The organism is Pelistega sp. MC2 (assembly GCF_900099475.1).
GTDB lineage: Bacteria > Pseudomonadota > Gammaproteobacteria > Burkholderiales > Burkholderiaceae_B > Taylorella > Taylorella indica.
On the sequence record NZ_LT628276.1, the window covers coordinates 142,181 to 199,851 of the forward strand.

Sequence of the window (57,671 nt, forward strand, 5' to 3'; positions counted from 1 at the left end):
GCACAGCACAGCACAGCACAGCACAGCACAGCACAGCACAATTATACCACTAATCCTGCATTAGACATCGGTTTTAGAGTCCTCAAAATCGACTCCTCCAATATGAAGGATATCTACTACCGTCCTGACCAAACCGAGCAACTCAACCTCCTAGATAAAGCTAACCACATCAAAGAAGATCGTACTCCCGAAGACTTGCTCTTCCAAGTCATGCTCTCGTGGGGACTACCGCTCTCTCTTCCGATTGAACAGCAAACTATCGACAATCAAACTGTCTTCTTTGTCGCCGGTAATAGTTTAGCTGCCTGCTTTGATACTCTCACCCCCACACTGATTGATGCGATTGCTCAACGCAGACCCTTACGCTTTGTTTCTAGTGAACAAGCCATTCACAAGGATGAGGATAAAACTAACTTCAAAGAACGTTTCAAACAACTCTCTCCGGAAACCGATGTTAAGTTTATTTAAGCAAATAAGACCGCCTCCTATATGCGGTTTCTACGTAGAGATAGGATAAAATAGTCCTACTTCAATGAACTTATCCACATATAGGGTGGCGTATATGAAAGATTTAGAGATGCAAAGCGTAAATCAAACCAAACTCAATATAGAAGCGATTGCCGAGCTTTTTCCAAACTGCATAACAGAGAGCCATGATAGCCATGGTAATCTTAAGCGCTCTATCGACTTTGATCTCCTACGCCAAGAACTCTCTGAGGACATCGTAGAAGGCACTCAAGAACGCTATACACTCAACTGGCCTGGCAAGAAAGAAGCCATTCTTGCGGCAAATGCCCCTATTGCCAAAACTCTGCGCCCTTGTCGTGAAGACAGCATCAATTTTGATACCACAGAGAATTTGTTTATTGAAGGTGACAATCTAGAAGCTCTCAAACTTCTGCAAGAAAACTACCTCGGCAAGGTCAAGATGATTTACATCGACCCACCCTACAATACGGGGAATGACTTTGTCTATAACGATGATTTTGCAGAAAGCACTGAAGAGTTTTTCGAAAAATCACAACAGACTGATGACGTAGGTAATCGTATGATGGCCAATACAGACAGTAATGGTCGGTTCCACTCAGATTGGCTAAGCATGATGTACAGCCGCCTTAAATTGGCGCGTAATTTACTCAGCGATGATGGCAGCATTTGTATTTCTATTGATGAAAATGAAATTCATAACTTAAGAAGAATTTGTGACGAAATATTTGGTGAAAATAATTTTATTTCTCAAGCTGGATGGCAAAAAGTCTACAGTCCTAAAAATCAGGCTAAATTACTTTCAAATGATTATGAATTTGTATTAATGTATGCAAAATCAATAAATCATTTCCAGATTGGCTTGCTTCCTCGAACTGAAGAGATGAACAAACGTTATAAAAATCCTGATAATGATTCAAGAGGTGTTTGGAAAGCAGGTGATTTAGTTGCCTCAGGAGAAAGAACTGGAGGACGATATATTATAAAAAACCCAAAAACAAACGAAGAGTATACAGTCCCACCAGGAAAGCATTGGGCATTTTCAGAACAAAAAATGAATGAAATGCTAAACGACAATCGTATTTTCTTTGGATTAAAAAATGATAGTTTCCCTAGCTTTAAACAGTTCTTAAGTGAAGTGAAACAAGGGCGGGTTGCTTCTTCTTTTTTTTCCTATCAAGATTATGGTCATACAGATGGTGCTAAAAAAGAGTTTATTAGTTTATTTGGCGATAATGGAAGAACAATCTTTGAAACACTCAAACCGACTAAGCTAATTCAAAACTTGTTTAGAATTACCTCAACAAATAATAACGACATCATCCTCGACTTCTTCGCAGGCAGTGGTACGACAGCCCATGCCGTCATGCAGCTTAATGCCGAAGATGGTGGGAATCGTAAGTTTATTATGGTGCAGTTGCCAGAATTAACAGATGAAAAATCAGAAGCCTATAAAGCAGGCTATAAGACGATTGCGGAAATCTCTAAGGAGCGTATTCGCCGCGCCGGGGCGCAAATAGTCGCACAGCACAGCACAGCACAGCACAGCACAGCACAGCACAGCACAGTTATACCCATACTACGGATACAGAACCCTACAATAACCCTACACTAGACCTTGGTTTTAGAGTGCTAAAGATTGATACGTCCAATATGAAAGACATTTACTATCGCCCAGAAAGTTTGCAACAAGAAACCTTAGCTACAATGGCAAACCATATCAAAGAAGACCGCACGGCAGAGGACTTACTCTTCCAGGTCATGCTCTCTTGGGGACTACCATTATCTCTGCCTATAGAAAGCAAAGAAATCGACGCCAAAACAGTCTTTTATGTGGCCAGCAATAGTCTCATCGCTTGTTTTGATGACCTCACACCGGCATTAGTTAATACTATTGCTAAGGACAAGCCAATCCGCTTTGTATCGAGTGAGAATGCCATCACTCATGATGCCGATAAAACCAATTTTAAAGAACGCTTTAAACAACTATCTCCAGAAACTGAAGTGAAGTTTATTTAATAAGGTAATAACACAACCATGAAAATCCACTTTAAAACCTTAGCCTATCAACAAGCAGCCGTCGACGCCGTGGTCAATTGCTTTAAAGGACAGCTTCTCTCAGCAGGTCATCGCTATATGATTGACCTAGGAGAACAATTACCTAACTCACAAACAGAGATTAAAGAGGATATCGGCTTTAGAAATGCCCCTATCGGTGATTTAAATACTGTCCTCTCTAATATTCAACTTGTTCAAAGTAGTTCAGGTCTTGAGCAATCAACATCACTTATCACTGATGATACAGGCAAGAAGAAAAACCTTACAACGAGCTCTCTCAACCTCGATATCGAGATGGAGACAGGGACAGGTAAGACGTATTGCTATATCCGCACGATGTTCGAGCTCAATAAGCAATATGGTTGGTCAAAATTTATTGTTGTCGTACCTAGCATCGCTATCCGTGAAGGTGTCCATAAGAGCTTCCGTATGATGGAAGACCACTTTATGCAGGAATATGGCAAGAAGGCACGTTTCTTTATCTATGATTCTAAATCACTCCATCAGCTAGAGAGTTTTAGCTCGACAAGCGATATCAGTGTGATGATTATTAATGTCCAAGCCTTCAACGCAACAGGCAAGGACAATCGTCGTATTGATATGGAATTGGATGAGTTCCAATCTCGCCGCCCTATTGATGTAATTAGTAGCAATCGCCCTATTCTCATCCTCGATGAACCACAAAAAATGCAGGCAGAGAAAACTTTAGAATCATTAAGTAAATTTAAACCTCTGTTTATCTTACGTTATTCTGCGACTCACAAAAGACAATATAACCTTATCCATCGACTAGACGCACTAGACGCCTATAATCAGCGTCTAGTTAAGAAAATTGTTGTCAAAGGTATTGAAGTCAATAATCTTCCTGGCAACCACGGCTATCTCTACTTGCAAGATATTATTATCTCTAAATCAGCACCTGTAGCTCGATTAGAACTAGAGATAAAAACGAGTTCAGGACAATATCGCCGCGAAATCCGTAAAGTCAAATTCAAGGACAATCTCTTTGATATATCCAACGGTGCAGACCAATACGGTGATCGCTATGTTATCAGCGATATTAATGCTCATACCAATAGTATTGGCTTCACCAATGGAGTTACCTTAAGTGTTGGTCAATCACTAGGACATCTTGATGAGCGCATTACTCGCACTATCCAGATTCGTGAGACTATCCGTGCTCATATTGAAAAAGAGAAAGTACTCTTTAACCAAGGTATTAAAGTACTTAGCCTTTTCTTCATCGATGAAGTAGCAAAATACCGTAACTATGACGCTGATGGAAACGCTATTCCGGGGGAATATGCAGAAATCTTTAAACAAGAGTACGAGCGTATTGTCAATGAAACCTTAGACTTAAATGTCGAAAATGCCCCTTATCAAGACTATCTCCGTGGTATTGAAGTCGATAAAACACATAATGCTTATTTCTCTGTTGATAAGAAAACTCGTCGTCTAGTTGACCCGAGTACACCCGCACGTGTACGCTCTGAAGAAGACACAATTTCCACCGATGTAGATGCATATGACTTAATCCTAAAAGATAAAGAGCGTCTACTCTCATTTGAAGAGCCAACGCGTTTTATCTTCTCTCACTCAGCACTACGCGAAGGTTGGGACAATCCAAACGTCTTTGTGATTTGCACCTTAAAACACTCAGACAACATTATTTCTCGCCGCCAAGAAGTCGGCCGTGGTCTACGTCTTGCCGTTAACAAGACCGGTGAGCGTATGGACGCTAATTATTTCCGTGGTGCTGTAGAAGAAGTACACAATATCAACAAACTCACTGTTGTTACCAACGAAAGCTATCGTGATTTTGTGAGTCACCTTCAAAAAGAAATTGGTGACACCATTCAGTCTCGTGTAGAACAAGCCTCAGTAGACTACTTCAAAGACCGTGTATTGTTATTACAAAATGGTCAAAATTTTGCGATTAATGAGCCTTCTGCTAAGCAAATTCATAAGTACCTCACACGCAATGACTACATTGATGATAATGATTATATTGTCGCAAGCTATACTGAAGCTCGTCTGAACAATACACTAGCGCCCTTACCAGAAGATTTACAACCTTATGCAGAAGAAATCTTTACGCTCATTGACGCGATTAAAGACCCTAAAGCATTAGCAAACTTAATCGATAATGCCAACGATAAGCTTATCAACAGAGTTAATCCTGCTAATCTAGCACGTAAAGAATTCCAAAAGCTATGGAATCGTATCAATAAAAAAGCGATTTACCAAATTCGCCTAGATAGTGAACAACTCATCAAAGATACCTTACATGCGGTGATAGCAGTCGTCCGTAATAGCAAGAACAATATTTTTGTCCCAGAGCTTACCTATACCATTCGTGAGGGAGAACAGCTTGCTCAAGTCAGCGCCTCTGAACTACGCAGTGGTCAATCATTTGAAAATATCACTAATGAAACCGTCCGAGCGAAACTACAAAGCTATTCAACAATTTCCTATGATTTAATTGGCGAAATTGCAGAAGGCACAAATCTAACACGTCGTACTGTAGCACAGATTCTGACGCAGCTAGAACCGGTTATTTTTAATCAGTACAAACTCAATCCAGAAGCTTTTATTCGCGAAATGATTAGTATCATCAATCAACAGCAAGTGAAGCAACTTCTGCAAGACTTAGAGTATTGCTTTACAGAGCAAGAATACTCAAGCAATGAGATTTTCTTAGACAACGAAGTTGCTAGCAATACCCCTCAGGGTGATAAGCATGTTTGGGATTTTGTACCGACAGACTCAAAAATCGAATCGGACTTTGCAAAAGCACTAGACGCCGCCAAAGAAGTCATCGTCTATGCCAAATTACCATCACGCTTTGTCATTCCAACACCATTTGGCAATTACAATCCTGACTGGGCGATTGCATGCGATGAAAATAAGGTTAAGCACATCTATTTTATTGCCGAAACAAAAGGATCTAGTGATAAAAACCAACTCCGAACGTCAGAAGACAACAAGATTAGTAGTGCGAAGAAGTTCTTTGAAACACTCAATACTACTAATAAAGACCAAAACATTCTCTATGATGTAGTTGAAAGTTTTGAAGAGCTGATAACACTCTTGGAGATAAAAACAACAATAGTTCAATAATTCAACGTTTCAGAGGAATTAGGTGATATGTATACCACCTACTACTCCACCACCACTTTTGTCTCAAACTTACTGCGATGGGTAGAGAAAAATGTCCGCACATTTCTGACTTGATTCGTTGCTGTGAATAATTTACGCACCAAATCATGATAAGCATTCATATCTGGCACTTGTAGAATCACAATAAAGTCTGGTCCACTAGAGACGCGGTAGCATTGTTTAACGGCTTTCTCGGGCACAATCAAGGACTCAAACGCATCAAACACCTCTGCCGATTGTTGTAGTAGGTTTATCTCAACAATCGCCGTTAATGAGCTACCTAATTTCTGCTCATCTAGCAAGGCAACTCGCTGCTGAATAATTCCCTCTTTCTCCAATTGTTTAACACGACGTAAACACGTAGGTGGGGAGGAAAAGACTTTTTCCGCTAGCTCTTGGTTGCTGATAGAGGCATCTTCTTGCAATATGTTTAAAATTCGTTTATCTAAATCATCTAAAAGCATAATATTCATTCCGTTGTTTTTCAGTAAACCTAAGCAGCCGATCTATCTACGCCTCAAAAACTTAACTAAAGTTAAACATTCAATATGAAATTTTATTTCACAAATAAACAATAAATTTATTATATATTAAAAAATAATATTGAATGAAATAATTTAAAATATATTTATAGTATTTTGATGTTTAATTTCAATCATTTTATAGCAAAATAGCAAAAAACAATTTTTGGAGATAATTCTATGTGTGGAATTGTAGGTGCTGTAGCACAACGCGATATTACCCCTATTTTGCTTGAAGGTCTTAAACGTCTTGAATACCGTGGTTATGACTCTTGTGGTGTTGCTGTTTATATGGATGGCAAATTAACACGTGCACGTAGCACTCAACGTGTTGCAGAGCTTGATGCGCAAATTAAAGCCGATGGAATCAATGGTTTTACAGGTATTGCTCATACTCGCTGGGCGACACATGGCGCACCTGCAACCAATAATGCTCACCCTCATTTCTCTGGTCAAGACAAAGGCTCACCTCGTATTGCCTTAGTACATAACGGTATTATTGAAAACTACGAAGAATTACGTGAGGAGCTTATCGCTCAAGGGTACGTCTTTGAAAGCCAAACAGATACTGAGGTTATTGCACACTTAGTAAATCATCTCTATAACGGTGATTTATTTGAAACTGTTCAACAAACTGTCGCTCGTTTAACCGGTGCTTATGCGATTGCTGTTTTCTGCCGTGATGAGCCTCACCGTGTTGTTGCCGCTCGCCAAGGCTCTCCTCTTGTGATTGGTCTAGGTAAAAATGAGAACTTCCTTGCCTCTGATGCGTTAGCACTAGCCGGCACAACAGACCAAATTATCTATTTAGAAGACGGTGATATTGCTGATCTTCAAATTTCTAATGTATGGATTGTAGATGCCAACTTACAGCCTGTTGAGCGCAAAGTACACACCGTTTCTGCTTATACAGCTGCGGCTGAATTAGGCCCATACCGTCATTACATGCAAAAAGAGATTTTTGAACAACCTCGTGCCGTTGGCGATACCTTACAAGATATTGAAGCCATTACCCCTAACTTGTTTGGTGATGAGGCGGAATCTATTTTCAAGAATATCGACAATATTCTCATTCTTGCCTGCGGTACGTCTTACTATGCCGGCATGACAGCTCGTTATTGGATTGAGTCTATTGCCAAAGTCCCTGTCAATGTAGAAATTGCGAGTGAATATCGCTATCGTGATAGCGTTCCTAATCCTAAAACACTGGTCGTGACTATTTCTCAGTCAGGCGAAACAGCGGATACACTAGCGGCGTTAAAACACGCTCGCTCTTTAGGCATGGAAAATACATTAACTATTTGTAATGTCTCTAGTAGTGCGATGGTTCGTGAATGTAAACTTAATTACATTACTCGCGCTGGTGTCGAAGTAGGTGTGGCATCAACAAAAGCATTTACGACTCAATTAGTTGCTCTTTTCCTATTAACTGTTTCGTTAGCCAAAGTAAAAGGGACTATCACACCAGAGCTTGAAGATACGTATTTAAAACAATTACGCCATCTACCTGCTGCAATTACATCTACTCTTGCTCTAGAGCCACAAATTATGGCATGGGCGGATCGTTTTGTTAGCAAAGAAAATGCTTTATTCCTAGGTCGTGGATTACATTATCCTATCGCCCTAGAAGGTGCTTTAAAATTAAAAGAAATCAGTTATATCCATGCAGAAGCCTACCCTGCTGGTGAGCTAAAACATGGTCCTCTTGCCTTAGTGACTGAGGCGATGCCTGTTGTGGTGATTGCACCTAATGATGAACTATTAGAAAAACTGAAATCTAATATGCAAGAAGTTCGTGCTCGTGGTGGTGAGCTTTATGTTTTCGCTGATGCGGATACACATATTACCAATACTCCGGGTATGCACGTCATTCGTATGCCTGAACACTATGGTAAATTATCACCTATCCTTCATACAGTGACCTTGCAGTTATTGTCTTATCACACTGCCGTATCTCGTGGCACAGACGTGGATAAACCACGTAATCTGGCTAAGAGTGTGACTGTGGAATAAGACACTAGCGATTCATTAGTCTACATCAATAATAAAGGGCTTAATAGCAGTGTGAGACTGTGCATTGAGCCCTTTTTGTTATTAGAAGGCTTATGATGGCGATTGTACAAACCTTTACAGAAAGGCTGCGTTCTTGGTGGTTAGTATGAAATTTGCTAATGGGAGAAATGATAAAAACCGCATTTTTATCAAGTAATTGATTTAATCAACGCACCAAGAGGTGATCTATTATGTACTCTAAGCAACGAATCAAAAAACCAGAAGAAGTTATTGCAACATTAGATTTTGATGGACAATACACCAACCTAATACAGGCATTTAAAGATAATAGTACTGTTTTAAATCTCTCTCAGCAACATGGTGATTATCTTTACAGCCTGCTCGCTATTGTATCTGGCAAAAATCTACGTAAGGATCCTATTATCTGTGACGGAGAGATTTTGAATGACCGTAGTTATTTAGTTGCAGCTATTATCCCGCTTAAAGAAGATTCGATACTTAAATCTCACATGGCTATTCCTCGACCATATATCTCGCCTCTGATTAATGGCTACTCTGGTCAGCAACTTAATCTAACAAATTTTGCTTCTGGGACTCATGGTCTGACATGTGAAGAAGGCTATTACATACTGCTAGAGACAGCTAATTTAACCATGTATGCCAATCGTGGGGTTCAGATTGCAATATATGATAAGACACCATATCCAAGCGCTGATGCTTATGATTTTGATCAAATAACAGGCAGAACAAGCCCTAGATCTGACTCTACTGGTCTCAATATAATCTTCGATCTACCTCTAAATCCTCCTTTGAACAATCCATAAACTACCGAAACCTAATTATCTTCTAAGTAGATGATAGTAACTGGCTAGCTAAATCACTTTTTCGTCAATTCATAGCTATGATTCACTAGCTCCCATATCAGCTCATCACTTGCCTTATCTAACAGTACGCTCACCCAATGTTTTTTATTCATATGATAGGCAGGGAGAATACCGTCTGTGGCGAGTAATTGTGTCATCTCATCTGGTCTGACTTTCACATTAATGAGAGGAATCTTTTTTTCTTCCTCTGAAAAAAGCGCTTGTGTTTTAATTTCTGCATATAAACACAACCATTTCTTATTCTTGGTATGTCTAAACACAAAAATATCAGGGTGCTTTTCAAAGGGGTAATCTGGTGCAAGCTGATAGTGTGCTTGAACTTTTTCAATTAAATGAGCAATCTTCATTAATTTTTAATCCTCTGGTGGGGCTTATGGCATCACCTGTTATCAATGCCATCAATACTTTCTACTATTTCACATGCAGATTAGTGGATGAACCACGTTATTCCTAATATTACCTATCTATCTTGTTTACACTGAATTTCGCTCTATTATATTGCTATTCAGTTGCGTGAATGACTGTCTTTTTATATCATCAACCTAGTTTGTCTCTCAGATTTAGTGGTTTTGGGGATGCAAATTAGCTTGTCTCTCTTTTTGCATCATCAAACCAGTTTGTCTCTCAAATTTAATCATTTTTGGTATACAAATTCGAAATAATATATTATTCTCTAACTTCAATCTTAATTAACCCAGAGCTAACCTATGTCGCTAAATTTAGAAAATGCAGTGAACTATCATTACGGAAAATTTCCTCCACTTGATTTGGTTTACGATAATAATTTAGTTAAAAAGATTACTGATGCAACGAGTGCTCTTGCTCGTTACGATCAAATGCTAAAAACCTTGCATAATAATGAAATATTCCTAGCTCCCTTGAGAAACCAAGAGGCAGTTATTTCATCACGTATGGAAGGTACAGTTAGTACAATGGATGAAATTTTGAAATATGAAGCCGATGAAGAATCTAATAATGAGAATACTGTTAGGACAGATGTTATTGAGACGTTGCTTTATCAACGAACCTTAAAAACAATTCAACATCAAATGCAATCTGGCTATCCTTTTTCTGCCTCATTAATCAAACAAGCTCACCAAGGATTACTAGCGAGAGGGAGAGGTTCCATAAAATCTCCTGGAGAGTATAAAACTGAGCAGAACTATCTTGCAGATAAAACCAAAAAAAATATTTTATTTGTCCCTATAAGCCCAGAACAATTAGCATCAGGAATGGACGCTCTGTTTGATTATATAAATAACTCAGAACAAGTTCCATTGCTAAAAACATCTATTGCCCACGCTGAATTTGAATCACTACATCCTTTTAAAGATGGGAATGGTCGTATTGGTCGCATGCTCATTACGTTAATGTTATGGAATTATGGTTTAATATCTTCACCCCATTTCTATATAAGTGAATATATGGAAGAGCATAAAGATACTTACATTAACTATCTAAGGAATGTCTCTCTAAAGAATGATTGGATGACATGGTGTATCTTCTTTTTAGAAGCTGTGACTATTCAAGCAGATAGAAACTTAGCCATTTCTGAGAAAATAAAAAATCTTTATGAAGAAATGAAGGAAATATTGACAGAAAGCCTAAATTCAAAATGGTCAATACAGACCTTAGACTTTATTTTTACTAATCCTATTTTTAGGAATAATAAATTTGCTAAAGCGACTGGAATCCCCAATCAAACAGCGAATAAATTAACAACCATTCTACGGGAAAAAGGTATTATTGTTGAGATAGAGCCTGCCTCTGGAAGAAGACCTGCACTATATTCTTTTGAGCAACTAATGGAGCTAGTAAGAGTTTAAAAGCAATAACGCTGAGTATGGATTACGCTATCATTATTGATATAGAGTACTATCAGTCTAAAAGAGCTTACCCATTGACTGATAGTTAGCACACTGTAAATTAGCCTGATAATTAACATATGCTTTATGCTTATCATGACATCATAAATACTGTCTAAGGATATTCACGATCAGTTGTAGTGCTAATAAGGTTAATAGCCAAGGTAAGACAGCTTTAAGCCAAGACATTTTAATTTTATAACGAAGTTTTGTACCCAACCAAGAGCCTAGTGTCGCCATCACAATCATCATTAGCATCAATTGCCAATACTCAAAAAAGGCAAACCCCATACTAATATAGACTAACAATTTGGCAAAATGCACCACTGACATCATGAGTGCACCAGTACTTACAACCACATTATTATCGGTGTAATACTTATTTAATACAGCAATATTTAAAGGGCCCGGTGTGCCGACAAATACACCTAAACCTGTTTGTAAAAAGCCCACCAGAAAAAAGCTCTCATAGCGGCGAATCACCCGATTAAGCCAAGATGACCACTGTAATAACAAAATATAGATACCAATAAATAAAGGGATTAAATCTAGTTTTACAAAACGAATGAGCACACCAAAAACAGCCATGCCAATGATAGAGCCAAACAAAAATGACCAAAATCGTTCATAAACAATATGCTCTCGCCCAAACCATGCTCGTGTGGCATTACTAGCTAACTGTGTCACCCCATGTACTGGGATAATGGCAATACTAGGCACAAAAAAAGGCATGATACCAATTAATATCATGCCTCCGCCTAGTCCTGTAATGCCGGTTAATGCTGATGTTAGCAGATTTGCCAACGCAAGTAATATATCGTTCCACATAGTGATTATCAAAGAAAGTATTTAAATTTTTAAAAAAAATTATTATGACATATTTATAGGACTACAATAGTCTTATTACCTGTGCTTGTGATTGAGAATAACTGTTTTTCTACACAATCAACAATGCATCTGGGATTAACTCTATTTGTAACCCATTCATAATAAGTAGGCTATTATGGCAAAATTCCGTTTTTTACAAACTCCTTTACAGTTAAAAAGTTTATCTTTAAAAAATCGTCTTGTGATGCCTCCTATGTGCCAATATAGTGCCAAAGACGGTGTACCAAATGATTGGCACTTTGTACATTACACTAGTCGTGCGGTTGGTGGTGTCGGTCTAATTATTATCGAAATGACAAACGTCGCCCCTAATGGACGTATTTCTCCTCGCTGTTTAGGACTCTGGAACGATGAGCAACGTGATGCATTTAAACGTATTGTTGATGCTGTTCACGCACAAGGCGGCAAAATTGGTATTCAGATTGCTCATGCTGGACGCAAAGCACAAGACTGTGATGATGTGGTAGCACCCTCTGCTATTCATTATGGTCAAGAAGATTTTCCAGGACAACACTTAAAAACGCCAAGAGCGCTCACTGAAGATGAGATTGAACAGATTATTCAAGCCTTTCAACATTCTGTTAAACGTGCGGTTGAAGCAGGCTTTGATATGATTGAGCTACATGGCGCTCACGGTTATTTGATCCATCAATTTTCTTCACCAAAATCAAACCACCGCGACGATAGTTATGGACAAGACCGTTTCTTATTTGGTGAAAAAGTGATTAAAGCAGCTAAATCTGTCATGCCTGCTGATATGCCTCTAGCCATACGTATTTCTGCTCAAGAATATTCTGAGAATGGTTATGATAGCGACTATGGTGTGCAAATGGCGATGCGTTTTAAAGCAGCAGGTGTGGATATATTTGATGTGAGTGGCGGAGGTAATGGTGTCTTACATCCTAATCATCACCCCCAATTTAATGCTGGTTATCAGGTCTATTTAGCACGCAAAATTAAGCAAGCCACTCAATTGCCTGTTATTGCGGTTGGCTTATTAGACGATCCTTCATTAGCTGATCATGTCCTAGGTATTGGTGATGCGGACCTCATCGCTGTAGGACGTGGTTTACTGCGAGATCCTTATTGGTATCTCAATGCACAATATAAGCAAAATGCGAGCGATAGCACAGGTGTTGAATCTGTTCCACCACAATATCAACGTGGCTATATGTAATCTATTAATTTATTTCACTTTTATCACTGGGCAAAATAATGTCTAACACTGCTGTTTCTATGTTAAATCTTGTTCCTCTCAGAGAGGGACAGACTCATCGTCAAGCCTTTGATTCAATGATTAGGTTAGCTCAACACGCCGAGTCCTTGAACTATGCGCGTTACTGGATTGCCGAGCATCACAATATGCCCAATATTTTGAGCTCTGCCACACAGTTATTAATCGGTCATACACTAGCACAGACAAAGAGTATCCGTGTCGGTAGTGGTGGGGTTATGCTACCAAACCATAGCCCCTTACAAGTTGCTGAACAATATGGAACATTGGCAACCTTGTACCCTAACCGCGTAGACTTAGGTCTAGGGCGTGCACCCGGTACAGACCCTAGAACAGCGATGGCTCTACGTCGTGGCAACCAAGATGTATCACTCAATTTCCCTGATGACGTGGAAGAGCTTCAACGTTATTTTGGTGATGCCGATAAACAAGGTTATGTTAAAGCTTATTTAGCTATGGGCAAACATTTGCCTTTATATATTCTCGGCTCAAGTACAGAAAGTGCTTTTCTGGCGGCAGCAAAAGGCTTACCTTATGTCTTTGCCGCACATTTCGCCCCACGATTATTAGAAACGGCGGTACAAATTTATCGCCAACAATTCCAACCCTCTGATGTACTAGATAAACCAAAAGTCATTGTTGGTATTAATGCTGTCGTTGCAGAGACGGATGAAGAAGCAAAATTTTTATCTACCTCTCAAGAACAACAATTTTTAGGAGTTGTAAGTGGTCGTATGCGTCCCCTACAACCTCCTGTTCAGGATATGTCTGCTTTATGGACAGCCTCTGAGGAGTTTGCTGTACGTCAAATGTTAGCGGCTTCTATTGTGGGAGGAAAAGAAACTGTTGCCCAGCATCTAGAAAGTTTCCAACGTGTTATTCGTGCCGATGAACTAATGGTGACAAATTATGTTTATGATGAGGGTAAGCAGGCTCAATCTTTTGCATGGTTTAAAGAGATTGTCGATAACTTATCCTAAGTATTCATCGCGTTTATATAAATAAATTATTGATTATTTTCTCTACTATTTTTATATATTAAGGAAATTTTTATGAGCATTTTGTCTGTACCTTTGGAGAAGTGTTTACGCCTTATCAATCATGGACCCACTGTGATGGTATCATCAAAACATGACGGTATTGAAAATGTTATGTCTGTGGCATGGGCTTGTGCTCTGGATTTCCTTCCCCCAAAAGTCACCATCGTCATTGATAAAAGCACCTTCACTCGTCCACTTATTGAAAAAAGTGGTTATTTTGCGATTCAAGTACCTATGGCATACCAAGCTGAAACCGTTATTGCCATGGGAGACAGTCGTTATCAACACCCTGACAAACTCACGCAACATAATATTGAGTTTTTCTATCCAGAAGGATTCGATATTCCTCTTGTGAAAGGCTGTGCGGCTTACCTCGTGTGTAAATTAATCCCTGAACCACATAATCAGCAATGTTATGACTTATTTATTGGTGAGATCATCGCTGCCTTTGCTGACGATAGAGTCTTTAAAGACGGGCATTGGCTTTTTGATCAAGTAGATAACAATCTAAAAACCTTGCATTATATTGCGGGAGGGAAATTTTATATCACAGGGCAAGGATTAGATATTGGGAGAGGTCCATAACACCATTATTGTACACACTTAATAAATTAGTCCCTGCCTTATTATCACACTTAAGAAATGACTGTTTCATAGAAGAAGTCTTTGGCACGCCCATAAGATTCTCGATATTCTAAAATCTCCCCTTTGATGCCATAGGCAAAATCATTTAAGGAGTGTTAAACTTTTCTAACACTCCTTTTTTATTCTCTTTTTCTCATGTAAGTTATGTCTTCCTGTTCGAGTACTTCTGGCAGTTCTCACCAGCCACGTTTTGAGTCGATTTTCCCAGAAAAATTTCCTACTATGCCTTTGCCATGGACGGGGGATGATGATGGGGAATTATGGGTATGGCATGATTACTTTATGACGTTGCAATACTCACCGAAAACGATTCTGGATTTAGCCTCTTCTGAAGAGTTTGGAGATGAGATAGACAAACCAAACTATCTGTATGCGCTCACTGTATTTTATAGAGACGCGGCTACTCAGCAAGCGTATACTGATCCCATTTTGATTTTCTGTCTTGAACAAGACTCTCTTGCATTGAGTGTATTTACTAGTCGCTTAAAAGCCAACCATGGTACTCTCACTCATGAGCTTACTCTTGATAATGTGCGTAGCACACTTCTTAGCTTAATGGCACAATATATTAATCGAGAAGACCAACCAACGCGTATCGGCATAATCGCTGATGCCTTTACATCCCCAGAGATAGGTATAAAAATGGAGCGTCTCAACACAGAAAAGCCAACAACCCAAAGGCGTATTTCATTCAAATCCCTCAAAAAATGGCTTCATATGGGGTGAACTTAGCATGAAACCACAGCATACACTACGTCTTTTACATACCTCTGATTGGCATCTTGGTGCTACCTTATACGGTCGAAAACGTGATGAGGAGTTTAGTCAATTTCTTGATTGGTTATTGAATACGATTCATCAACAGCAAGCGGATGTTTTAATCATTGCTGGGGATATTTTTGATACGGTTGCCCCTAGTAATACAGCACAAGCTATTTATTATCGTTTCTTAACGCAATTACAGCATAGTCCCTGTAGGCATATTATTATCGTGGGTGGAAACCATGATTCAGCAAGTTTTTTAAATGCACCTAAAACCTTATTGGCAACCTTAAATATTCATGTTGTTGGCGCCATCACTCATGATTTAAACGATGAACTTATTGTATTGAGGAATGGTCACACAGTAGAAGCCATTATTTGTGCTGTGCCTTACTTACGCGATAAAGATATACGTACAGCGACATTAGGTGAATCTAGCGAAGACAAAATCAATCTACTTACCCGCAATATTAAACAGCATTATCACGATTTAGCCAATTTAGCGCTACAAAAACGTGAACAATTTTTATTAGAACAAAAAGAGTCTATTATTCCCATAATTGGCACAGGACATTTATTTGCTGCAGGTGGGCAAACAATTGAAGGTGACGGTGTACGGGACATTTATATTGGTAACTTGGGTGGAGTAAGTAGCGAGACGTTTCCTTCTTCTCTTGACTATGTTGCCTTAGGACATCTGCATATTCCGCAAATCGTCAATAAAAATCCGATTATCCGTTATAGTGGTTCGCCTATTCCAATGGGATTTGGGGAAACGACTCAGCAAAAAATAATTATACAAATTGATTTTCATACTAAAGCAAGCAAACCCGACACTCCTCTTGCTCACCCAATGTCATTGCATCATTCAGTACATGAACATCAACCATCGCTAACATTAGATGATGTTACAACACCGGAACTAACATCACCTATCCAATCTATCTCTACTCTCCCTATTCCTTGCTTTCAAGCACTCAGGCGTTTAAAGGGTAATTTAGCTGAAATTACCCAGCAGATTAAGGACTTAAAAACCGAAAAAGTTTGGCTAGAAATTGACTATAACGGCGAAGAAATAATTTCTGATTTACGTGAGCAATTAAATCGTTTGGTAGAAGGGTCTACGCTAGAAATTTTACGCATCAAAAATAATCGTTTAATTGAACAGACGCTATCACCCTCGCATCACCAAGAAACATTGGATGATTTAACACCGCTACAAGTGTTCGAGCGTTGTTTAGATGGACATCAAGTCATCAATGAACAGCGGGAGGAGCTCATCCATGCTTACCAAGAAATTATGCAAGCATTAGTGAACGAGCAACACCAATCTTCTGATCAATAATCAATTCTTGTTATGAAAATTTTATCGCTACAGTTTAAAAATTTGAATTCTCTTTATGGTGAATGGCACATTGATTTTACTGATGACGCTTATCAACAGCAGGGAATTTTTGCCCTAACAGGTCCTACTGGTGCAGGAAAAACAACCATTCTTGATGCGATTTGTCTTGCTCTATATGGTAGAACGCCACGTCTTAAAGATATTGGCCAGCAAAATAATGAGATTATGTCTCGTCACACGGCAGAAAGTATGGCTGAAGTTTGCTTTGAAACACAGTCTGGAATTTACACCTGTCATTGGTCGCACAAACGGTCTCGTAATAAAGCTGAAGGAAATTTACAGGCAACAAAACAAGAAATTTTTGATGCTAATGGCAACATTCTCGCTAATAAAAAGCGAGATTTTCAATTACTTGTGGAACAGCTAACTGGCATGGATTTTGACCGTTTTACCCGTTCTATGCTACTGGCACAAGGTGGATTTGATAGCTTTTTGAAAGCAGATATAGATGAAAAATCCTCTATTCTGGAGAAAATCACAGGCACACAAATTTACTCCGATATTTCTATCAAGGTCTACGAACGAAAAGTAGACGAAGAAAAACAACTTGATCATTTAAGTGCACAAATAGAAGGCATTGAATTACTTAGTGCAGAGGAATTAGCATCCTTAAAAGAGACTAAAGCACGACAAGAAGAACACTCTCAACAACTGGACAAAGAAATTAAACAATTGCGTGAACAGCGGCAATGGCTAGATACGATTGCCACGCTTACGCAACAAGCTGAAGAAAATAACAAAGCAGAACTATTATTAAGCAATGAAATAGAAGCCTTTGCTAACACAAAAATAAAATTGATATCTGCCGAAAAAGCACAGAATATAGACCAATATTTTTCTGTTCTTCAGACGCTGTTAAAAGAGCAAGAAAATGATCAGCATGAGCTAGATCAAAAAACGGCTATGCTCCCTACATTAACTGCTTCTCAGCATCAACACCAGAACACTGTTAGTCAGCATCAACAGGCAGTCAATGATTTCACCGCACTAATCAATGATGAGCAAAAAACATTTAAAGCGGTGCGTGCATTGGATATTCAGCTAAAAGAAAAGCTAACTCAACTTGAACATAGCCAAGAAGAGTTAGACAGTATCATTAATAAGATTGCACAAGAAGAGCACAAGCTTACCCAAGCCATAGAAAAAGCACAGCAACAGCAAATTTCTTTTGACAACCTCAGTAGCTACTTGCAAGAAAATATTCATTTATCACTCCTAAATGAACAGATACCAGTGATTGAACTTCGATCTGATCAGCTTAAAAAACATCAACAGCAACAACAAAAAGCACTAACAGAATTAGAGATAGCGAAGAAGGAGTTATCTGTTCTTGAAAACGACTTTCACCAAGCTCAACAAAACAATTCAACTCAAGAAAAGTTAGTCAATCAACTCACTGAGCAAGTAAACCACCTACAAGATGCCTTAGCAGCTTTACTTAATGGACAATCGCTAGACTATTACCAACGAGAGCTTAATCACGCAAAAGACAAACAGCGTCTTATTAAAAATATTTATGATGTTGCTGACTTGCGCCAACAGCTAATACCCAACGAGCCCTGTCTTGTCTGTGGCTCTATACATCACCCTTTTGTTCAAGAGCTACCCGATAGCCATCAATACGATACAGAAATTGCAACACTTGAAGCAACAATTAATACTATTACTGAACAACAAGAAAAAATTCGTCAGACTCAAGCGGATAGACAGCAAGCTATCACTGAACAAAACAATACCCATAATCAAGTGGAACTAAAAAAAACAGCTGTCGAAAATAAAAAAGCCTCTATAGCGACTTTAGAGGAGAAAATCGATAGCATTAATGCAGAAATAAATACCGATGAAGACTATTTCAAGCATATTTGGCATACCTATCAAGTCACTACTGATACATCCTCTAATCCATTAGACCTATTGAAACAGCAACTTGCTACATGGACTAAAGCCCAACAAGAGCATTTTAATTTAAAGCAAATTTTAGATAATTATGATAAAGAGAATGCCGCTTTTTCAGCACGAATTAGTTCATTAAAAGAAACGCAAGCAGTACAGGCACAAAAAATAGATAAGCAACGTCTCGCTTATCAAGAGCAACTAGACCTTCGTCAGCAACAATTTGGTGAGAAAAATCCAGATGAGGGAGAAGAGAAACTCAACAAGGCATTATTAGAAAAAACGCAAGCGCTTGAACAATATAGCAAAGCACTACGGATAACAGAAACGCTACTGGATAAAACAACGGAAATTATCAATAAGCTGACTAAAGACTTATTAAATCGCAAAGACAAGCTAAAGCAAGCATCAGAGTCATTTGAGCGGCACTTAGCACAACAAGGATTTATAGATACTCAAGCCTATCTAGAGGCTAAAGTTGATGATTCATTACTCTTATCATGGCAAGAGAAAGCAAAAGAATTAGAAGAGCGTCAAATTTCCCAAAACACATTACAGCAAAATCTTACCCTGCGCTTAAAGCAAGAAAAAGATAAACAACTCACTGAACTTGATTATGAAACCTTAAAGGCACAATTAGACACGTCTAACACTCAGCATAATAATTTACTCATTGAGCTTGGCAACACAGCCCAAAGACTACTCAATCACGAGCAAAATCTAGCACGTATCGCCTCTCAACAGCACATCATTGAACGTAAAACACAGGAGGTTAATCGCTGGCGTTTACTGTATCAATTGATTGGCTCTGCTGACGGTAAAAAATTCCGTAGCTTTGCACAAGGACTGACCTTTGAAGTGATGATTTCATATGCTAATCAGCAATTACAAAAAATGAATGATCGCTACCTGCTCATCAGAGATAAAGAAAAGCCTTTACAACTCAATGTATTAGATAACTATCAAGCAGGTGAAATTCGTTCTGTTAAAAACCTTTCTGGTGGTGAGAGCTTTATTATCAGTTTAGCCTTAGCATTAGGACTCTCTAATATGACGAGCCGTACTATTCGTGTCGACTCTCTCTTTTTAGATGAGGGTTTTGGTACCTTAGATGAGGATTCTTTGGAAACTGCACTAGATACCTTAGCTGCTTTACACCAAGAAAATAAGATTATAGGCATTATTTCGCACATTGAAGCATTGAAAAATCGGATTTCTACTCAAATACAGGTAACACCAACCGTAGGGGGTAAAAGTATTCTATCTGGACCAGGTATAAAAAAACTTAGCTAATCATTTAATCATAGTGACGCAATCCGTTACAATATAGATATTCCTCCTTCAATTGTTTTGATGAAGTATCTCCTATGCAAGTACTATCACCACTCGTAAATAGTTTTATTGTTGAGCTATCACGCCACTTTCAGGGCGATATTGAGACGCGAGAATCAGCTCGCCTTGTTGTATCTACTGATAATTCGATTTATCAGCGTATGCCTCAGGCTGTTCTTTTTCCAAAAGATACTCAAGACCTCTGTTTAATTGCTAAGCTTGCGAAAACAGAAAACTATAAATCTCTCGTATTAACTGCTCGTGGTGGTGGTACAGGCACCAATGGCCAATCGTTAACAGATGGTGTAGTAGTTGATATTTCTCGACATATGAATCATATTTTGCATATTGATCCAGAGAAAAGAACAGCAACTGTACAAGCAGGTGTCGTCAAAGATCAATTAAATGCCGCCTTAAAACCCTATGGCTTATTCTTTGCCCCAGAACTATCCACCTCAAATCGCGCCACAATTGGTGGCATGATTAATACGGATGCTAGTGGTCAAGGTAGCTGTCGTTATGGCAAAACACATCATCATGTATTAGCCCTTAAAACGGTGCTGTTAGGGGGAGATATTTTAGACTCTGAACCCTTACCTCGTGATCAGTGGAAAGAACAGATTAGTCATAAAACACCGGAGCAACAAGCGATTTATCAAGCATTATTTGAGCTTGCTAATAACAATAGTGAACTCATTCACCACAGTTTCCCTGAGCTAAATCGTTCTCTAACTGGCTATGACCTACCTAAGTTACTCACCGAAGATACGTTTAATATTAATAGTGTTATCTGTGGTAGCGAAGGAACGCTAGGCTTTATTGCCGAAGCAACACTTAATGTACTATCTATTCCCAAGCATCAAGTACTGATCAATATAGGCTATACCGATTTTCAAGCCGCTTTGCGTGATGCAAAAGCCTTGATGACATTAGATCCTCTGTCTATTGAAACTGTCGATGCTAAAGTACTAGGACTAGCTAAAAATGATATTGTTTGGCAAAACGTTGCCCAATATTTCCCTGAGACTGAAGAAAAAACTGAGGGTATTAATATTGTCGAGATTGCTTGTGACGATGAACAAGAGCTCAATGCATTACAAGAAGCGTTTATCGCTCATTTACAGCAAGATACTAGTGTCAAACGTTTAAGTATTACGACAGCTGTTGGTAAAGCCGCTGTCAATCATGTTTACTCAATGAGAAAACGTGCCGTCGGTCTGCTAGGTAACGTTCAAGGTGAAAAACGTCCACAACCTTTTGTTGAGGATACCGCTGTTCCTCCTGAAAACCTTGCTGATTATATTGCTGATTTCCGTGCGTTATTAGACGGCATGGGACTAGATTATGGTATGTTTGGACATGTCGATGCAGGTGTGTTACACGTGCGCCCTCTTATTGATATGAAAGAGCCAACTTCCAAACAAATTATCCAAGAAGTCAGTGATAAGGTGGCTGAATTAACTCATCACTATGGCGGTGTGCTTTGGGGTGAACATGGTAAAGGCTTACGCTCTGCCTATGCACCTATTTTCTTTGGTAAAGCCTACCCTCTCGTTCAGACCGTTAAATCCTTATTTGATCCTGACAATCAATTAAATCCCGGTAAGATTGCAACGCCAGCCAACAAGACAGAATATACGCTTACGCCTTTAACGGAAATAAAATTCCGTGGGGATTTCGATAAGCAAATTAATCCTCAAGACTGGCAATCGTTTGGCAATGCGATGCACTGTAATGGTAATGGGGCTTGTTTTAACTATGACGTAGATGATCCTATGTGCCCCTCTTATAAGGCAACAAGAGATCGTATTCATTCACCTAAAGGGCGTGCTACCTTATTAAAAGAATGGTTACGCCGTGAGCAAACAGGTGAACAAACTGCTACGTTTGACAATGAGGTTTATGAGGCTGTACATGGTTGTTTATCATGTAAATCCTGTGCAGGACAGTGTCCTGTTAAGGTCGATATTCCTGATGCCAAATCACGCTTTTTAGAGCGCTATCACACACGACACAAACGTAGCCGCCGTGACTATGCAGTAATTGCTTTAGAAAAAGCATTACCGCGTTTATTACCATTTGCTAAGGTTTATAATCGCCTCCTAAAATCAGCTAAATTTACACAATGGCAAACCAAGCATCTAGGGCTAGTTGATACACCAAGTTTTCATGAGCAAGCCAATATTGATTGGGCAAAATATGGTGCTGTCCTGATTAATAAACAATGCTCAAATATTCCTATCACGCCTAATGCCGTAATTATTGTACAAGATGCCTTTACACGATATTTTGACTCCCAAGTATTAATCGATTTACTCAAGCTCTTAAATAAATTAAACGTTACTCCTTGTGTACTACCTTATTTTGAAAATGGTAAACCTTTGCATGTACATGGTTTCCTAAAGCGATTTGACAAAGTTCGCCAACGTAACCGTGCCTTTTTAGAAAAAGCAGCTAGTACCGGGCTACCATTAATTGGATTAGACCCTGCCATGACTCTTGTCTATCGCCAAGAGTATGCTAAGAGTTATGCCATACCTGCTGTTCAAGAACAGGGCGTTAATGTTTTATTATTGCAAGAATGGTTAATTACTTGGCTAAAAGACCATCCTCATGCCATTCCATCGACTGCTAATGAGGCTGTTACCTATCAATTAGCCGCACACTGTACAGAGCGAACACAAGTTGCTAGCACAAACAAAACCTGGCAAGATATCTTCAAACTATTTGGATTAAACTTGCAAGCACCTAATCTAGGTTGTTGTGGTATGGCAGGGACGTATGGTCACGAAAAAGAACATCGTGCGACATCTGAGCTAATCTATACACAATCATGGCAAGAAAAGGTTAGAGAACATGGCGATAAGCTGCTCGCCACGGGATTCTCTTGTCGTTGTCAAGTCGATCGTTTAGAAAACAAGACTCTGTTGCATCCATTGCAAGTGCTTTTACAAGCACTTCAATAGGCAGATAGAAAATTGTGCTTTTTATGTCGTTCATTATCATCTCCCCTTAGGTAGGGGAGATGATACGCTAGCGATTCAGCCAACTCTTTATTGAATTTTTACGTCAGTATTGACCGTTATACTTGTAGTATCACTCAACTTGAGCAACTCACACAAATCTCTGCTGCCCATAAGGGTGGCTCTTGTGCATAATCTGCAAACGCTTGTTTCTCTGTGAAAGGGTCAGCCATACATTGTTGTAAACGATTGACTTCACTAAAGTCTCCCTGCTCTGCTTTTTCAATCGCTTGTTGTAATAAGTAATTCCTCAATACATAAATCGGATTAATACGATTCATCGCTTGCTCACGACGATTATCATCTGAGTTTTCTTGTTGCAATCGTTTTATATATAAACTAAACCAACGTTGAAAATTACCTAAATGATGTGCTTTAAATAATGCACTTAAGCTAGAGGGGATCTGCACCTGCCCATTTTCATCCAAAGAGGACAGTTTCACCTTGGCTAACTCTCTGAAGAATAAGCTAAAGTCCACTTGATAAGGTTGCAATGTACTCAACATATCATGGATTAAACTTGCGTCTGTTGGATGTGCTTGTTGTAATCCTATTTTCTGACGGAAAAGTGCCAAATACTTTTGCTCGAAGCTATCTCTATAAGTATTTAAGATCGCTATCAAGCTCTCTTGACTTACCAATGGCACGAAACAATTAGCCAATCTCACCAAATTCCAATGACCGATATAAGGCTGTTGCTGATACGCATAACGACCTTGATGGTCAGAGTGATTGCAGATATGTTTTGCATCATACGCATCTAAAAAACCATAGGGACCATAATCAATTGTTAAACCAAGTATAGACATATTATCGGTATTCATCACACCATGACAAAAACCTACACTTTGCCAATGAGCAATTAATTCTGCCGTACGTTTAACAATCTCAGCAAACATGGCTGCATAAGCATTCTCTTGCTCAACACATTCAGGATAATAGTGCATTAACACAAAATCCGCTAACTGTTTTAGTGAGGCAGTATCCCCTAAAGATGCAAAATGTTCAAAATGCCCAAAACGAATAAAACTAGGTGCTACGCGTGTCACTATAGCCGCTGTCTCAACCTCTTCTCGATAGACCTTATCTTCACTAGTGACCAAGGCTAATGCTCGTGTCGTTGGAATACCCAGTGCATACATAGCCTCAGAACAGAGATACTCACGAATAGATGAACGTAAAACAGCTCGCCCATCACCAAAACGAGAATAGGGAGTCTTCCCTGCACCTTTTAGTTGCCATTCTTGCCATTCACCATATTGATCTAGGCTCTCACCCAGTAATATAGCTCGCCCATCACCTAATTGACCTGCCCATGCACCAAACTGATGTCCACTATATACTGTTGCCAGAGGTGTATGCCCGTAGTAAGTTTGCCCATTAACACCTTCGTCATTAGCATCACACTCATTGGCACTATCCTTATCCACACTACCATTACCAGCAAGAGCCAATAGAACCTGCTTTGAGTCAAAAAAATGGTCATCTAAACCAAGCTCTTTCGCTAAGCTTTTATTTACGGCGACCCATTTAGGGGGTGCTTGTAAAGGAGTAGGCATTAGTTTTGTAAAAAAACGACTACCTAGTTGCACGAAGCGTCCCGGTACTAATGGCAATACTGCTTGCTTATCCTGCGTACTTTCTTTAGGCAAAGAACCCATATCCTATCACCCGTGTATGCACCATATACGAAGAGATTATCATCTAATGATAACCAGCCAAATTTAGTTTTCTATAAGTGTAATAACTGACAAAAGCAAAACTAATCACACTCACGCAGATACCTATTAAACCAAGATTTTGTACATAATCTGTTCCACTACTACTGGCAATAAACATTCCTAGCGAACCAAACGCCACATTCGTAAAACTAATAACAGACGCAGATGCACCTGCATTCATATGTGGCTGACCAAGTAATATATCGGTCGCAAAAGAGCGTAAAAAACTATTACTCATAGCGATTGGCGCAAAACAAATCAAAAATAATATAGGGTGTGTTTTGCCTATAGTAGCTGTCAATATAGCCGCCACAAAAATTAACGTCAACGTACCTCTTAAAATAACTGAAGGACGTAGTCTTGGTTTCAAAGCGAGATAGACTTTAGGACCAAAGATGAGCAGTAATGAATTAGCGGCAAAATAAAGACTAAAAGACGTTTCACTCAAACCAAACCATTTGATATAAATATATGAACTGATAGATAAATACGCCATGAACGTAATTGACGTCATCGCTGTTGAACATAAAAAGCTCATAAAACCTTTATGCTTTAATACTTCGCCAAGAGATAATAAGGTCTTTAAAACGCCCCCCTGTAATCGCTTATCCGCTGAAAGAGTTTCTTCGAATAATAATGTCATTATCACACTACCGATAGCAATCAATGCTAAGACCACAAAACTTGCCTGCCAAGGGAAAAACTTAATCAATACTGCGCCTAAAATAGGAGCAATAGTTGGTCCTAGCACAGTAAACATCTGTAAGGTAGCGATAATTTTTGTGCGTTCTTGATCATGAAAGCTGTCTTTCACAATCGCCATAGGGATAGAAATCATGCCACCAGCTCCAAATGCCTGTACCACCCGAGACAATATAAAAAACTCTATTGACGGTGTAAATACACATCCCAATGACCCTAAAATATAACATCCCAAACTAGCCAATAATACCGTTCGACGACCATATCTATCGCTTAATGTACCAATAAACAACATCCCTATCGCCATAAATAATGAGAACCCAATAAGGGTAAAACTTAACATATGGGGAGTTGTATTCAAGTCCTGTAAAATTAACGGAAAGGCCGCCAAATACATATCTATTGATAAAGGACCTGTCATGCCCAAGATCAGTAGCAGTAAGAATAAGCCATTTTGTTTGAGATGCCGCTGAGTTAATGTTGCCATTATTTTAACCTTAAAATTTTTAACCTTTAAAATTAGCTACAAGAGGGTGCTTGTTGTTGATAAGTAAGACGTAATTGTTTACGACGCTCTCCCGCTTGAAAACGACATTGTTTTAAAGGTGTGTCTAATACCAATGGTGGTACGCTACGTGGTTTACCGTTTTCATCCACAGCTACCATGGTGAAATAACAGCTATTGGTATGACGCACTGTTCTTTTTTGAATATTTTGCGCTTCTACTCGAATCCCCACTTCCATAGAGGTTCGTCCAACATAATTGACAGTTGCCAAAAATTCTACCAACTCACCTACATAAATAGGCTCTTTAAAGGTCACTTGATCGACAGATAATGTCACCACATAACCCCCTGAAAAACGGCTCGCACACGCATACGCCACTTGATCTAATAATTTTAAAATTGTACCCCCATGTACATTCCCTGAAAAGTTTGCCGTATCAGGCGTCATCAACACAGACATTGTTAACTCTGATTGCATAGACTCGGGGACTTTTCTTACTTCATCTAACATAGGCATTGATATTCCTTTATTACTTATCAGTATTTCAATCTATAACACTGATATTTTTAATTCCATCACAGACTAATTCCCCGTAAAATAGCTAAAAAGACCTTTGGAGAACATATATGCCTTTTCTATATTTTCTACGGACAATTATTTTAGGTATTATGGCGCTATATAGCTCCACATTATTTGCACAGACTATTAATTTTAATGCTTTAAAAGATATTAATAATCAAAAAGCTAATTTTTATATCAAGAATAATAAACCTACCGTTGTAAAGTTCTGGGCAAGCTGGTGTCCATTATGCCTTGGCGAATTAGAACAAACTGAGCAATGGGTACAAGATAAGGATTTTGCCATGATGAATATGGTTACCCTTGCATCTCCCGGTTATTTGGGTGAAAAAAAAGCGGCTGATTTTTCGCAATGGGCTCTTTCATTACCCTATAAAAAGCTACCAATCCTTATCGATACCGAACAAACAATTGCAAAATCACTCAATATTCGTGTCTACCCTTCATGGGTCTTATTAGACAGTAATGGGCAACTCGTAAAAGTAGTAAAAGGCACACTATCCAAAGAACAATTACTTGGCGTAATTAAAAACCCAGACGCTCCTATCCAAAAAGCATCGACTACTTTCTACAAAGCCGATACCAATAGTGAACACAAAAAACCTATCCGTACTGAAACGATTTATCTAGCAGGTGGTTGCTTTTGGGGACTAGAAGGATATTTTCAACGCATTCCAGGTGTTATTGATGCCGTGTCAGGTTATGCAAATGGCAATACTCAAAACCCTAGTTATGAAGATGTAGTTTATCGCCATACCGGTCATGCTGAAACAGTCAAAGTAACGTATGATATTGATAAGCTTAGCTTTGCTGATATTTTAGAGTATTATTTTAGGGTCATTGATCCTACTAGCTTAAATCAACAAGGCAACGATAAGGGAACACAGTATCGAACTGGTATTTACTATACCAAAGCGGACTATCAGCCTTTAATCGCTGAAGCAATTAAGAAAGAACAGACAAAATATAAAAAACCAATAGTAGTTGAAAATAAACCTTTAGCCAATTTTTATCCTGCTGAAGAATATCACCAAGACTATTTATTAAAAAATCCAAATGGTTATTGTCATATTGATTTAAATAAGGCAGATGAGCCATTAAGTACCCCCTCACCAAAAGGCTTTAATATGAAAGAGTACAAAAAACCATCGCAGTCAGAGTTACGTCAACGTTTAACACCAGAACAATATCGTGTCACTCAAGAAAGTGGAACTGAATACGCATTCAGCCACGAATATGATGAATTATTTGCCCCCGGCTTATATGTTGATATTGTGAGTGGACAACCTCTTTTTAGCTCTGATGACAAATTTAACTCACATTGTGGATGGCCAAGCTTTACTCAACCTATTGAAAAAACAGTTGTCACAGAGCACAAAGATTTTAGCCATAATATGTACAGAATTGAAGTACGCAGCCAAGCCGCAGACTCTCATCTTGGACATGTATTCCCTGACGGTCCGGCTGATCGTGGTGGTTTACGTTATTGTATTAATGGTGCCAGTTTACGCTTTATCCCTTATGCTGATTTAGATAAAGAAGGGTATGGTGAATGGAAAGATAAAATCAAACAAAAATAATTTGCTTGCAATTTAATTGACGTTTACGTAAAGTAATAGCTATTATTCTTACAAGGAGACGTTAATGCCTGCTTTTTATCGTTGTATTCTGCGCGAACAAAGTGAGGACGGCAAAACAGTTATTGCCACTTATGAACCAAATATCCATGCTCAAGGGGCATGGAATCCTCATGAGCAACATATGGCACCCGCAAGTGGTATTATCACTCGAGAACTCGAAGCATTTAATCCCAATGAGCATTTACGCATTGGTCGAATTAGTTTTGATATCTTCGGCTTAATCTCCTTTGATCGCTTTACGATTGAAACACGTACTATTCGCCCCGGTAAAACAATTGAATTAATTGAATCAACCATGAAATCTCAAGGGAAAATATGTATTGTGGCACGTGCGTGGCGTATGATGATACATGACACCTCCAGTGTTCATGGTTTAGAAGATGATCATGTTAGCACCCCTGATTTACTTCCTGCATGGAATGGTATGCTCCGTTGGAGTGGTGGCTATATCCAATCTATTGATGTCCGCATCGGTCCTAATCATAGACCAGGAAAAGGGATTGTCTGGGTAAATACAGGCGTAGAAATGGTGGAAGGCGAATCCACCACTGACCTCGCACATATTATTGGACTTGTTGACACCGCTAATGGTATTGTTCCTCGTCAAGAGGGTGAGTTTAAATGGGCATTCCCAAATTTAGATTTGCAAGTACATATGCACCGTTTACCTCAAGGAGCTTGGCTTGGTCTGGAAACCATTCAGCAATACGGTAGTGATGGAGTTGGTTTAACAAGTTCAGTCCTACATGATATTCATGGGCCATTCGGTCGTAGTGAGCAAATCCTAACTATTCGCCCTATGCCAAGTGAAAATAAAGCCTAATATCCTTAACAAATGCTATGGACATTCTGGTTAATTGGTTAAACGTTAATAGCTTATCTCGTCACTATTTTTTTAATGCTTATGAAAGAAAGTAAGAGTTAGCTAATTATCTGTATCTATCACCTCTTTAATTGGTTCTGCCTCAGCAATTTTGTGACTAGCCTCTTTATTGTCTTCTGGTGTGGCTTCTTCTAATTCTTGAATAGTTCCCACACTAGGAGCATATTGGAAACGACCATAAATAGGAAAATGATCTGATCCTACAAAGGGCAAAACCTTTATATCTATAACCATAAAATCATTGCTATGGAAGATATGATCTAATGGCCAGCGTAAAAATCTATAATTAGCGTTGAATGTACTATATAAGCCTCTTCCTATACGTGGGTCTAACAAACCACTAATTCGCTGAAATAAACGAGTGGTGCGTGACCATGCCACATCATTCAAATCACCAAAGACTAATGATGGTCTTTGTTTTTTCGCAATTTCTCTACCAACTAATAATAACTCAGCATCCCTAGCGGTTGAGGTATCCGCTTCTGTCGGGCTAGGAGGCTGAGGATGCAAACAATATATATCTATCCACTCACCTGACCGTAACTGCACCTGAGTTACTATTGAGGGAATATCCTCCTCCACCCAGTGACGAACTTCAGTATGTCTCAAAGGTAAACGACTATACAAATGCATACCATACAAATTGTCTAACGGAATTTTGATACTATTGGGGTACACTTTTTCTAATGGTTCTAAGGCAATTTCCCACCACTTATCGCTTTCCAAGGTCAATACAATATCTGGCTGCCATTTATTAATCTGAGCAAGTAGCAAATCACTACGACGATTAGACGTAAGCACATTACTGATTAGCAATGAAATAGTCCGATTAGTTGGTTTATCCTTATACGCTAACACTTCAGACTTTACCATGAATGTATAGGCAGAGATTTCTTTTAATTGATAAACAAAACAAACTAAGTTGATGCACTCAACTACTAGAAATACCCCTGTTTTATCATCTTGAATAAAAATTAAATTCAAGATGAAACACAGTAAACTCAGAATAGCAATTTGCAAACGAGGAAAATCAAATACCCTGAAAACCCAGTGGTCATGGCGAATAAACGGTAAGATTGTGGCTAAAATGGGAATACCCATCAGCACAATTAGTAACACATCGTATTGACTCATTCTGATTGTAAAGATTTGGTCATTCATAAAGGGATATAATACATTAAGGATTACCTCATTATCATTACTATCTCTTAAGTGTTGTAAGAACAACTATTTAGGTGATTAAACAAGTTTTATAGTTAAACGAATGAGTATTCATCATTAATCCTATGAATATTTATCGTATATCAATAACATTCCAGACATAAATAGGAGAAAAAAATGGCTTTAGTTGATCATACTGGACAACAAGTCCCTAGCTGCACATTCCGTACTCGCGTTGGCGATACATGGAAAGACGTTACGACAGATGAGTTATTTAAAGGTAAAAAAGTCGTTGTATTCTCATTACCCGGCGCATTTACTCCAACTTGCTCATCAAGCCACCTACCTCGCTATAACGAGTTAGTACCTGCCTTTAAAGCTAATGGTATTGATGATGTTTTATGTGTTTCTGTAAATGATACATTCGTGATGAATGCTTGGGCAGCCGCTGAGGAATCTGACAATATCAAAATGATTCCTGACGGTAATGGCGAGTTTACTGAAGGTATGGGTATGCTTGTTAATAAAGATAATCTTGGCTTTGGTAAACGCTCTTGGCGCTACTCTATGCTTGTCAATGATGGCAAAGTAGAAAAAATGTTCATCGAACCGGAGAAAGAAGGCGATCCGTTTGAAGTGTCTGATGCTGACACTATGTTGAAATATGTGAATGCTAACTGGAAACCACAAGAATCTATCGCTGTGTTCACAAAACCAGGTTGCCCATTTTGCGCTAAAGCAAAAGCCGCTTTAAAAGAAAAAGGCTTATCTTTTGAAGAAATCGTATTGGGTAAAGATGCAAGCATCGTTTCTGTACGTGCTATTACAGGTAAAACAACAGCACCACAAGTATTTATCGGTGGGAAATACATTGGTGGTAGTGAAGAGTTGGAAGCTTACTTAGCATCACACTAATCACTAATTAGCTGTAATTGCTTATAAGGCCTCTAGGATTTTCTAGGGGCTTTTATGTTTATCTAACTTTATGTTAATTTTGACGTGCAGGTTTTTCTACGTTTAACTATCTAAAAAAACAATAAATAAAGCTTCACTGTCAAAACCTGCATGCCGAAAGCGTTACTTTATCAACAACCCAAACATTTTCTTTTCATATAAGGAAACAATATTTTTAATATTTCTATATTTATTTCCTAATAATCTAAAAATATAATAATTACATCTCGTTTTAACGCTATCCTATAGCAAAGGTACAAAGATGAAAAAACTTGCTCATATTTATAAAGCCCCCCCAAAACACTGGGTAGGTGATGGTTTTCATGTACACACTATGTTTAGCTATAATGATGACGCTAAACTACTTAGCCCTTTTTTATTATTGGACTATGCCCCTCCACGTCATTTTGAGCCAAACCTAAGCCGACAGTATCATGGTGTTGGTGAGCATCCCCATCGAGGTTTTGAAACAGTCACTATTGCCTATAACGGCGAAGTCACTCATAAAGACTCTTTTGGTGGCGGAGGTACTATTCTTGAGGGAGATGTACAGTGGATGACGGCAGGTAGTGGGCTTATGCATCAAGAGTATCATTCTGACAATTTCTCAAAGCAAGGTGGGCTATTTTCCATGGTGCAATTATGGGTCAATCTACCTGCCAAAGATAAAATGACTCAGCCTAAATACCAAGCCATCAGTACTCAACAGATTCCCGTTGTGACATTTGAAAATAACGCTGGTCAAGCTCGTATTATTGCTGGTGATTTTGAAGGTACTAAAGGTACAGCATCCACCTTTACCCCGATTAATATGTGGGATATCACACTTAATCAGGATAGCCAGTCTATTTTTGAGTTACCCGATTCGCACAATTTGATTCTATTAGTGCTAGATGGTGAGATCGTGATTAATGATGAAACCTCTGTTCATGCGACAGAACTTGCCAACTTCGCACCAGGAGGCTCTCAAATTAAAGTAGCTAGCCACCATACAGCAAGTAAATTTTTATTGCTAAGTGGAGAGCCACTTAACGAGCCTGTTGTCGGTTATGGTCCTTTTGTGATGAATACTCAACAAGAAATTGTCCAAGCATTCCAAGATGTGCGACAAGGGAAATTTGGCTCTATTGCTCAACAATAGTTATAGGCACTACTAAAGAAGTACTTTTCTCTATCAAGATGCTATTTACACTAACATCTTAGAGTTCTAAGATGTTAGTGTACTCGCGATAGTTTTTTGCTAGGGATCACTACCAAACGCTTACAGTTACCATAAAAAGAAAGACTGATTCCTCTACAAAACAAGAAATCAGTCGTCGTTACTATCTTGATTGACATACCCGTAAATGCCATTCTATTAATCTCTGACTGACTATCTGAGTCAGTCAAGAACGAACCATGAAAAGCTATTCTACAGTCTCACAAGCCTTAGAATGGAATATCATCATCCAAATTACCTACCCCTGCATCACTAGGTGATACGGCTGGGGATTGAGGTCTTTGCTGAGTAGCATTACTCTTTCTCGGTGGTGTGCCTTGCTGATCAAAATCATTAGTAAACGTACTCGTCGTCGTAGTCTGGGCTCTGTTAGATATAGGCGTACTATAGCCACCACCAGTAGGACCAGTCCCCACTGGGCCAGGAGGTGTTGTGTCCACACCCGCTTTACCCAACATTTGCATATTATCTGCAATAATCTCTGTGGTATAACGCTCTACATTATTTTGATCGATATACTTACGTGTTCTTAAGCGACCCTCTACATAGATACCACTACCTTTACGCAAATATTGACCAACAATTTCTGCTAAACGACTGAAAAACACGACTCTATGCCACTCAGTTTCTTCGCGGCGCTCTCCTGTATTTCTATCATTCCAAGTAGATGTAGTCGCCACGCTAATGTTAGCCACTTGCCCTCCGTCAGGCATACTACGTAAGGTAGGATCAGCACCCAAATTACCCACTAAAATTACTTTATTTACTGAAGCCATTAATCTTATTCCTATTGATACTAAAACGATCTTTCAATCGTATAACAATGTGAATCATTATAACAATCTACCTTCTTAACTGCATAAAAAAGCCTTTTTTAGGGATTACTCCCATCAAAAAGGCACTTAACCCCTCAGTAATGGCCATTAGCTATTCTTATTCCTAGCGTAAAGGATAAAGTGATGCAACAATGGCATTGAAAGCTCTTCTACGCCACGACGGAGAGAATATTTCTAACTGCCTCATGACGCTAGGATGAGCTATTTAATTAATGAAAAATTACACTCTTCTCATTCACTAAAAAGGATTATCATCATCGTTGATGTCATCTATAGGAGGATCATCATCTTCCTCATCAATAGTTTGCTTGCCTAATAATTGCAAATCCTCAACCACGATCTCAGTCGTATACTGATCCTTGCCACTTTTATCTTGCCACTTACGTGTTTTTAAGCGTCCTTCCACATAAACAGGACTACCTTTTTTAAGATACTTCTCAATAACATCAGTTAATGGGCCAAAGGCAACGATACGATGCCATTCCGTTTCTTCACGACGCTGACCACTTTGCTTGTCGGTCCATGTATTTGTAGTAGCAATGCTAAAATTGGCTACACTAAATCCATTAGGGTTATAACGCACCTCAGGATCTCTACCTAAATTCCCCACTAAAATTACTTTATTGACTGATGCCATTTATTATCTCCTTTTTAAACAATATCTATTTTATTGTTCCAGACCACTCTTAACTCTTTTATTAATTTTAACGTGCAGGCTTTCACTTAATTCGCAACCACCAAGAATGTTTACTCAATGACGCAACCCTGCACACCGAAACCACAAGCAAAGGATTTTTACCGACAATCTGAAACAATAGCTTATTGTTATCTAATTTTGATACATTGCCTAGTAGGATGAGTAATTTATCCTAGCGAAAAACTCACCTATTGCCCTATTCTCCTATCACTCCCAACTTAATTCGCTTTAGGTAAGGCTTGCATATGTTTGGCTACTAAAAACCATGTCGCTGCAAGTAGTGCTGCCAAGATAAATACCACGTAGATAGAAGCATGTTGAGCCAGTAATCCCCCTACTGCACCACCAGCAGCCACTCCAAAAGCTTGGAACATATTGTATAAACCTAGTGCCAATCCTTTGTGTTGTGGCGGTGTTACACGTGAAACCATAGACGGTTGTAGTGCTTCTAACACATTAAATACAACAAAGAATACTAATAAAGCGGCAACAGATGCCCAAAACGATAAGCTCATAACAGACCATAGTAACAATAAGCCTGCTAATACGGCTACACAAATTTCTAATGCTTTTTTATGATAATGACGTGTTTCAATAAAAAATACGGCAGGAATCATCACGATTAACGCCACCACAATAACAGGCAAATATACTTTCCATAGCTCTCCTATGGTAATACCACCTAAATGAATGAATAATGACGGTAATACAACAAACAGTGCCATTAAAGAAAAATGCAGACAAAACACACCAAAATTTAATCTCAATAAACTATCATTTTTTAAGACTTCCTTAACGCTCACACTAGCGATCGCCTGATCATGCATAGGCACAACAGGTACTAATAGCGTGGCCAACAGTAAACACACAAAGCCCAATAAACTAATTACCCAAAATAGACCACTTAGACCAACCCATTCCACTAGCAAAGGAGATAAGACTAGAGAAACTGCAAAAGATAAGCCAATAGAGGCACCTACCATAGACATCGCTCTGGTTCTTACTTCTGGGCGAGTAGAATCGGCAATCCATGCGGTAATTGCCGCTGATACGGCACCAAAGCCTTGAATGGCACGACCAATCAACACACCAGTAACTGAATCGGACAATGCACATACTATCCCACCAATAATAAATAAGGCCATCCCAACGACAATAATTGGACGCCGTCCAAATTTATCCGACAACATCCCAAAAGGAATCTGCATAATAGCCTGTGTTAGCCCATATGCACCAATCGCAAATCCAACCAAAGCCAGGTTATCTCCTCCTGCCAATTGCTTGGCAGCATCAGCAAATACAGGCGTCAGCAAAAAAAGACCTAGCATTCTAACGGCAAAAAGTAAGGCTAAATTAGCACTTACTTTTTTCTCTTGGGTAGTGAGTGAAATACGATTTTTTTTGATTTTTTCAGAAGCGTTCATAATATTTTCTTTAACAGCAGATTGGGATTTACCATGTATGTATTGATTCAACAAAATGCATAGGAAACAAAATTGTATTTTACCTAAGTTACAAGCTAAGTTATAGTAATAGGTTATTTAAATATTTTCTGCTGGTAACAGTCAGCGTAGCATAATTTATGAAATCATCAAGCAATGACACCTCTCTTTCTCTGCAAGAAGTAATTCGCATCAGAGGTGCTCGCACCCATAATTTAAAAAATATTTCTGTGGACTTACCACGTCACAAACTTGTGGTTATTACAGGTCTATCAGGATCCGGAAAATCATCATTAGCTTTTGATACCCTTTATGCTGAAGGTCAACGACGTTACGTCGAAAGTTTATCTGCTTATGCCCGTCAATTCCTGCAATTAATGGATAAGCCTGATGTTGATTTAATTGAGGGTTTATCACCCGCCATTGCCATAGAACAAAAAACGGCTGGACATAATCCACGCTCCACCGTAGGCACAATTACAGAAATTCATGATTATTTACGCCTATTATATGCCCGTGTAGGTACACCACACTGCCCTATTCACGGTGAGCCATTACAAGCACAAAATGTGTCACAAATCGTTGATAATATTCTGGCCCTTCCCGAAAATACTCGTATCAGTATTTTATCTCCAGTGGCTCGTGGACAAAAAGGTAGTTTTGAAGAGAAATTTTTACAATTCCAAGCGCAAGGTTTTATTCGTGTACGAATTGATGGTGAAACTTACGAGTTAGATAGTGCTCCTGCCCTACAAAAAAATGATAAACATGATATTGATGTCATCATTGATAGACTTAAAGTCAAAGCAGACAATCAACAGCGACTAGCCGATAGTATTGAAACAGCACTGAAACTGAGTAATGGTCGGGTCATCTTATTAAACATGGATACGACAGAAGAAAAAGCCTTTTCCACTCAGTACGCTTGCCCTATTTGTGCTTATAGTTTAACTGAACTTGAACCTCGATTATTTAGTTTTAATAGTCCACTAGGCGCTTGTCCCGCATGCGATGGTTTAGGGCAAACTCAACTTTTCGATCCTCAGCGGATTGTTGCCTTTCCTGAGTTAAGTCTTGCCAGTGGTGCTATCCAAGGCTGGGATGCTCGTAATAATTTCACAATGACACTTATCAATAGTCTAGCACTACATTATGGCTTTGATACCTCAACACCATTTAATGTTCTTGACCCAGCCATACAACATATTTTGTTATATGGTTCGGGTGAAGAAGAAATTGATTTCCTCTATCTTAATGACAAGGGCAGAACGAATATTAAACGTCACCCCTTTGAGGGCATCATCCCTAATTTAGAAAGACGTTGGAAAGAAACAGAGTCTACCCATATCAAAGAGGAACTCAATAAATTACGCTCCACCGTCCCTTGCCCTACTTGTCATGGCTCTCGGTTAAGAGAAGAGGCCCGCCACGTACTTATTGGACAAGATAAACGTGAGGGTGATAAACGTCAGGGTTTAGCGATTTATGAATTAGAAGCTCTCTCCCTTGCTGAGAGCTTAGCTTGGTTTAAGCAATTACAACTCACTGGTGCTAAACAAGAAATTGCCGAACGCATTATTAAAGAAATTCAGTCACGTCTACATTTTCTTAATGATGTTGGATTAGCTTATTTATCTTTAGATCGCAGTGCCGATACCATTTCTGGAGGAGAAGCTCAACGCATTCGTCTTGCTTCTCAAATTGGATCTGGATTAACTGGGGTGATGTATGTTTTAGATGAGCCCTCTATTGGTCTACATCAACGAGATAACGATCGCCTTATCTATACTCTTAAACATTTACGCGATTTAGGTAATAGTGTGATTGTGGTTGAGCATGACGAAGATATGATTCGTGCAGCAGACTGGGTCATTGATATGGGGCCTGGAGCAGGTGAACGAGGCGGCGAAGTAGTAGCTGAAGGAGAGGCTGAATCATTAAAACAAAATCCTCTCTCATTAACAGGCGACTATCTAAGTGGTCGCAAAAAAATTACTGCAGAGAATGCTCGCCCAATTACCGAAGAAACCTCTTGGCTTAAATTAGTTGGTTGCACAGGCAATAACCTCAAAAACGTAACCCTTGATATTCCTCTAGGTAAATTAGTCTGCATCACTGGCGTTTCTGGCTCTGGTAAATCAACTTTGATTAATGAAACCTTAGCGGCTATCTTAATGCGTGACCTTAATAGAGCCCATGCAGAGCCGGCACCCTATGAAAGTATTCATGGCGTAGAGTTTCTCGACAAAATTATTAATGTGGATCAAAGTCCTATTGGTCGAACCCCTCGCAGCAACCCTGCTACCTATACAGGCTTATTTACGCCTATTCGTGAATTATTTGCTGGTACGCCTGAAGCTAGAGCAAGGGGCTATGATGCAGGACGTTTTTCTTTTAATGTTAAAGGTGGGCGTTGTGAAGTCTGTCAAGGTGATGGGGTACTCAAAGTAGAAATGCATTTCCTACCCGATGTTTATGTACCATGTGATGCGTGTGAGGGCAAACGTTACAACCGTGAAACCCTAGATATTCATTATCGTGGGCATACAATTAGTGATGTACTTGATATGACCGTGACAAATGCCTTGGATTATTTTTCAGCAGTTCCTAGCATTGCTAGAAAATTACAAACCTTAGTGGATGTAGGGCTTGGTTATATCCGCTTGGGTCAAAGTGCTACCACCCTATCTGGCGGTGAAGCACAACGAATTAAACTATCATTAGAACTCTCTAAACGGAGTACGGGAAAAACACTTTATATCTTAGATGAACCAACGACTGGTCTACACTTTGCCGATATTCAATTACTACTAACAGTGATTAATAAATTAGTTGATGCAGGTAACTCAGTAGTCATCATTGAGCATAATTTAGATGTCATTAAAACCGCTGATTGGATTATTGATTTAGGTCCCGAAGGGGGACAAAATGGTGGTCAGATTATCGCTACGGGTACACCACAGGATATTTGCAAAGCCAAAAATAGTCTAACAGGACAATTTTTGGCTAAACATTTACAGGAAAGAAACAGTTAATTAGTTTACACCTCAAATAATTGACGATATTCGCGCATAGCATACCTATCCGTCATGCCTGCAATATAATCGGCAATAGCTCGTTGCTGCTCAATCTTATCTTCTCGCTGATAATCAACAGGCAATAGTTTAGGATTGAGCAAAAATGCTTTGAACAACTCTTGAATGATCATAGTAGCTTTAGCTGTCATTCGCATCACTTTATAATGCCGATAGAGATTTTCCATCAAGAATTTTTTTAACTCAATTTCTTGTTCTGCAATAGCTGGAGAAAAAGATACCAACATAGGTGCATGATGCACATCTTCAATGGTTTTAATCTGATGTTTACTAATATTCGATAATGTCGTTTGTGTTAAATCTACAATAAGCGTATTAATCATGCTTCTAATGGTCTCAGAAATAACACGCCGTCCTTTTTTAACATCTGGATAAGTCCACATCACTCGCTCGTAATGTTCATTAAAAATAGGAACTTCCCGCATTTGCTCCAATGTTAGTAAACCAGAACGAATACCATCATCAATATCATGATTGTTATAAGCAATACCGTCAGCTAGATTGGTTAATTGTGCCTCTAAACTAGGCTGTGTCCTGTCTAAAAATCGTTGTGCAACAGCACCTAATTCGCGTGCATTTCTCGCAGAGCAATGCTTCAAAATACCTGCTCTTGTTTCAAAGCTCAGATTCAACCCATTAAAACTGGCATAGCGTTCTTCTAATTCGTCTACAATGCGCAAACTTTGCAAATTATGTTCAAAGCCACCAATCTCTGGCGCAAACTCTCGCATACAGTCATTCAATGCATCTTGACCAGCATGACCAAAGGGCGTATGTCCTAAATCATGAGCCAATGCTATCGCCTCTACTAAGTCTTCATTTAGCGAAAGATTACGAGCAATGGCTCGACCAATTTGTGCCACTTCTAAGCTATGCGTTAAACGTGTCCGAAATAAATCGCCCTCATGATTAACAAACACTTGTGTTTTGTATTCAAGGCGACGAAAAGCACCACAGTGAATAATCCTATCGCGATCACGTTGATAGGGACTACGTCTAGGATCCTCCTGTTCTGGATGCAATCTTCCTTTTGTTTGGCTCTCAAGACTTGCATAGCTAGCTAGTGTCATGTGTTTTATTACCCTTATTCCTTATGCTTTTACGGTTTTGCTCAATGCTATACCTAAATCTTCAGAAGGCACTGTTCGCACAATAGCCTCACCTATTTTTGGTAGTAACACAAATTTGATTTTTCCACCTTCCGCTTTTTTATCAATCTGCATTAACTCAATCCATTTATTCGTCCCTAAATTAGGAGCTTGCGTTGGACAACCGATGGCTTTCACCAAGTTTCTAATACGTTCGACATCCTCCCTAGGTAAGCCTAAGGTTTGTGCTGATAATTCTGCCGCTTGCACCATGCCACACCCCACAGCCTCACCATGCAACCATTCACCATAGCCTAGTGCGGTTTCAATAGCGTGTCCAAATGTATGACCTAAATTTAAAATAGCTCGTAGCCCTGTTTCTTTTTCATCCTCCCCCACCACATACGCTTTTAACTCACAAGAGCGGTGAATGGCATAGGAAATTGCTTCAGCATCAAGTGCCTTTAATTTTTCCACATTTTCCTCACACCATGTGAAAAAATCAGCATCTAAAATCATGCCATATTTAATCACTTCAGCCAATCCAGCAGAAATTTCTCGTGGAGGTAAGGTTTTGAGTACATTAACATCAATATCTACAGCAATAGGCTGGTAAAACGCACCAATCATATTTTTCCCTAGGGGATGATTTACTGCTGTTTTGCCACCGACTGAAGAATCCACTTGAGCTAACAAGGTGGTTGGTACCTGAATAAAGCGAACACCTCGCATATAAGTTGCGGCAGCATAGCCACTAATATCACCAATAACCCCACCGCCGAGAGCAACAATAATTGCTTTGCGATCAACTTTTTTCGATAGTAAAAAGGTATAAATAGTATTTAAGGTTTCTTGGGTTTTAAATGCTTCACCGTCATGTAATTCCAATACATGTAAAGGTTTGGCACAAACAGCTAGGCTTTTTTTAGCGACATCTCCATATAAAGGCATTACCGTACTATTAGTGATAAGAACTATGCTGCTCGCATTCTCCGGAACCGATGTAGCTAATTGTTGTAGGATATTAGGTGCAATATGGATGGGATAGCTCCCTCCTGCAACATTTACATTAACAATGCTCATGACTAATTACTCCTTCATCTAAAAGTGCTTTCTTTAGTTGCTTGACTGTTGTATGGATATTGCCTGTTGAAGTTTCCATCGTAATATTGGCTAAACGTTCATAAATCGGCATACGTAGAGTCAATAATTGCTCAAGCTTTTGCTTGGGATTCTCTGTTTGTAATAAAGGGCGTCCTGTATCTTTAGAGATACGTGCAAATAATTCATCTAAACTAGCTTTCAAATAAATAACTTTGCCCTTCTTCAATAATTCTTGGTTACACGCTGCCATAATAGCTCCCCCCCCAGTAGCCAATACAATATTAGGCTGTGTAACTAACTCCGACAATACGGCTGTTTCTCTTTTACGAAAGCCTTCTTCTCCCTCAATATCAAAAATAATAGGAATTTCGACACCACAACGACGCACAATTTCATGGTCTAAATCCACAAACTCAACGCCTAACTCACGAGCCAACGCCCGTCCTATGGTTGTTTTACCTGCACCCATCATGCCAATCAAAATAACACATGGTGATAGATTCTTGTTATTTTCCTGTTTTTTACTCATCGTCGTGAAAAATATTTTATACTGATTGAATATTAACATTAGCCAACGAATTTCTTGCTTTTATAACAAAATTATTATTAATTTTCAGGCTATCGATAAAATAGCATTTTCAGTGTACGGATTTTCATCATCAATCAGACATTATTGATTTTTTTGTTCTCAGTAATAAACCTACACATCAAATTTAAACATAACTGTTTGTCAACAATCTGAAAATTAGTGTTAATTTTTCCCTTTAATCTGCTATTTAAGGTGTTTCAAAAAGCAGGTTTACCATGACAAGTGATAAAATCAACTATCTTAATTCTTTTCGGATAGCATAACCGGGCATGAATACTGAATCAACATCACCACCAAAGGGCTCTTTTGTTAGCCGTTTTATTCTTAAACCTCTAGTTTTTCTAGCAGGTATCGCTTTTGCTTTTCTATTATTAGGTATTTTAGCCGTTCAATTAACTTGGACATCCTTACCTGACCTAAAGGCGATGACCGAATATCGTCCACGTTTACCTGTCTTTATTTATTCTGCCGATAAGGTTTTATTAGCTGAATATGGTGATGAACGTCGCAACGTTTTAAATTTACGTGAAATCCCTGAAGTTATGCGTCATGCCCTATTATCCGCTGAGGATGACAGCTTCTATCAACATGGTGGTGTTGATTGGATGGGCGTAGGTCGTGCTGTGCTTGCCAACTTAACAACAGGCGCTAAAACTCAAGGGGCAAGTACTATCACGATGCAATTAGCGCGTAATTTCTATCTATCTTCTGAAAAGAAATTTACTCGTAAATTTTATGAATTATTGCTGACCTATAAAATTGAGAAGAATCTAACCAAAGACCAAATTCTTGAGCTTTATATGAACCAAATTTATTTAGGTCATCGCTCTTATGGATTTGCTGCCGCATCTAGAACTTACTTTGGCAAGCCATTATCTGAGATTACTCTTGCCGAGGCAGCAGCACTAGCCAGTGTACCAAAATCACCGTCACGCACTAACCCTCGTAGTAACCTCAAAGCGACTATCGTGCGTCAGCACTACGTTCTCAATCGTATGCTGCAACTCAATTACATTACTAAAGCACAATATGATCAAGCGATGGCTGAAAAATTAGTTGTTCGTAATATGGCTCAAGATGAACAACAAGAAAAAGTTGCTTTACATGGTCAATATGTAGCAGAATTGGCGCGCCAATTAATGCATACACAATATGGAAATAATCTTTATGGTCGAGGTTTAAGAGTTTACACGACTGTTCATTCTGATGAACAAAAAGCGGCTTACGATGCGGTAAGACGTGGTTTATTAAACTACACTCGTAAGAGAGCTTATACAGGTCCTGCAGCACAACTTGATCTACCTGCTGGCTTAGAAAATGATAGTCTTAAAATGAGTGAGTTCTTACAATCTATGCATGAAAAGCATCCAGATAGTGGAGATCTTCTTTCAGCTGTCGTTCTTTCTGCCTCACCTAATAAAGTTGTTGTGATGCGAAACCCTGGTAAACCCATTGACTTGACAGGTGAGTCATTAAATTATGCCAAACGTTCATTATCAAGCAAGGCATCTGCTTCTCGTATTATCAAACGCGGATCTGTCGTCTATCTTGAGAAATTACGGAGTGGCGCATGGGGCATTATTAATATACCTATTGTTCAATCCGCCCTTGTTGCCATTAGCCCAGAAGATGGAGCAATCAAGGCAATGATTGGTGGTTTTGACTTTAACTTAGGCGACTTTAATCGAGTAACTCAAGCATGGCGTCAACCTGGGTCTACTTTTAAACCATTTATCTATGCTGCTGGTTTGGAAAGAGGCATTACCCCAGAAACACAGATTTCTGACCAACCTTTCTTTTTATCAGCCCGTCAAACTGGTAGCAAACCTTGGACACCTAAAAATGCCGGCAACTCTTACACAGCCAGCCAAACATTTAGGCAAGGTCTTTATAAATCTAAAAACATGGTGTCTATTCGCGTATTAGAGGCTGTTGGTCCAGATTTTGCTTCTAGCTTTGTCAGCCGTTTAGGCTTTGATATGGACCGTCAACCACCCAAAGGTGCTTACTTAACGATGGCATTAGGCGCTGGTAGCGTAACGCCTCTTCAAATGGCAACAGCGTATTCTATTTTTGCTAATGGTGGGTATCGTATCAACCCTTACTTAATTGACTATGTTGAAGATATTAATGTACCTAATGGTCAAAAACCAATTGTGATTATGAAAACCTCACCTGCCAAAGCTGGTGATGAAAAGAATCGTGTTATGGATCCTCGCACAGCTTATGTAATGAATGACATTTTACGTGGGATCGTGCGTTCAGGTACAGCGAGAGCGGCCTCTTCATTAGGGCGTCCAGATGTAGCAGGCAAAACAGGGACCACCAATCGTTCAGTAGATGCATGGTTTGTAGGCTATACACCTAAACTTGTGGCTGCAACTTGGCTAGGTTTTGACCAACCAACTTCCTTAGGCGATCGTGAAACAGGTGGTGGTGCAGCATTACCTATTTGGTTAGATTTTATGCGCAAAGCCTTAGTTAACGTTCCTGTCGTACCTGTAGGTAAAATGCCTGATGGTCTCGTTAAATCAGGGGAAAATTTTTACTTTAAGGAATTCCCTCAAGGCAAAGCTGTGGCAACCATCGGCAATATCTCCGCTGCACCAAGTTCAGAGACAGGCAAAGCATATAATCCATATAAGCCCAGCAGTCCTTCCAGTGACCCTATTGGAAATCTAATCCAATCCTTTAACCCTACTGGTGGACCTCCTATCCGCTTCTAATCATTGATATAAATAAAAACCCGTTACTTGCATTTGCTGTAACGGGTTTCTTATTCGAAGACTCAATGAAAGATACGTTATTATGATTGTAAAAGCTTAATCTACAATATGCTCTAATGCTAATAATTGTTCAATTGTTTCACGCTCTCGAATCACATGACATTGATCACCATCCACTAATATTTCTGCAGCTCTTGGACGTGTATTATATTGACTTGACATCGTAAAACCATATGCACCAGCAGACTCAATGACTAAATAGTCACCACGCTCTACAGCGAGTTGGCGATCTTTGGCTAACCAATCACCTGACTCACAAATAGGACCGACGATATCAACCGTTTGTTTAGCTTTATCCTTCCCTTCTTGCACAGCTAATACACCGTGATAAGCATCATAAAGCGTTGGGCGAATTAAATCATTCATCGCCGCATCTACAATCGCAAAATTCTTGGCCTCAGTATCTTTGACAAACTGCACTTGAGCCACCAAAATTCCTATATTGCCAACTAAGGATCGACCAGGCTCCAAAATTAACTCTACATCACCATAACCTGCTTGAATTAATTTCTGCATCACAATATTAACCATTTCTACTGGCTTAGCTGGTCTCTCATCCGTATAAGTGATTCCTAACCCTCCACCAATATCCACATGTTTTAGCACAATCCCCTCAGCTTTAAGAGCATCCAATAAAGCAATGAGCTTATCAGCAGTATCCGCAAAAGGTGAAATTTCTGTAATTTGCGAACCAATATGACAATCAACTCCAACAATCTCAATATTAGCTAATGATTGTGCTTTTTTATAAATACTGACGGCGACATTAATATCGACACCAAATTTATTTTCTTTCAAACCAGTCGAGATATAGGGATGTGTTTTTGCATCAACATCAGGATTTACACGTAACGAAATAGCCGCTGTTTTATTCAACTGCTGTGCTACCATAGCCAGTAAGTCTAGTTCAGGAATTGATTCAATATTAAAGCATTTAATCCCTGCATTTAAAGCCGCCTCAATTTCCCATGTCTGTTTACCGACCCCAGAAAAAATAATTTTTTGTGGGTCTGCACCTGCTTTGAGCGCTCTCGCCAGCTCTCCCCCTGAAACAATATCAAAGCCAGATCCCAATTGTGCAAACTGATGTAGAATGGCTAGATTAGAGTTAGCTTTAACCGCATAACAAACCAAAACCTTTTTATACGTATCTATTATCTGTTGATACAACTGCCAGTGTGCTTTCAGTGCAGCTTTAGAGTAAACATATAATGGTGTTCCAAACTCTTTTGCTATATCGTTAACAGAACAATTTTCTACAAATAATTGATTATCTTGGTAATGAAAAAAAGGGCTTCCTACAGGTGTGGGTAATGTATTCATACGGCTTAATTTGAGTTACTATCGGATTGACGAGTATGTTCAGAGGCCTGTTGAGCCTCTTTTTCTGCTTGTGCTTTACGAGCTTCTCTTTCTGCTCGTTCTTGCGCTCTGCGCGCTTCTTTGCGAGCCTGAATACGCTTTTCTTTAGCTTCTAGCTCCGCACGTTGTGCAGGAGTTGGATAATAGAGTGGAGCCTTAAATCCACACGCAGAAACACCCACACATACTAAAATGAGGGTTACAATAAGTTTTTTACGATGCGTTATGGTATTGATTACCATCGCTTACTTCCTAAAAAAATGATTATCTAGAGAGTTTAATTATGACAGAAACAGAATTTCTTGTCCGTGCTGATAAGATTATAAATAATATTCAACGCCAAGCTGATGACTGGTTTGAAAACCTAGATATTGATGTTGATGCCAAAAAAGAAGGCTATGTTCTAACCCTAATCTTTAATAATAAACACCATGTCGTCATCAATGCACAAACTCCTTTACAAGAAATGTGGTTAGCTGCTCCTAGTGGAGCCTTTCACTACCGCTTAGAAGGTGAACATTGGGTTAACACACGTGAAGAAGGCGCCAATCTTGGTGAGCAAATAGCTGAACTCTGCTCTGGTTTAACAGGTAAATCATTAACTGTTCAGATTTAAATCTTATCTATTCTACTTAGACTTCATTCCTTAAAAGTCTAAGCCGTAGAGTAATATCAATATATAGATACAACGGTTCGTTATCTAACTTGCTTGGACCATCGAAAAAAAGGAGCTCACTGAGCTCCTTTTTCAACTATTTCTTACAGCTGACCATAAGAATGCAATCCAGATAAGAAAATATTTACCCCAATAAATGCAAAGGTTGTAATCACTAAGCCAGCTAATGCCCAATAAGCGGCAGCAACACCACGCATCCCTTTCATTAGACGTAAATGCAACCATGCGGCATAATTAAGCCATACCACCAATGCCCAAGTCTCTTTAGGGTCCCATTGCCAATATGTCCCCCACGCATCAGCCGCCCAGAATGCACCTAACACAGTTGCAACGGTAAAGAATGCAAAACCAACAGCAATCGCACGATACATAATATCATCTAGTATTTCAAACGAAGGTAAGCGTGCGGCAATTCTTTTTCTTAGCATCAAAATTAAAGCAACAATCACCAAACTAATACCAAAATAAACTACCCAGAAAACCGATACACCACCTCGATCACCAAAAATAAATACTTCAGCAATTAGACCAGCACCAATAATTAGCAAAGGGATCATACTCGCCCATGAGTTTGTATTGGCGTAATGCTTAACTAAATATGCAAATCCTACCATAGCTGACAATGCAAAAGTACCATAGCCGATAAAATTAGCAGGAACATGAAGTTTCATCCACCAACTGTTTAGCGCATTATTCAACGGTCCAATAGTAGCCGCATCGCGTTCAAAGGTATACCACATCAAGAAAATCACCGCAGACGAAATCACCAATAATACGAATGCTCCCAACGCCCTCGTGTTATAGCGTTTTTCATAGTACAGGTAGAACATTGCTGTAATTAAACAGAATAAAACAAATACCTCATATAAGTTACTAACAGGAATGTGTCCCATATCAGCAGCAATTAAATGCCCTTCACGCCAACGGACTAATAATCCAACAAAGCCTAATACGACTGCAGCCCAGGTAAAGATACTACCCATCCAATCAAATTTAGGACTAAAATAAGAAATCCAATACGCCACTGTTGCCATAAAAAACAAAGCAGACATCCATAAAATAGCGGACTGGGAAGAAATCAAATATTTGAGTAAGAATTTTTTTTGTGCATTTGCTAAGTCACCGTCATATAACCATAATGAAAATAACGTGATAACAAATACACCTAGGAATAATGTTCTTAATGGACGCCATAACCAGCCTAACCACACTAAGATTACTGGTACAACAGCAAGAATACCCTGCTCGTAGATATCCATTTTTTGTGACCATTGAGAGAAAATATATCCCACAGCCGCCACAAGCACAGCAAAAAACACAGCATCAGTCCAATCTAATCGTCTTTTCAGATTCTTATCACCATTGACTTTCTCTATCCATTTATCTGACGGATACATAGTAGCCCCTTGTTGATCCAATACTTGTCCTGACATATTATTTCCTTTCTAACTCAGAAAAATCTTGTTTGAACTTCTCAAACTCTTTCAAGAAATCCATTGTTCGTTTTTGTGATGACATAGCTGCCTTGATTTCACTACCGTGCTCACTAGGTACCACCCACAACCATAAGCGTCGTTCCCTGACATAAAACATTTGAAAAACACCTAGTATCAGAAACAAACAGCCTAAATACACAACATATTTACCAGGGGAGCGTGTTGCTTGTAGAACAGTGCCTTGAATATGCTCGAAAGTCTTTAACTGTAATACCACAGGTGCTGGGTAAAATGAAATATCTGATAACGCACGAATAGCTGTATCAAACCACATCGCTTGTTTTTCTGCATCGTCCTGATTAACGTAATTTAACACAGGTAAGCCTATTTTTTCACGTGCCATATTACGTAAATCAATTGCAGAGAACACTAGGTAATCACGTAAAATACCTTTCATTGGTTCACGGATATTAGCAGGCACTCGTTCTGCTTCTGGTACACCCACGCCATCTACATAATCATCAATACCCTTAAAACCACTTTTAGCAAATATTCCTAACGCCCTATCTGCCAAAGCGACAATATTCTTACGGTCAATTCTTGGATCATCTACTCTAGCAGCATAAGCTTGTGCCGCTTTAAGACGCATCTCTGGGTTTTCTAGCGCCTCTTTTAAAGCAAAAAATTCATCCATAGAAGTTTTTTCATCAGCAGGAATCCGAATATAACTAAACCCAGCATCTGTAGGTAATTTTAAACCAATCAAAAATACCAACTTACCATCTAACTCCACTGGTAACATATAGTTTTGATATTGTACAGACTGATTTTTATCATCAGTCAGCGTATATTTAACCAAGGGCCCAACATTATGCAAATTAGCATTATGTTTACTTGCTGCACTTCCTGTCACAGCCAAAATTTGCTCTTGGAAATTTTTAGGTTTTGCTAATGATTCAGGTGTACTTAGATTTTCAACATTAATTGGTCTAAAGTCATCCACTCTTAATTGATATGTTTGTGGCTTTCCATCCACCATAGTTGTAATCGCCGAAGTTTGACCCACTCTCGTTTTAAGCTCTAGGTTCGGATCTTTGTCTTCTTTCAACGCATATGTTTTTAAGGTTAATTTTGAACCACCGTCATTAAAACTGGATTGATATAAGGTGACTCCATGTAATTGGTAGGGGTGATTAACTTCAATAATCTGGTTCTCTGATTTACCTGTTTCATGGTCGGTAATAGTTACATCACTTGCAAATCGCTTAGGCATACCATTCATTTGGTAATATTCGATAATAAATTTATTTAATTTGATATCGAAGGGCAAGTTTTGCAAGAAAGTGTCTTCGCCTAGAGCCAATAAAGCATAATTAGAACTATCACCCTCACTGATAGAAACATTCCCACGGAATGATAAATTATGCACACCAAATTTTGAGGCAGGTGACAAGTCTGATACAAATTTTGCCTCTGCCGGGATGGGCTGTTTATGCCCAAACCAAATTTGCAATCGATTAGGTAGCTCACTATCTAGTAAGCCACCAATACAAATAACTACAATTGCTAAATGCGCAAAAATATAACCTAGACGATTCGAACTACCTTTTCTAGAGGCCAAGAGAACTGTCTCACCTTCTACTTTCTCTTTAAAGGCATAACCTTGTTTTTTAAGCCAGACTTTGGACATATTCACTGCTTGGTCAGCAGTGTAAGGTGTTTGGATATCAATTTTATGAGGAAAGGCTTTTAGACTACTTTGGCGAACATACTCTTTAAAAGAGCGCATTTCTTTAACAAACTTAGGAACATTACGTATCAAACATAAGCTAGTCGAAATAACCAAAAATGCCATGACAACAAGAAACCACCAAGTATTATAAATCTGGCTAACGCTAAATTTACTAAATACTTGGTACCAATACGTACCGAAGCGGTCTATATAAAAAATTTCTTCACGATTCTGCTCTAACAAAGTGCCTATTGCACTTGCAATACAGATAATCATCAGCAAATAGATCGCAAAGCGCATTGAACCAAATAGTTCTAACAGCTCTGCCCCCCAACGACGTTTATATTTTTGCATTGTTACAATAAAATTTTCATAAAACAAAGGGATACCGTGACGGCATCCCCTCCATCATGCCACTTAAAGCATGATAACTTTTATTTTGTAAATCTAAAAAAATTAGCGAATACCTGCTGCATAATCTGCAACAGCTTTCATATCGGCATTGCTCATACGGTTAGCAATTGTACCCATCATATTCTCGGCACCACCATGTGTACGAGCACCTTCTGCAAATGAATGCAATTGAGAAAGAATGTATTCAGGATGTTGACCAGACAAGAATGGGAATTGCTCTGGCATACCTTGCCCTTCGGCACCATGACAGGAAGCACAAGCAGGCACATGGCGCTCAGGAATACCTGCACGCCAAATTTCACGACCACGATGAACAAACGCTATATCAGCAGCATGTTGAGCAAAAGCTGGTTTAGATAATTTCTGTTTAGAAATATATGCCGCTAAATCGTTCATATCTTGCTCAGTCATTTTAGCCACGATAGGAGCCATTGCCGTTGGTGAACCGTCAATATTCATACGTGCACTGCGATCTGCACCCTCAGCGACTTGGAAATTTTTGAGTTGGCTAACGATATAACCCGCTGGCATACCTGCTAAGTGTGGATACATAGCTATGGCACTCGTACCAGCTTGTCCGTGACAGGCTACACAGGCCAAGATACCACGTTGTACATCACCCTGAGTAAATAAAGTTTCACCACGCTTAATATCTGGTGTAGTCGCGTTTTGTGCTTGTGCAGCACCTGCTGTTAAACCCATTACTAGACCACTTGCTAGTAAAACTTTAGTAAAAACCTGTTTCATTTAGACCCTCGATTAACGATCCATCTTTAAATTTTTGACACTACTATACAAATATATCCACTTATTTTAGCCAAAAATAAGCATTTAATACATGAGTATAAACTGATTACTGTAATTTTACTTACTTTTATGCTGGATATTATACAATAATGGTTTATAACTGACTAACGTTAGGACTCTTGTGTCAATTTTACATCAAACTAAGTTCTTTGTTTCAGCAGCAAAACTGAATCAATTACCTGACGCCTCTGTTCCCGAGGTTTGTTTTGTCGGGCGCTCTAATGTTGGCAAATCATCAGCGATCAATATACTAGCAAATCAAAAAAAACTCGCTTTTTCAAGTAAAACACCTGGTAGAACCCGTCTGATTAATATGTTCGGCATTCCAAATCCAGATAGCCCTGAACACGCTATGGGTTTTTTGGTCGATTTACCTGGTTATGGCTATGCTTCTGTTGCTCAAAATACGCGTGAAGAATGGGCTGATGTTCTTGGTGCTTATTTGAGAGATCGCCGCTCCCTCGCAGGTATCGTCTTGTTGATTGATATTCGCCGTGGGGTGACAGAATTAGACCGACGTTTAGCAGAATGGATTGCACCCTCAGGTATTCCGACGCTCGTACTGCTAACCAAAGCCGATAAGCTTCCTTATGGGCAACGCATGCGTGCAGTATTTGCCGTGACCAAGGATTTGCAAAAGATAGGCGCATTAAAAGTTATTCCTTTCTCAGCAACTAACCGTATTGGTATTGATGAAACTGCTGAGCAAATTATCAATTGGATACAACCAAAGGCAGAATAATGAGTATTATTACCCCTGATTTCCCATACAGTCGTCCTCGTCGTAATCGTAAGGATGATTTCTCTAGACGCTTAGTACGTGAAACAACATTAAGCACAGATGATTTTATTTATCCCGTATTTGTGCAAGAAGGCACGGGTAGCTTGCAAGATATTCCATCAATGCCAGGCATTGTACGCTACTCAATTGATACTTTGTTGCCCGTTGCAGAAGAATGTGTGAAACTCGGCATCCCTGTATTAGCCTTATTTCCATCAATTGAAAATAGCTTAAAAACACCTGACGGCATCGAAGCGACAAATCCAGATGGGCTAATTCCTCGCACCGTGCGCGCACTAAAAAAAGAATTTCCTGAGCTAGGTATTCTTTGTGATGTGGCTCTTGACCCATATACTAGCCATGGTCAAGACGGTATTTTAAATGATGAGGGCTATGTATTAAATGACGAAACTGTCAGAGTATTATGTCAACAAGCTCTTACACAAGCAGAAGCTGGTGCCGATTATGTTGCGCCCAGTGATATGATGGACGGTCGCATTGGTGCTATCCGTCATGCCTTAGAAAGTAATAATTTTATCTATACTCGCATCATGGCCTATTCAGCGAAATACGCCAGTGCCTTTTATGGTCCTTTTAGAGATGCGGTAGGCTCTGCTAGCAATTTAGGTAAATCTAACAAAATGACTTACCAAATCGATCCAGCAAATCGTTATGAGGCCCTAAGAGAAGTGGCTGCTGATATCAAAGAAGGTGCTGATTTAGTCATGGTGAAGCCCGGCATGCCCTATTTGGACATTCTGCGTGAAGTGAAAGATCACTTCAAAATGCCTACTTACGCTTATCAAGTCAGCGGCGAATATGCCATGATTAAAGCCGCCTCTCAAAATGGCTGGTTAGACCATGACAAAGTGATGATGGAGTCTTTATTAGCATTTAAACGTGCTGGTGCTGACGGTATATTGACTTATTTTGCCATTGAAGCCGCTAAGTTATTAAAAAGTCAATAAATTTATTGGAGCAATGACGGATCATCCGAATACGCTATGGGGGAGGCTTATTATTCTGTGGTGCAATAGGTCTCAAGATTAAATATATTATAAGTAATAAAAATATAATAATTCTGTAAAAATAATCTAATACATTATTGCTACATTTCTCAAAACGCTTAATAAGCAATAATTTACGTTTTAAAATTATCGAGGATTAAATGGTAAATAGACCTAAGTTTAGAGAAGCATGGCAGGCATTTGAAACAGTAAATGTTCCTGTAAAAATGGTAGGGGATTTAATAGGGGGCAATAAAATCAAATATTGATAGTGGAATATTTAATAATGCTTGTCCTATTCGTATTAGCCATGTTTTGAATCAAACAGGATTTCAGATAACAAAAAAGCAGAATATTGCTATGAGTAGTGGTCGCGATGGGCAGTGGTATCTTTATCGAGTCGTAGGAACAATAGAATATTTTCAGAGTACTTTTGGTCGACCAGAGGTAATTATAAAAGGGGCTCCCAGTTACACCGATTTTAAAGATAAAAAAGGTATTCTTGTGGTTAAAGGAACAGGTTGGGGTGATGCTCAAGGTCATATTACTTTGTGGAATGGTACGAAGTGTTCAGACTCATGTCATTTAAGTGAAAGTCCTGACAATGGTAGTTTTGTTCCTGAAGAAGCATACTTATGGGAGTTACCATGAGTTTATTTAATTGTATTAAAAGTACGCTAATTGTCTGTGCTTTTTCTTTGTGCTTAAGTTTTGGAGCTATAGCTAATACGCACAATCTAGTCCCCCAAGACCTAGAATATTGGACAATTGCACGCTGTGCTGGTATGGTTAGCAAAGATGCGGGTCAGACAGCATTACAAGATGATTGGTATCTGACAGCATCAGCTTTATTAGAGCGACAGTCTTATGAAATTGAGGTCTATGAAGCGATTAATGAGTATTTAGTGGATTATTTAGCTAAATCAAATCTGATGAGTCATCAAGGCACTAAGATACGTAGCCTTGCTTGCATTAAGGTATTGGCTGAACCAACGTTTCGTAAATTACTTTTGCCTTAACTAATATCATACCGTAAGCGCGTAGACTTGCCTCGCCCCTCGCCATTCAATGATTTGCTCCAACATACTCGGCACAAATCTGGTAAGCGTCCGGTGAACACATGTATTCATTCCTGCTAAATTGCGCGACACTATGGTTTTGTGTATGTTAGGAGAAATCAATGCCGTCTTTAATGCGTATCGAGACCGCCCAACGAGTGGGAATTCAAGAGCAAGCGTCTAGCCTACTGGCACTAGATAAAATCATCCTGGTGAGTGAGGCGACAGATTTACGAGCAGGGATGGATACCTTGCGCACTAAGGCAATTCAGCGCTTTGGTCAGGTGGCACCTCACGAAGCCTATGTGTTTATGAATCGCACGCACACGCTTCTTAAATTACTCATGCACGATGCGATGGGGTCGTGGCTATGTGTTCGTCGACTACATGAAGGACGCTTTCACGGTGCAGGCTCACGGATGAATCCGGCACTGTCGGCAGAACAACTGCAGGCCTTAGCCTTGGGGCTGCCTTGGCATCGTTTAGGTGAAGCCGGTATCTATCGTTATTGTTAGTTTGATCGTGAGCTAAGTGGGGCGATCTTGTCAATTAGGTATTCTCGGTATCGCTTATTTTATCGGCATAAGGCATACTACGTCTTATGCCGAATTCTTTTGCTTTTCTTTCCTCTGATTTGTCCCAGTTAACTGCTGAGCAGTTGCGCGAACTCGTGCTGCAACAACAAGCCTTAATTGCTCAACAAGACGCATTGATTGTAAAAAAAGCAGCACAGGTGGAAGAAAAGGATCTGGCCTATCGTCGTGTTCTGAGCGCTTACGAACAAGTGAAGATGGAGTTGGCGATCTTAAGACGTATCAACTTTGCTAAACGTAGCGAACAGCTCCCTGACCTACAAGCGAAACTTTTTGAAGATGACGCCTATGAGGATCTGGCTGAGCTAGAAACGATGTTAGACAACATCGGTCAGCAATTAACGTCCATGAGTGGTCAAGAGCACACACCTCGCACACCGTCTCGTATGCGTTTGCCGGCGGAATTGCCCTCGGTGGATATTCATTATGCGTTGGAAAGCACGACCTGTGGTTGTGGTGCTGAGATGCGTCATCTTGGGGATGAGGTGAGTCAGAAACTGGATTATGTGCCCGGTACTTTTAGCGTGGAGAATCACATTCGTCCGAAATACGTGTGTGATTGTTGCAAGACCCTCAATCAAGCGCCGGTACCTCCTCACATCATTGATAAGGGGTTGGCAACGACCGGACTGCTGGCGACAGTACTGATCATGAAGTATGCTGACCATCTGCCGTTGCACCGTCAAGAAGCCATCTTTGAGCGCAGCGGTGTACGCATTGCCCGTTCTACGCTGGCGGATTGGGTAGGCACCTGTGGCGCACAGTTACAACCGCTCGTTGATGCTTTACGCCAAGAGGTGCTCTCGCATTCGGTATTGCATGCCGATGAGACACCCATCACTTACATGCACCATAAAAAGGGCAAAACGCAACGTGGTTATTTCTGGGTCTATGCCCCGGGTGCTTATGAGCAGATGAAAGCGGTGATTTATGACTTTAAGCCAGGTCGCTCAGGCGCTCATGCCCGCGAATTCTTAGGCGATTGGCGCGGTAGTCTGATGTGTGATGATTACGCCGGTTATAAAGCCCTCTTTGCCGATGAGCAAGTGATTGAGGGGGGATGTTGGGCGCATGCGCGTCGCAAATTCCACGATATTTACCAAGCCAACGGCAGCTCAGTGGCTGAACAGGCCTTACAACAAATCCAACGACTTTATCACTACGAGGCCGAGGCCAGGAACTTAAGTCCACCGGAGCGATTAGCCCATCGACAACGCCACATGGAGCCGGCACTTAAGCAATTAGAAAGGTGGTTGCGTAGTCAGTTTGAGCTGGTGCCGCCGAACTCGGCGATCGCCAAAGCCATTCGTTACAGCCTGAACAATTGGCTTGCCTTGACGCGCCTCTTGGAAGACGCTCAACTGCCGATGGATAATAATGCGGTAGAGAATTTGATACGTCCACTCGCGATTGGTCGCAAGAATTGGCTCTTTGTAGGTTCAGAGAAAGCGGGTCGACGTGCGGCTGCGGTGATGTCGTTAATTCAATCGGCTAAGCTCAATGGCCATGACCCTTATGCTTACCTTAAGGATGTGTTGGAACGATTGCCGACACAGAAAGCGAAGGACATTACTGAGCTTCTGCCTCATCGTTGGCAAGCGCCAAACGACACCAAGAATTAACACAATGCCCCGACAAAATCGGGGCATTGAACGTTTAAAAACGGAAGTCAATCGGAGTTCACCGGACGCTTACCAAATCTGACACAGACAGGCATATCAGTTTGGGCTTGTTTAAGAATCACCATGACTTGGCTGTCGGTATATTGTGACATTTTCATTGAATTTCCTTGATAAGAAATTCTGCTTCTAATTGCTATGGTGTTGTGGAAGGATTAGCATTAATTTTTGTGTCAATACATCCGCTACCTCTTGCCACTCCGCTTGAATACCCATGGTTCTCATATCTACGGTTCGTAAACCAGCATAGCCACATGGATTGATACCATAAAAAGGAGACAAATCCATGGCGACATTTAGTGCTAACCCATGATAAGTGCAACCATTAGATACTTTAACACCTAAGGCGGCAATCTTAGCTAAATCACCCTCTGGCATAGGAACATATACACCAGGAGCCCCCTCTTTACGCTGAGCCGTCGTTATTCCAAACTGTGTTAATGTTTGAATAATCGCCTCTTCTAGCACATTAACGTATTCTCGTACAAATAAATGAGCTCGATGTAAATTTATTAAGGGATATAAAACAACCTGCCCTGGTCCATGATAGGTAACCTGACCACCACGATTAGTGCGAATAACGGGAATATTATTAGCGTTTAAGATATGCTCTGGCTTTCCTGCCTGGCCTAAGGTATAAACTGGCAGATGCTCCACCTGCCAGATTTGATCTTCCGTATCATCGTGACGTTGCTCAGTAAACCGTCGCATCTCCTCAAACAGAGGTTCATAAGCAGATAAGCCAGGGAAATGTTTAACTTGCACGGAAAGCACTCACTATAACACAATTTTTACGAGTTCATGTCCATGTAATTTCTGATAAATTGTATCTAACTGTTCACGTGAAACAGCTCGTACAATAAACGTTAACCCTGTGTAATTTCCTTTTGAACTCGGGCGTATTTCAATGGTTTCCCTATCAAACTCTGGATCATGCTCAAGTACTAACGCTGTCAACAAATCAATTAAATCTGGGTGCGTATGTGCCATTACTTTAATAGGAAAGTCAGAAGGATACTCAATTAAGGACTCTTCTGGTGGAATTTCTTTTAAAGCGAATGGGTTATTTACATCAACACCCTTGGTTAATTCTGCTAGTTGCTCTGCCGTTAGTGTTTTAATTGAACTCATAAAGCTGCCAATACCTCATCGTAAGCTTTTCGTAATTTTTGGAAAATTGGTCCAGGCACCCCTGCACCAACAGGTTTATTATCATATGTCGTAATAGCGACTACTTCTCTCATCGCTGCGGTCAACAACAATTCATCTGCCTGCTCTACTTCTGACTGAGTAATGTCTCTTTCTTCAAAAGGCACGCCTACTTTTTGCGCTAACTCTTGAAGCAAACTATAACGGATACCCTCTAAAATTCTGTTATCTCGTTTTGGCGCACACAACACACCGTTTTTCACTAACCAGATATTTGCTGAGGCACCTTCTGTCATTAAACCATCTCTAAACTGTACCACATCCTGTACACCATGAGAAACAGCATATTGCTTCGCCAATACATTACCCAATAAAGAAATCGATTTAATATCACAATGTAACCAACGCTGGTCTAAAAAACTCAACGCTTTGATACCTACCTTGCGTTCTTCTTCTGTTAAGCGCTTAAACGGCGATGTCATGGCAAAAATGGTCGGTGTTACCTCAGGATTAGGGAACGGATGATCACGTTTTGCTACACCACGAGTTACCTGTAGGTACACATAATTATCGTCCCAAGCTGACTCAGCAATCATATCTGACATCAGTTTTTCCCAAAAAGCCGCATCTTTACCTGTATGGATTTCAATTTTATCTAAACTACGCATTAAACGAGCAACATGCTCTTTTAGGCGAAATGGCTTACGGTTATAACCAGGTACGACTTCATAAACACCGTCACCAAAAATAAAACCTCGGTCAAGCA

46 protein-coding genes and 2 pseudogenes (1 of these 48 cut by a window edge) are annotated in these 57,671 nt (G+C 39.6%); 27 read left to right on the forward strand and 21 right to left on the reverse strand.

The window, feature by feature from the left end:
* From BQ4443_RS11035 to BQ4443_RS11045, 4 genes and pseudogenes are all read left to right on the forward strand, one after another.
* Positions 1-468 (forward strand): annotated as a pseudogene (locus BQ4443_RS11035) (hypothetical protein); the annotation flags it as partial.
* A 94-nt stretch (positions 469-562) separates the two neighbouring features.
* Complete coding sequence (locus BQ4443_RS11040) at positions 563-2,101, forward strand: site-specific DNA-methyltransferase (protein WP_143000611.1); 1,539 nt, start codon at positions 563-565, stop codon at positions 2,099-2,101.
* Positions 2,102-2,139: 38 nt separating this feature from the next.
* The gene (locus tag BQ4443_RS12365; protein ID WP_143000612.1) at positions 2,140-2,505 is read left to right on the forward strand and encodes a hypothetical protein; all 366 of its coding nucleotides are present in this window, start codon (positions 2,140-2,142) and stop codon (positions 2,503-2,505) included.
* 18 nt (positions 2,506-2,523) lie between these two features.
* Complete coding sequence (locus tag BQ4443_RS11045; RefSeq protein WP_071059101.1) at positions 2,524-5,664, forward strand: type III restriction-modification system endonuclease; 3,141 nt, start codon at positions 2,524-2,526, stop codon at positions 5,662-5,664.
* A gap of 41 nt (positions 5,665-5,705) precedes the next feature.
* Here the strand turns inward: BQ4443_RS11045 and BQ4443_RS11050 are convergent, their stop codons facing one another.
* Positions 5,706-6,176, reverse strand: a complete 471-nt coding sequence (locus BQ4443_RS11050; protein ID WP_071059103.1) for an Lrp/AsnC family transcriptional regulator — start codon at positions 6,174-6,176, stop codon at positions 5,706-5,708.
* Positions 6,177-6,404: 228 nt separating this feature from the next.
* Between BQ4443_RS11050 and glmS the strand changes: the two genes are divergently transcribed.
* On the forward strand, positions 6,405-8,237 hold the full coding sequence (gene glmS, locus BQ4443_RS11055) for a glutamine--fructose-6-phosphate transaminase (isomerizing) (RefSeq protein WP_071059105.1): 1,833 nt from the start codon (positions 6,405-6,407) through the stop codon (positions 8,235-8,237).
* A gap of 230 nt (positions 8,238-8,467) precedes the next feature.
* Positions 8,468-9,061, forward strand: a complete 594-nt coding sequence (locus BQ4443_RS11060; protein ID WP_071059107.1) for a hypothetical protein — start codon at positions 8,468-8,470, stop codon at positions 9,059-9,061.
* A gap of 53 nt (positions 9,062-9,114) precedes the next feature.
* On the opposite strand, the gene BQ4443_RS11065 is transcribed toward BQ4443_RS11060, so the two are convergent.
* Entirely contained in the window at positions 9,115-9,468 is a 354-nt protein-coding gene (locus tag BQ4443_RS11065; protein ID WP_071059108.1) for an MmcQ/YjbR family DNA-binding protein, read from the reverse strand.
* Between the two features lie 360 nt (positions 9,469-9,828).
* On the opposite strand from BQ4443_RS11065, the gene BQ4443_RS11070 reads away from it, so the two are divergent.
* The gene (locus BQ4443_RS11070) at positions 9,829-10,947 is read left to right on the forward strand and encodes a Fic family protein (protein ID WP_071059110.1); all 1,119 of its coding nucleotides are present in this window, start codon (positions 9,829-9,831) and stop codon (positions 10,945-10,947) included.
* A gap of 141 nt (positions 10,948-11,088) precedes the next feature.
* Here the strand turns inward: BQ4443_RS11070 and BQ4443_RS11075 are convergent, their stop codons facing one another.
* Positions 11,089-11,814, reverse strand: a complete 726-nt coding sequence (locus BQ4443_RS11075; protein ID WP_071059113.1) for a sulfite exporter TauE/SafE family protein — start codon at positions 11,812-11,814, stop codon at positions 11,089-11,091.
* A gap of 175 nt (positions 11,815-11,989) precedes the next feature.
* On the opposite strand from BQ4443_RS11075, the gene BQ4443_RS11080 reads away from it, so the two are divergent.
* From BQ4443_RS11080 to BQ4443_RS11110, 7 genes are all read left to right on the forward strand, one after another.
* Positions 11,990-13,051: an NADH:flavin oxidoreductase/NADH oxidase gene (locus BQ4443_RS11080; protein WP_071059115.1), complete on the forward strand. Its 1,062-nt coding sequence runs from the start codon at positions 11,990-11,992 to the stop codon at positions 13,049-13,051.
* A 38-nt stretch (positions 13,052-13,089) separates the two neighbouring features.
* On the forward strand, positions 13,090-14,088 hold the full coding sequence (locus BQ4443_RS11085; protein ID WP_071059117.1) for an LLM class flavin-dependent oxidoreductase: 999 nt from the start codon (positions 13,090-13,092) through the stop codon (positions 14,086-14,088).
* Between the two features lie 72 nt (positions 14,089-14,160).
* Positions 14,161-14,733, forward strand: coding sequence for a flavin reductase family protein (locus BQ4443_RS11090; protein ID WP_071059119.1), 573 nt, complete (start codon positions 14,161-14,163; stop codon positions 14,731-14,733).
* A 204-nt stretch (positions 14,734-14,937) separates the two neighbouring features.
* Positions 14,938-15,519 (forward strand): hypothetical protein, encoded by a 582-nt coding sequence (locus BQ4443_RS11095; protein WP_143000613.1) that lies wholly within the window; start codon positions 14,938-14,940, stop codon positions 15,517-15,519.
* A gap of 7 nt (positions 15,520-15,526) precedes the next feature.
* Complete coding sequence (locus BQ4443_RS11100; RefSeq protein WP_071059123.1) at positions 15,527-16,900, forward strand: exonuclease SbcCD subunit D C-terminal domain-containing protein; 1,374 nt, start codon at positions 15,527-15,529, stop codon at positions 16,898-16,900.
* 12 nt (positions 16,901-16,912) lie between these two features.
* Positions 16,913-20,146, forward strand: coding sequence for an AAA family ATPase (locus BQ4443_RS11105; protein WP_071059125.1), 3,234 nt, complete (start codon positions 16,913-16,915; stop codon positions 20,144-20,146).
* 74 nt (positions 20,147-20,220) lie between these two features.
* Complete coding sequence (locus BQ4443_RS11110; RefSeq protein ID WP_071059127.1) at positions 20,221-23,151, forward strand: FAD-binding and (Fe-S)-binding domain-containing protein; 2,931 nt, start codon at positions 20,221-20,223, stop codon at positions 23,149-23,151.
* 134 nt (positions 23,152-23,285) lie between these two features.
* Here BQ4443_RS11110 and BQ4443_RS11115 read toward each other — a convergent pair whose 3' ends face one another.
* Genes BQ4443_RS11115 through BQ4443_RS11125 form a run of 3 tightly spaced genes read right to left on the reverse strand, consistent with a single transcriptional unit; the run spans position 23,286 to position 26,654 of the window.
* Entirely contained in the window at positions 23,286-24,869 is a 1,584-nt protein-coding gene (locus BQ4443_RS11115; protein ID WP_023951309.1) for a protein adenylyltransferase SelO, read from the reverse strand.
* A gap of 43 nt (positions 24,870-24,912) precedes the next feature.
* Entirely contained in the window at positions 24,913-26,118 is a 1,206-nt protein-coding gene (locus tag BQ4443_RS11120; RefSeq protein ID WP_071059129.1) for a Bcr/CflA family efflux MFS transporter, read from the reverse strand.
* 32 nt (positions 26,119-26,150) lie between these two features.
* A complete protein-coding gene (locus tag BQ4443_RS11125; RefSeq protein WP_031274630.1) occupies positions 26,151-26,654 on the reverse strand; it encodes an acyl-CoA thioesterase in 504 nt (167 codons plus the stop codon).
* Positions 26,655-26,764: 110 nt separating this feature from the next.
* Between BQ4443_RS11125 and msrAB the strand changes: the two genes are divergently transcribed.
* Complete coding sequence (gene msrAB / locus BQ4443_RS11130) at positions 26,765-28,297, forward strand: bifunctional peptide-methionine (S)-S-oxide reductase MsrA/peptide-methionine (R)-S-oxide reductase MsrB (protein ID WP_071059131.1); 1,533 nt, start codon at positions 26,765-26,767, stop codon at positions 28,295-28,297.
* A 64-nt stretch (positions 28,298-28,361) separates the two neighbouring features.
* Positions 28,362-29,180 carry a thioesterase family protein gene (locus tag BQ4443_RS11135; RefSeq protein ID WP_023951303.1) on the forward strand — a complete coding sequence of 273 codons (819 nt, stop codon included), beginning with the start codon at positions 28,362-28,364 and terminating at the stop codon, positions 29,178-29,180.
* 102 nt (positions 29,181-29,282) lie between these two features.
* On the opposite strand, the gene BQ4443_RS11140 is transcribed toward BQ4443_RS11135, so the two are convergent.
* Positions 29,283-30,401, reverse strand: coding sequence for an endonuclease/exonuclease/phosphatase family protein (locus BQ4443_RS11140; protein WP_218118051.1), 1,119 nt, complete (start codon positions 30,399-30,401; stop codon positions 29,283-29,285).
* Between the two features lie 177 nt (positions 30,402-30,578).
* On the opposite strand from BQ4443_RS11140, the gene BQ4443_RS11145 reads away from it, so the two are divergent.
* Both BQ4443_RS11145 and BQ4443_RS11150 read left to right on the forward strand, forming a co-directional pair.
* Positions 30,579-31,316, forward strand: a complete 738-nt coding sequence (locus BQ4443_RS11145) for a glutathione peroxidase (RefSeq protein ID WP_071059132.1) — start codon at positions 30,579-30,581, stop codon at positions 31,314-31,316.
* 301 nt (positions 31,317-31,617) lie between these two features.
* Positions 31,618-32,496, forward strand: coding sequence for a pirin family protein (locus BQ4443_RS11150; protein WP_071059134.1), 879 nt, complete (start codon positions 31,618-31,620; stop codon positions 32,494-32,496).
* 287 nt (positions 32,497-32,783) lie between these two features.
* Here the strand turns inward: BQ4443_RS11150 and ssb (BQ4443_RS11155) are convergent, their stop codons facing one another.
* The 3 genes and pseudogenes from ssb (BQ4443_RS11155) to BQ4443_RS11165 form a co-directional block, all read right to left on the reverse strand.
* Positions 32,784-33,350, reverse strand: a complete 567-nt coding sequence (ssb, locus tag BQ4443_RS11155; protein ID WP_071059137.1) for a single-stranded DNA-binding protein — start codon at positions 33,348-33,350, stop codon at positions 32,784-32,786.
* A 346-nt stretch (positions 33,351-33,696) separates the two neighbouring features.
* Positions 33,697-34,047 (reverse strand): annotated as a pseudogene (ssb, locus tag BQ4443_RS11160) (single-stranded DNA-binding protein); the annotation flags it as partial.
* Between the two features lie 278 nt (positions 34,048-34,325).
* A complete protein-coding gene (locus tag BQ4443_RS11165; RefSeq protein ID WP_071059139.1) occupies positions 34,326-35,531 on the reverse strand; it encodes an MFS transporter in 1,206 nt (401 codons plus the stop codon).
* A 158-nt stretch (positions 35,532-35,689) separates the two neighbouring features.
* Here BQ4443_RS11165 and uvrA point away from each other — a divergent pair, with 158 nt between their 5' ends.
* Positions 35,690-38,584, forward strand: coding sequence for an excinuclease ABC subunit UvrA (uvrA, locus tag BQ4443_RS11170; protein WP_071059141.1), 2,895 nt, complete (start codon positions 35,690-35,692; stop codon positions 38,582-38,584).
* A 5-nt stretch (positions 38,585-38,589) separates the two neighbouring features.
* Here uvrA and BQ4443_RS11175 read toward each other — a convergent pair whose 3' ends face one another.
* Genes BQ4443_RS11175 through BQ4443_RS11185 form a run of 3 tightly spaced genes read right to left on the reverse strand, consistent with a single transcriptional unit; the run spans position 38,590 to position 41,365 of the window.
* The gene (locus BQ4443_RS11175) at positions 38,590-39,714 is read right to left on the reverse strand and encodes a deoxyguanosinetriphosphate triphosphohydrolase (protein ID WP_023951290.1); all 1,125 of its coding nucleotides are present in this window, start codon (positions 39,712-39,714) and stop codon (positions 38,590-38,592) included.
* Positions 39,715-39,735: 21 nt separating this feature from the next.
* Complete coding sequence (gene aroB, locus BQ4443_RS11180; RefSeq protein WP_071059142.1) at positions 39,736-40,815, reverse strand: 3-dehydroquinate synthase; 1,080 nt, start codon at positions 40,813-40,815, stop codon at positions 39,736-39,738.
* Positions 40,802-41,365: a shikimate kinase gene (locus BQ4443_RS11185; protein ID WP_031274627.1), complete on the reverse strand. Its 564-nt coding sequence runs from the start codon at positions 41,363-41,365 to the stop codon at positions 40,802-40,804. Before BQ4443_RS11185 ends, aroB begins: the two co-directional genes overlap by 14 nt.
* Positions 41,366-41,694: 329 nt before the next feature.
* Between BQ4443_RS11185 and BQ4443_RS11190 the strand changes: the two genes are divergently transcribed.
* On the forward strand, positions 41,695-44,151 hold the full coding sequence (locus BQ4443_RS11190; RefSeq protein ID WP_071059144.1) for a penicillin-binding protein 1A: 2,457 nt from the start codon (positions 41,695-41,697) through the stop codon (positions 44,149-44,151).
* Between the two features lie 96 nt (positions 44,152-44,247).
* Here BQ4443_RS11190 and lysA read toward each other — a convergent pair whose 3' ends face one another.
* A complete protein-coding gene (gene lysA / locus BQ4443_RS11195; RefSeq protein WP_071059146.1) occupies positions 44,248-45,534 on the reverse strand; it encodes a diaminopimelate decarboxylase in 1,287 nt (428 codons plus the stop codon).
* Positions 45,535-45,539: 5 nt separating this feature from the next.
* Complete coding sequence (locus tag BQ4443_RS11200; protein ID WP_023951283.1) at positions 45,540-45,815, reverse strand: LPS translocon maturation chaperone LptM; 276 nt, start codon at positions 45,813-45,815, stop codon at positions 45,540-45,542.
* Between the two features lie 41 nt (positions 45,816-45,856).
* Between BQ4443_RS11200 and cyaY the strand changes: the two genes are divergently transcribed.
* Positions 45,857-46,189 carry an iron donor protein CyaY gene (gene cyaY / locus BQ4443_RS11205; protein ID WP_071059148.1) on the forward strand — a complete coding sequence of 111 codons (333 nt, stop codon included), beginning with the start codon at positions 45,857-45,859 and terminating at the stop codon, positions 46,187-46,189.
* Positions 46,190-46,332: 143 nt separating this feature from the next.
* Here cyaY and ccsB read toward each other — a convergent pair whose 3' ends face one another.
* From ccsB to BQ4443_RS11220, 3 genes are all read right to left on the reverse strand, one after another.
* Complete coding sequence (gene ccsB / locus BQ4443_RS11210) at positions 46,333-47,646, reverse strand: c-type cytochrome biogenesis protein CcsB (protein ID WP_071059295.1); 1,314 nt, start codon at positions 47,644-47,646, stop codon at positions 46,333-46,335.
* A 37-nt stretch (positions 47,647-47,683) separates the two neighbouring features.
* Positions 47,684-49,771: a cytochrome c biogenesis protein ResB gene (locus BQ4443_RS11215; protein WP_256331021.1), complete on the reverse strand. Its 2,088-nt coding sequence runs from the start codon at positions 49,769-49,771 to the stop codon at positions 47,684-47,686.
* Positions 49,772-49,873: 102 nt separating this feature from the next.
* The gene (locus BQ4443_RS11220) at positions 49,874-50,578 is read right to left on the reverse strand and encodes a c-type cytochrome (RefSeq protein WP_071059150.1); all 705 of its coding nucleotides are present in this window, start codon (positions 50,576-50,578) and stop codon (positions 49,874-49,876) included.
* Between the two features lie 181 nt (positions 50,579-50,759).
* Between BQ4443_RS11220 and yihA the strand changes: the two genes are divergently transcribed.
* From yihA to BQ4443_RS11250, 6 genes are all read left to right on the forward strand, one after another.
* Entirely contained in the window at positions 50,760-51,380 is a 621-nt protein-coding gene (gene yihA / locus BQ4443_RS11225; RefSeq protein ID WP_023951272.1) for a ribosome biogenesis GTP-binding protein YihA/YsxC, read from the forward strand.
* Positions 51,380-52,387, forward strand: a complete 1,008-nt coding sequence (hemB, locus tag BQ4443_RS11230) for a porphobilinogen synthase (RefSeq protein ID WP_031274621.1) — start codon at positions 51,380-51,382, stop codon at positions 52,385-52,387. The genes yihA and hemB overlap by 1 nt, the downstream gene beginning before the upstream one ends.
* 354 nt (positions 52,388-52,741) lie before the next feature.
* A complete protein-coding gene (locus BQ4443_RS11235) occupies positions 52,742-53,077 on the forward strand; it encodes a T6SS effector amidase Tae4 family protein (protein ID WP_218118052.1) in 336 nt (111 codons plus the stop codon).
* Positions 53,074-53,445, forward strand: a complete 372-nt coding sequence (locus BQ4443_RS11240) for a hypothetical protein (protein ID WP_023951266.1) — start codon at positions 53,074-53,076, stop codon at positions 53,443-53,445. Before BQ4443_RS11235 ends, BQ4443_RS11240 begins: the two co-directional genes overlap by 4 nt.
* A gap of 161 nt (positions 53,446-53,606) precedes the next feature.
* Entirely contained in the window at positions 53,607-53,999 is a 393-nt protein-coding gene (gene tnpB / locus BQ4443_RS11245) for an IS66 family insertion sequence element accessory protein TnpB (RefSeq protein ID WP_083331814.1), read from the forward strand.
* 86 nt (positions 54,000-54,085) lie between these two features.
* Entirely contained in the window at positions 54,086-55,699 is a 1,614-nt protein-coding gene (locus BQ4443_RS11250) for an IS66 family transposase (protein WP_143000615.1), read from the forward strand.
* A 186-nt stretch (positions 55,700-55,885) separates the two neighbouring features.
* Here the strand turns inward: BQ4443_RS11250 and lipB are convergent, their stop codons facing one another.
* The 3 genes in view from lipB to BQ4443_RS11265 are tightly spaced (at most 12 nt apart) and all read right to left on the reverse strand, a layout consistent with a single transcriptional unit that may run on beyond the window.
* Positions 55,886-56,521, reverse strand: coding sequence for a lipoyl(octanoyl) transferase LipB (gene lipB / locus BQ4443_RS11255; protein WP_256331022.1), 636 nt, complete (start codon positions 56,519-56,521; stop codon positions 55,886-55,888).
* 12 nt (positions 56,522-56,533) lie between these two features.
* Positions 56,534-56,887 carry a DUF493 family protein gene (locus BQ4443_RS11260; protein ID WP_023951260.1) on the reverse strand — a complete coding sequence of 118 codons (354 nt, stop codon included), beginning with the start codon at positions 56,885-56,887 and terminating at the stop codon, positions 56,534-56,536.
* Positions 56,884-57,671, reverse strand: the 3' portion of a protein-coding gene (locus BQ4443_RS11265) for a D-amino acid aminotransferase (protein WP_071059154.1). 91 nt of this gene lie beyond the right edge of the window; 788 of the gene's 879 nt are visible here — the last part of the coding sequence; its start codon lies off the right edge, out of view; the stop codon is at positions 56,884-56,886. Before BQ4443_RS11265 ends, BQ4443_RS11260 begins: the two co-directional genes overlap by 4 nt.

Bases quoted from the DNA above. Each gene is read 5' to 3' on its own strand.
- aroB (WP_071059142.1), bottom strand. From the start codon at position 40,815: ATGAGCATTGTTAATGTAAATGTTGCAGGAGGGAGCTATCCCATCCAT.
- BQ4443_RS11145 (WP_071059132.1), top strand. From the start codon at position 30,579: ATGGCTTTAGTTGATCATACTGGACAACAAGTCCCTAGCTGCACATTC.
- BQ4443_RS11250 (WP_143000615.1), top strand. From the start codon at position 54,086: ATGCCGAATTCTTTTGCTTTTCTTTCCTCTGATTTGTCCCAGTTAACT.
- BQ4443_RS11040 (WP_143000611.1), top strand. From the start codon at position 563: ATGAAAGATTTAGAGATGCAAAGCGTAAATCAAACCAAACTCAATATA.
- BQ4443_RS11140 (WP_218118051.1), bottom strand. From the start codon at position 30,401: ATGAATGACCAAATCTTTACAATCAGAATGAGTCAATACGATGTGTTA.
- glmS (WP_071059105.1), top strand. From the start codon at position 6,405: ATGTGTGGAATTGTAGGTGCTGTAGCACAACGCGATATTACCCCTATT.
- BQ4443_RS12365 (WP_143000612.1), top strand. From the start codon at position 2,140: ATGAAAGACATTTACTATCGCCCAGAAAGTTTGCAACAAGAAACCTTA.
- msrAB (WP_071059131.1), top strand. From the start codon at position 26,765: ATGCCTTTTCTATATTTTCTACGGACAATTATTTTAGGTATTATGGCG.
- BQ4443_RS11260 (WP_023951260.1), bottom strand. From the start codon at position 56,887: ATGAGTTCAATTAAAACACTAACGGCAGAGCAACTAGCAGAATTAACC.
- BQ4443_RS11215 (WP_256331021.1), bottom strand. From the start codon at position 49,771: ATGCAAAAATATAAACGTCGTTGGGGGGCAGAGCTGTTAGAACTATTT.
- BQ4443_RS11185 (WP_031274627.1), bottom strand. From the start codon at position 41,365: ATGAGTAAAAAACAGGAAAATAACAAGAATCTATCACCATGTGTTATT.
- BQ4443_RS11075 (WP_071059113.1), bottom strand. From the start codon at position 11,814: ATGTGGAACGATATATTACTTGCGTTGGCAAATCTGCTAACATCAGCA.
- BQ4443_RS11060 (WP_071059107.1), top strand. From the start codon at position 8,468: ATGTACTCTAAGCAACGAATCAAAAAACCAGAAGAAGTTATTGCAACA.
- tnpB (WP_083331814.1), top strand. From the start codon at position 53,607: ATGCCGTCTTTAATGCGTATCGAGACCGCCCAACGAGTGGGAATTCAA.
- BQ4443_RS11050 (WP_071059103.1), bottom strand. From the start codon at position 6,176: ATGAATATTATGCTTTTAGATGATTTAGATAAACGAATTTTAAACATA.
- cyaY (WP_071059148.1), top strand. From the start codon at position 45,857: ATGACAGAAACAGAATTTCTTGTCCGTGCTGATAAGATTATAAATAAT.
- BQ4443_RS11085 (WP_071059117.1), top strand. From the start codon at position 13,090: ATGTCTAACACTGCTGTTTCTATGTTAAATCTTGTTCCTCTCAGAGAG.
- BQ4443_RS11100 (WP_071059123.1), top strand. From the start codon at position 15,527: ATGAAACCACAGCATACACTACGTCTTTTACATACCTCTGATTGGCAT.
- lysA (WP_071059146.1), bottom strand. From the start codon at position 45,534: ATGAATACATTACCCACACCTGTAGGAAGCCCTTTTTTTCATTACCAA.
- BQ4443_RS11105 (WP_071059125.1), top strand. From the start codon at position 16,913: ATGAAAATTTTATCGCTACAGTTTAAAAATTTGAATTCTCTTTATGGT.
- BQ4443_RS11190 (WP_071059144.1), top strand. From the start codon at position 41,695: ATGAATACTGAATCAACATCACCACCAAAGGGCTCTTTTGTTAGCCGT.
- BQ4443_RS11115 (WP_023951309.1), bottom strand. From the start codon at position 24,869: ATGGGTTCTTTGCCTAAAGAAAGTACGCAGGATAAGCAAGCAGTATTG.
- BQ4443_RS11045 (WP_071059101.1), top strand. From the start codon at position 2,524: ATGAAAATCCACTTTAAAACCTTAGCCTATCAACAAGCAGCCGTCGAC.
- BQ4443_RS11095 (WP_143000613.1), top strand. From the start codon at position 14,938: ATGTCTTCCTGTTCGAGTACTTCTGGCAGTTCTCACCAGCCACGTTTT.
- BQ4443_RS11175 (WP_023951290.1), bottom strand. From the start codon at position 39,714: ATGACACTAGCTAGCTATGCAAGTCTTGAGAGCCAAACAAAAGGAAGA.
- BQ4443_RS11220 (WP_071059150.1), bottom strand. From the start codon at position 50,578: ATGAAACAGGTTTTTACTAAAGTTTTACTAGCAAGTGGTCTAGTAATG.
- BQ4443_RS11240 (WP_023951266.1), top strand. From the start codon at position 53,074: ATGAGTTTATTTAATTGTATTAAAAGTACGCTAATTGTCTGTGCTTTT.
- BQ4443_RS11135 (WP_023951303.1), top strand. From the start codon at position 28,362: ATGCCTGCTTTTTATCGTTGTATTCTGCGCGAACAAAGTGAGGACGGC.
- BQ4443_RS11200 (WP_023951283.1), bottom strand. From the start codon at position 45,815: ATGGTAATCAATACCATAACGCATCGTAAAAAACTTATTGTAACCCTC.
- BQ4443_RS11090 (WP_071059119.1), top strand. From the start codon at position 14,161: ATGAGCATTTTGTCTGTACCTTTGGAGAAGTGTTTACGCCTTATCAAT.
- BQ4443_RS11165 (WP_071059139.1), bottom strand. From the start codon at position 35,531: ATGAACGCTTCTGAAAAAATCAAAAAAAATCGTATTTCACTCACTACC.
- BQ4443_RS11065 (WP_071059108.1), bottom strand. From the start codon at position 9,468: ATGAAGATTGCTCATTTAATTGAAAAAGTTCAAGCACACTATCAGCTT.
- uvrA (WP_071059141.1), top strand. From the start codon at position 35,690: ATGAAATCATCAAGCAATGACACCTCTCTTTCTCTGCAAGAAGTAATT.
- ssb (WP_071059137.1), bottom strand. From the start codon at position 33,350: ATGGCTTCAGTAAATAAAGTAATTTTAGTGGGTAATTTGGGTGCTGAT.
- BQ4443_RS11125 (WP_031274630.1), bottom strand. From the start codon at position 26,654: ATGCCTATGTTAGATGAAGTAAGAAAAGTCCCCGAGTCTATGCAATCA.
- hemB (WP_031274621.1), top strand. From the start codon at position 51,380: ATGAGTATTATTACCCCTGATTTCCCATACAGTCGTCCTCGTCGTAAT.
- BQ4443_RS11150 (WP_071059134.1), top strand. From the start codon at position 31,618: ATGAAAAAACTTGCTCATATTTATAAAGCCCCCCCAAAACACTGGGTA.
- BQ4443_RS11120 (WP_071059129.1), bottom strand. From the start codon at position 26,118: ATGGCAACATTAACTCAGCGGCATCTCAAACAAAATGGCTTATTCTTA.
- ccsB (WP_071059295.1), bottom strand. From the start codon at position 47,646: ATGTATCCGTCAGATAAATGGATAGAGAAAGTCAATGGTGATAAGAAT.
- BQ4443_RS11110 (WP_071059127.1), top strand. From the start codon at position 20,221: ATGCAAGTACTATCACCACTCGTAAATAGTTTTATTGTTGAGCTATCA.
- BQ4443_RS11080 (WP_071059115.1), top strand. From the start codon at position 11,990: ATGGCAAAATTCCGTTTTTTACAAACTCCTTTACAGTTAAAAAGTTTA.
- BQ4443_RS11070 (WP_071059110.1), top strand. From the start codon at position 9,829: ATGTCGCTAAATTTAGAAAATGCAGTGAACTATCATTACGGAAAATTT.